Raw genomic sequence first — 56,066 nt, forward strand, 5'->3', positions numbered from 1 at the left:
GCCAACGCATCGGGCCGCTCGCTGACTGTCCTGCGTCGTCAGCTTTCGACAATCCCGGCGATTCGCACACCTGTATGGGCCGAGGATCACGAGACATCGTCAGGCCTCATCCCGCTGGTGCTGCTTGGCGCATGGGATACCCAGAACGAGGCAGACCAGACAGCACTGTCACTTCTTGCCGGTGATGTTGCTTTTGAGCATCTCGAAAAGCGCGTCCAGGGGCTTGCGCAGCTGAACGACGCCCCTGTGTGGTCGATCGGGGGCTATCGCGGGGTTATCTCTAAGATCGACACACTCTTCGCGATCGCGGGCGCGTTCACCAAAGCCGATCTCGACCGCTTCTTTGACATTGCCCGCATGGTGCTTGGCGAAGACGATCCTGCCCTTGACCTTCCAGATAAGGACCGCTGGGCGGCATCGATGCACGGCAAGAAACGCGAGTTCTCGGGTGCAGTGCGCGAAGGTATCTCCGAGACGCTCGTCTTGCTCGCCGTGCACGGCAAGAACCTGTTCGGCAAGCGCCTGGGGTTCGATGGCGACCTCGCTGCCGCGAAGCTGATAAGAGATCTTCTCGAACCGATCTCCACGCGCAAGCTCGAAGCCAATGATCGCGACCTTCCGCTTTATGCCGAGGCGGCGCCGGGTGCATTTCTCGACATCATCGAACGTGATCTGCGCTCTGCACACCCCGAGACGTTGGGACTACTCCGGCCAGCGGACACGGGTCTCTTCGGCTCGTCCTGCCCGCGCACCGGCCTGCTTTGGGCTCTGGAGGGACTGGCATGGAACCCTACGACCTTCTCGCGTGTCGTGAAGACTCTCGGTCAGCTGTCCGAAGTCGAAATCAACGATAACTGGGCGAACAAGCCTATCAACTCGCTCGGCTCGACCTTCCGCGCGTGGATGCCGCAGACCGCAGCCGATCATAAGGCGCGGCTCAAGGCTATCCATATGCTGCTGGAAAAGCATCCGGCGGTTGGCTGGCAAATCTGCCTTCAGCAGTTTGGGGACTATGGCAGCCGGGTTGGCGACTATAGCCACAAGCCCAAATGGCGGCCCGACGGCTATGGCTTTGGCGAACCCTTCAAGACATGGGGCCCAATCAACGCCTTCGTACTCGAAATGGTCAAGATCGCTCTGAGCAGACCATCCTATACGGTGGAGATGCTATGCGATCTCATCGGCAGACTTCATGCGCTTGGCCCTGAGTTTCAGGAGCGGGTCTGGGAGATCATCGACGAGTGGCGCAAGAGCGGCGTGAATGATGACGAAATCGCCAAGGTCCGCGAAAAGTTACGTGTGACAGTGCTGTCCCGGCGTGGGCGCAAGAAAGCTGATGAGGAAGGGCACGCAAGGCTCTCCAAAACCGCGAAGGTGATCTACGAAGCGATGCGGCCGACAGATGTTGTCAATCAGCACGAATGGCTTTTCCGTCAGGGCTGGGTCGACGAGTCGGCCGACGAGCTCGCCGAAGAGGAAATGGACTTTCAGGCGCGAGAGAAACGCATCGACAAGCTTCGTACTGAAGCACTGACGGCAATCGTCCAGGAGCGTAGCCTCGATGGTGTGTTTGATCTCGCCACCAGAGGCAGTTCGCAGCGTCAGATCGGTGCGTATCTGGCGCGTGGCATCCTCAATGACGATCAGCTCCAGGACCTCGTTTTGCAGTCCCTACGTCCGCCCGCGGGCGAAACCGGCAGGGACGGCATCGCGGCAGGGGCAATGTGGGCCATGGATGCTGATCGCCGTGAGGCCCTTTACACTAAGCTGCGCGCAGAGCTAACTGAAGAAGAGGCTCTTCGCCTCTTGCTTCTATCTGCCTACCGGCTGACGACGTGGGAACTTGTGGATCAGCTCTCGCCGGAGGCGCGCGCTACCTATTGGCGCGATGTGGTGCCTCAGTATGCATTTGACGCGCCGGATGAGAACAACGAGAGCGTGCGCCGTCTTCTCCGAGCAAAGAGACCCCGCGCTGCCTTTGCGGCTTTGCACTTCAAGCTAGATGAGATTCGCCCACCTCTTCTCGTCCAGATGCTCTCGGGAATCGCGCAGGAAGGGAACGACAAGCCCGGGGAATATCAGCTGCATGATTACGACATTCAGCGGGCCTTCCAGCTGCTTGACCACAACCCGGATATTTCGCTCGAAGAGAAAGCCGGGTTGGAATTCGCCTACATTGATGTGCTCGCCCGAACTTTCCGTGGCGGCGACGGGCATCAAATACCGAATCTTGAACGCTATATTGAAGACCGTCCCGACTTGTACGTCCAGGCGGTCGCCTGGGCGTACAAGCGTAAGGATCGCGGTGAGGATCCTCCCGAATACCGCGTCGAGGAAGGCCGCGAGCATCTCGCGACCCGTGGCTACCGTCTGCTCGAAGCGCTTGAACGAATTCCGGGACAAGGCAAGCCTACTGAAAAGGAACAGCGCGAAAAGCTTAGCGAATGGGTTTCTACTGTGCGCAAAGCGTGCGCCGAACTCGACCGTGGCGAGATAGCCGATCTCTGTCTTGGCAGACTTTTCTCAGGCGCACCGGCGGGAAAGGATGAGGTGTGGCCGAACGAAGTCGTTCGCGACGTAATGGAAGACCTCCAGTCAGAGCCCCTTTCAAACGGGGCGCACACCGGTCTTTACAATGCGCGCGGCGTCCACTGGCGCAGCGAAGGCGGAGGGCAGGAACGCGAGCTTGCGGACAAGTATCGCAAATGGGCAGATGCGTTGCAGTTCACACATCCCTTTGTGTCTTCCTCGCTGCTGATGTCGATGGTCAAGACCTATGAGCGTGAGGCTGATCAGCAGGACACAGAAGCGGGCATCCGCCGCCGTCTTCGTCACTAGAATTCATGCCTCGAGCGGGACAAGAAAATACTGCCATACGACAGAAGCAAAGCCTCAGCCAACGCGTGATGCAGTTGAGGTTCGGTACGACCTTTTTGGTATCCGCTGTTCTAGTCTAGTCCGGGCCTTCGATCGGGCCGGGCTGCGAGCATCCTGTTGGTGTCTGCTATCGCTTCGAGCATGAAAGAAGCTGCCAGTTCGCCCCCGGCCCCAAGGCTGCCAGTCAGCAGCGCACATTTTCCAGCCAAGTGGAATCACTTGGCGTCGCAGAAATGCGGCTAAGACAAATAGATGGAGCCAAGTTCAATTTGAACATATCCCGCTCTAGTCGGGGCGGCGATAGGCCTGGACTTCGCCCGGCTTGCTCAGGCTTTGCAGGGTGCCGGGTGCGGCGCCGCCGATCCAGCCCAGCACCGAGCGGGCGAGCTCGGCGCCGGCCAGCCGGAAGTTCTCGTTGACGACCAGCAATTCGCTGCGAAACAGGTGCAGAAGCTCCGACGATTGTTTGGACACCACATCGACATCGCGGCCGAGCTTGAGGCCGGCGTCTTCGATGCCGGCGACGATGGCGAGCGTCGCGGCGGCGGCGCTGCTGATGAAACCGTCCGGCCTGACATCGCGGCGCATCAGCTGCGCCGTCCGCATTCTGATCTGCTCGATCGAATGATCGATCGAAACGGTGTTGAACGGGATCTCGCTGGCGCCGACCTCGCTCAGCGCATCGGCAAAGCCGTTCAGCGTGTGACCGTGATAGGTCAACTCGACCGGCGGCGCCAGCAGTGCCAGCCGGCGGCGGCCGATGCCGGCCAGATGGCGCACTGCCTCGGCTGCGAAAGCGTAATTGTCGAAATCATGGTAGGGATGGATCAGCCCCATGTCGGTGCGGCCATGCGTAGCAAAGGGAATGCCGCGCTCCAGCATATAACGTGCCCTCGGGTCGTTCGGCTGCGTGCGCGAAATGATGACGCCGTCGGCCGAACCGGTTTCCACGAGGTAACGGATCGGGTCGAGCGGATCCTGCGAGCGTGAATAGGGCGTCACGATCAAGTGATAGGGCGTATCGGCAATGACTTCCGAAACACCGTAGATGATGTCCGAGACAAAGCTCATGATCTCGTGCTCGGTGTTGAGCACCAGGCTGATGACATTGGTCTTGCCGGTGCGCAGGCGGACGCCGGCACGGTTGGGCCGATAGCCGATTTGTTTGGCGACAAGCTGGACGCGACGCCTGGTCTCGGCGCCGATCTCGGGCGCGTCCTTCAGCGCGCGCGACACGGTGGTGACGCCCAGCCCGGTCATGAAGGCGAGCGTCTTCAGTGTCGGCCGGCCCTGCCCCGACGCTTCGTCGGCCTTCTCTTTTTGATGCCTGTTCATTCGTCCCGCCCCGTCAGGCGCATAGCAGTTGCCGGGCAGGCCGGCAATCGGCGGGCCGCGGGTACGCCGCGGGCCTTCACCGAATGAGACCGCTATATACTGAAACGTTACAGATTGTCACTGCCGTCGCGATATCACTGGTGATAGGCGCAAAACGAGCGGTACTCCGGTCGGCGCAAAAAAGAACGACTGAAACGGGCTTTTCCGGGTTTCTGGCGTCGCAGCACCAATTTTTTGCAGTGCAACCTCTCTTGTTGCGATGCGGTAGCTCGACGGGCCAGGTGATTTTATTCGCGCTTCGAAAAAATTTGGCGCCGGATTTGCCTGAGGGGTTGCGCGTCCGAAGCAATTGCCGTATCCAAAATCTGTAACGTTTCAGATTCTGGGAGGAACGAAATGCGATACCAACTCATGACTGCTGCGCTGGCATTGACGACCGCGCTGCAATTCGCCGGCCCGGCGGCCGCGACGGATCTGGAAGTCACCCATTGGTGGACCTCCGGCGGCGAGGCGGCAGCGGTCGCCGAACTCGCCAAGGCTTTCGACGCAACCGGCAATCACTGGGTTGACGGCGCCATCGCCGGCTCCGGCGGCACAGCGCGGCCGATCATGATCAGCCGCATCACCGGCGGCGACCCGATGGGCGCGACCCAGTTCAATCACGGCCGGCAGGCGGAAGAATTGGTGCAGGCCGGGCTGATGCGCGACCTCACCGATCTCGCCACCAAGGAAAAGTGGACGGAAATCGTGCAGCCGAAGAGCCTGCTCGACGGCTGTACCCTCGATGGCAAAATCTATTGCGTGCCGGTCAATATCCACTCCTGGCAGTGGCTGTGGCTGTCGAACGCCGCCTTCGAAAAAGCCGGCGTGCCGGTGCCGAAGAACTGGAATGAATATGTCGCTGCGGCGCCCGCGCTTGAAAAAGCAGGCATCCAGCCGCTCGCGGTCGGCGGCCAGCCCTGGCAGGCCTCCGGCGCTTTCGACGTGCTGCTCGCGGCGGTCGGCGGCACCGATGCCTTCCTCAAGGTCTATAAGGACAAGGACGCGGAATTCGCCGCCGGGCCCGAAGTCGCCAAGGTCTTCAAGGCCGCGGACGACGCCCGCAAGATGGCGAAGAACACCAATGTGCAGGACTGGAACCAGGCCACCAACCTGGTCATCACCGGCAAGGCCGGCGGCCAGATCATGGGTGACTGGGCGCAGGGCGAGTTCCAGGTTGCCGGCCAGACCGCCGGCAAGGACTATACTTGCCTTCCGGGCCTCGGCCTCAACGAGATGATCGCCACCGGCGGCGACGCTTTTTACTTCCCGCTGCTGAAGGATCCCGAAAAATCGAAGGCGCAGGAAGTGCTGGCCCACACGCTGCTTGATCCCAAGACGCAGGTCGCCTTCAATCTCAAGAAGGGTTCGCTGCCGGTGCGCGGCGACGTCGACCTCAAGGCGGCGAACGACTGCATGAAGAAGGGCCTCGAAATCCTCGCCAAGGGCAATGTCATGCCTTGGACGGACCAGTTGCTTTCGCAGGATACGCAGAAGCAAAAGGAGGATCTGTTCTCCGAGTTCTTCGCCAAGCAGGACATGACCGTGGAAGATGCGCAGAAGCGCTTCGCCGCCATCGTCGGTTCGGCCGATTGAGCGATCGATCAAGCGCCTCACTCCCGCCCCTGCGAGCGCAGGGTCGGGAGCTCGGGTCAAGACCTCTTGACCCTCCCGCCCTTACCCGATCCAGCGCGGCTGTGCAGATGAGCAAGAGCGAACGCCCCAGCCAACTCTTTCGCAACCTCAATGCGAAAATCGCCTCGATCCCAATGATCTTCACCGCGCTGGTGATCTTTGTTGGCGGCACCGTCTGGACGGTGTTCTATTCCTTCACCAATTCCAAGTTGCTGCCGCGGCTGCACTTCGTCGGTCTCGACCAGTATTACCGGCTGTGGGCGACGCCGCGCTGGCTGATCTCGATCGAGAACCTGCTGATCTACGGCGTGCTGTCGCTGGTGTTCTCGCTGGTAATCGGTTTCCTGCTTGCTGCCCTGCTCGACCAGAAGATCCGGTTCGAGGACACATTCCGGACCATTTTCCTCTATCCCTTCGCCCTGTCCTTCATCGTCACCGGTCTCGTCTGGCAATGGCTGCTCAACCCCGAGTTCGGTGTCCAGGCAGTGGTGCGCAGCCTCGGCTGGACGAGCTTCAGCTTCAATCCGCTCTATGATTCCAGCATCGTCATTTACGGCATATTGATCGCCGCTCTCTGGCAAGGCACCGGGCTGATAATGTGCCTGATGCTGGCCGGCCTGCGCGGCATCGACGAGGATATCTGGAAGGCCGCGCGGGTCGACGGGATACCGACCTGGAAGACCTATCTGTTCATCATCATACCGATGATGCGGCCGGTCTTCATCACCACGCTGGTCATCGTCGCCTCCAACATTGTTCGCGTCTACGACCTTGTCGTCGCCCAGACCAGCGGCGGGCCCGGTATCGCCTCCGAAGTCCCGGCCAAATATGTCTATGATTACATGTTCTTCGCCCAGAACCTCGGCCAAGGGTTCGCCGCTTCGACGATGATGCTGCTGTCGGTGATCATCGTCATCGTGCCGTGGGCCTATCTCGAGTTCGGAGGCAAGAAGCGTGTCTGACCATGCCGTCTCATTGCCTGCCATTGGCGACGCCGGCGGGCTCGAAGCCTACGGGCCGAGCGGACCGAAGCCGCGCCACACGTTCTCGCGCCGCAACATCTTCCTCTACGGCACGCTGATCGTGGTGGCGCTCTACTATCTTTTGCCGCTCTACGTCATGGTGGTGACATCGCTTAAAGGCATGCCTGAGATACGCCTTGGCAACATCTTCTCGCCGCCGATGGAGATCACCTTCGAGCCCTGGGTCAAGGCCTGGTCGAGCGCCTGCACCGGGCTCAACTGCGACGGGCTGTCGCGTGGCTTCTGGAATTCGGTGCGCATCACCATCCCGTCGGTGATCCTGTCGATCGCGCTCGCCTCGGTGAACGGCTATGCGCTGGCCAACTGGCGCTTCAAAGGGGCCGACACTTTCTTCATCATCCTGATCGTTGGCGCCTTCATCCCGTATCAGGTGATGATCTATCCGATCGTCATTATCCTGCGCGAGGTCGGCCTCTACGGCAGCCTCAGCGGCCTGGTGATCGTCCATTCCATCTTCGGCATGCCGATCCTCACGCTTTTGTTCCGCAACTACTTTACCTCCATGCCGGAGGAGCTGTTCCGGGCAGCGCGTGTCGACGGCGCCGGCTTCTGGGGCATCTATTTCCGCATCATGCTGCCGATGTCGCTGCCGATCTTCGTCGTCGCCATCATCCTGCAGGTGACCGGCATCTGGAACGACTTCCTGTTCGGCGTCGTCTACACCCGCCCCGACACCTATCCGATGACGGTGCAGCTCAACAACATCGTCAACTCGGTGCAAGGCGTGAAGGAATACAACGTCAACATGGCAGCCACCATCCTGACCGGCCTGGTGCCGCTGATCGTCTATTTCCTGTCCGGAAAATTGTTTGTGCGCGGCATCGCCGCCGGCGCGGTGAAAGGATGATGGCGATGAACGCAAACGGCAGTGTTGAGGTAAACGGCAGCAGCGGGGCAAACGGCACCAGCGTCTCGATCCAGAACCTGTCGCTGAATTTCGGCGCGATATCGGTGCTGCAGACGCTCAACCTCGATGTCGCAGAAGGCGAGTTCATCGTGCTGCTCGGCCCGTCCGGCTGCGGCAAGTCGACCCTGCTCAACTGCATTGCCGGGCTGCTGGACGTTTCCGAAGGCCGCATCTTCATCAAGGGCAAGAACGTCACCTGGGAAGAGCCCAAGGATCGCGGCATCGGCATGGTGTTCCAGTCCTACGCGCTCTATCCGCAGATGACGGTGGAGAAGAACCTGTCGTTTGGGCTGCGCGTTGCCGGCCTCGCCAAGGACGAGATCGCCAAGCGCATCGCCCGGGCCGCCGAGATCCTGCAGATCGAGCCGCTTTTGCATCGCAAGCCGGCGGCTCTGTCCGGTGGCCAGCGCCAGCGCGTGGCGATCGGGCGCGCACTTGTGCGTGACGTCGATGTCTTTCTGTTCGACGAGCCGCTCTCCAACCTCGACGCCAAGCTGCGCGCGGAATTGCGCGTCGAGATAAAGCTGCTGCATCGCAAGCTCGAGAACACCATGATCTACGTCACCCACGACCAGATCGAGGCGATGACGCTGGCCGACCGCATCGCGGTGATGAAGGGCGGCGTCATCCAGCAGCTCGATGCACCGCAGACCATCTATAACCGGCCGGTCAACCGGTTTGTCGCCGGCTTCCTCGGCTCGCCGGCGATGAACTTCCTCGACGGCAGGCTGGAGCAGGCGGACGGCGACTGGCACTTCGTCGCCGAGGATGTACGGATTCCGCTTGCCACCTATGCTTTCGAGAAGGACCCGGTGCCGGGGCCGGCCGTGTTCGGCATCCGCCCCGAGCACGTCGCGTTCAACAGCGGCACGGGATGGCCATTCGCAGCCACGGCAAGTGTCGAGGTCGTCGAGCCCATGGGTTCCGACACGCTGGTCTGGCTGAAGCTCGGCGGCCAGAATTTCACGGTACGGGTGACAGCCGAGCGCACGCCAAACAACGCCGAGGCGGTCGGCATCGGTTTTGATCCGATGCGCGCCTCGCTGTTCGACGCCGCCACAGGTAACCGCCTCTAGAGCAGATCTAGCCACCCAAGACTCTTCCATTCCCCCCAAGACTCATCCCCCCAAGACTAACCATCCACAAGAAAACGGACAGAGACGATGAACTGGTCATTCCAACTTTACAGTGCCCGCAATTTCCAGCCCTGGGAGGGCGTGCTCAAGATGCTGGGCGAGCTTGGTTACAGCCAAGTCGAAGGGTTCGGTGGTGTCTATGACGATCCCAAGGCATTCCGTGCGGAACTCGACAAGAACGGGCTTGCCATGCCGACCGGGCATTTCTCGATCGACGCGCTCGAGAAGGATTTCGATGGCGTGCGCAGGACGGCCGACGCGCTCGGCATCACGCTGCTCATCTGCCCGTTCCTGAACGCCGAGTTCAGGCCGGCCGACACAGCCGGCTGGCGCGGCTTCGGCGAACGCCTGGCCAAGGTCGGCGAGACGGCCAGGAAAGCCGGCTATGGCTTTGCCTGGCACAACCATGATTTCGAGTTCAAGGCGCTTGCCGACGGCTCGGTGCCGCAGGACCATATTCTGTCCTCGGCGCCTGACATCGGCTGGGAGATGGACGTCGCCTGGGTGGTGCGCGGCGGCGTCGATCCGCTGCCCTGGATCGAGAAGCACGGCAAGCGCATCGTCGCCGTCCACGTCAAGGACATGGCCAAGGCGGGCGAGGGACTCGACGAGGACGGCTGGTCGGATGTCGGCCACGGCACCATCGACTGGCCCGGCCTGATCAAGGCGCTGCGCGCCAAAAGCGCCGCAAAATACTACGTCATGGAACAGGACAATCCCAACGATATCGCGCGCTTCGCCCGCCGCTCGATCGCAGCCGCCAAGACCTATTAGGAGCACACCAGCATGGCAACAAAACTTGGCATCGGCGTCATCGGCTGCGGCAACATCTCGAAGGCGTATTTCTCGCTGGCGCCGCTGTTCCGTGGCATCGAGATGCGCGCCTGCGCCGACATCAACATGGAAGCGGCGAAAGCGCGGGCAAAAGAGTTCAAGCTGCGCGCCGAGACCGTCGAGGGGCTACTCAAGGCCGACGATATCGACATCATCGTCAACCTGACCATTCCGGCGGTGCATTACGAGGTGTCGAAGCAGATTCTCGACGCCGGCAAGCATGTTTATTCGGAGAAGCCCTTCGTGCTCTCGGTCAAGGAAGGGCTCGACCTGAAGAAACGGGCCGAAAGCAAGGGGCTGCGCATCGGTTCGGCGCCCGATACCTTCCTCGGCGGCGCGCACCAGCTTGTCCGCGACCTGATCGACACCGGCAGGCTCGGCAGGATCACCAGCGGCACCTGTCATGTGATGAGCCATGGGATGGAACATTGGCACCCCAATCCGGACTTCTTCTTCCAGCCGGGCGCCGGGCCGGTGCTCGATATCGGACCGTATTACATCACCAACCTGATCCAGCTGATCGGGCCGGTGAAGCAGGTCGCGGCTTTTGCTTCGATCCCGATGACGGAACGCATCATCAGCTCGAAGCCGCGCGCCGGCGAAAAGATCCCGGTCTCCACGCCGACGACGATCCATGGCGTGCTGGAATTCGAGAACGGCGCCGTGGTGACGCTCAACACCAGCTGGGATGTCTGGAGCCATGGCCACGCGCCGATGGAGCTCTATGGCGAGGTAGGCACGGTGTTCGTGCCGGATCCGAATTTCTTCGGCGGCGAGGTGCGCTACACCGAGGCCGCCAAGCCGGTGAAGAAGCTGCCGAAATGGCGGCATCCGTTCGGCGTGCCCAACGAGATGCATTCGCATGGCATGATGGCCAACTACCGCACCGCCGGCCTTGCCGACATGGCGATCGCGATTACCGAAGGCCGGCCGCACCGCTGCTCGATGGAACTGGCGCTGCATGCCGTCGATGTCATGACCGGCCTGTTGCGTTCTGGCGAGACCGGAAAGTTCGTCGCCATGCAGACCAGCTGCGAGCGGCCCGCGGCACTCGGCGTCAAGGCAGCGAAGGAGCTGCTGGCGAAGAAGAAAACGAAGTAGGCGGCGCACCTCCCAAGCACCGTAAAAGCCTCTCCCCGTTTGCGCGGGGAGAGGCTAAAGGTGCGGAAGGCTCGGCTGCCGTGCGTCGCGGCGACAGCCGTCGGGCTCGTTTCGATATGAGGATTTCCCATGCCCTATGTTCCCGCCGAGAACCGCTACGAAAAGATGGTCTACAATCGCTGCGGGCGGTCCGGCCTGAAGCTGCCGGCGATCTCGCTCGGGCTGTGGCACAATTTCGGCGATGACACGCCGCATAGAACCAAGCAGGCAATCACGCGCAAGGCCTTCGATCTCGGCATCACGCATTTCGATCTCGCCAACAATTACGGCCCGCCGCCCGGCTCGGCGGAGCGGGCCTTTGGCGAGATCCTGCGGACGGACTTTGCCGGTTATCGCGACGAGCTGATCATCTCGACCAAGGCCGGCTACGAAATGTGGGCAGGACCTTACGGCGAATGGGGCGGCCGCAAATATGTGCTGGCCAGCCTCGACCAGAGCCTGAAGCGGATGGGGCTCGATTATGTCGACATCTTCTATTCCCATCGCTTCGACCCCGACACCCCTCTGGAAGAGACGATGGGCGCGCTCGATCACGCGGTGCGCTCGGGCAAGGCGCTCTATGCCGGCATTTCCTCCTATAATTCACAGCGCACCCGCGAAGCCGCCGACATTTTGAAGCAGCTCGGCACGCCTTGCGTGATCCATCAGCCGAGCTATTCGATGCTCAACCGCTGGGTCGAGGATGATGGCCTGCTCGATACGCTCGAGGGGCTTGGCGTCGGTTCCATCGTGTTCTCGCCGCTGGCGCAAGGCATGCTGACCGACAAATATCTCGGCGGCATCCCCGATGGCAGCCGCGCCAGCCAGGGCAAGTCGCTGCGCCCGGCATTCATCAACGACAAATCGATCGGCAATATCGAGGCGCTGAACGTCATCGCCCGTCGCCGCGGCCAGACGCTGGCGCAGATGGCGCTGGCCTGGGTGTTGCGCCGGGGCAGGGTGACGTCGGCGCTGATCGGCGCCAGCCGGCCGGAACAGGTCGTGGATTGCGTCGGCGCGCTCGAGACGCTCGACTTCAGCGATGCCGAGCTCGCCGAGATCGACACCTTTGCCCGCGAGTCGGACATCAATCTCTGGGCGACGTCGGCCGAGCGCAAGGGGCCGCCAAGGAAGTAGGCGAAGACGGTCCGCGGTCCGTTTTCATCGAAAGACGCGGCAGCGCAAACTGATAGCTGTCTTCGACACGGTGGCCAGCGGCTAACTTTCGGCTGCCTTGAGGTTCCGCGCGGCTTCTTCGAGTGCGGCTCTGTCGTTGCCGAGCCTGTCGATCAGCTCTTGCGCCTGATCACCGGTTATCCCGGTGCGCATCGCCAGTGCCTCGACCGTCAGAACGTCGGAACTGGCGATCACTCCAGCCGGACCGCGATCCGCGTCGTCGAGGTCAAGCTCTCGCTTCGCCTGCTGCCAATGACGCTCATGTTCGCCGTGCGGGCGGCCTTCGCGCACCCAGATTTCATAGGCTCGCTGCCGAATTTTTTCATGTCGATCGTCATCCATGGCGGTTCCTCCCTTGTGGCGTTTTCACCAACGCGGGGAGCGCTGGAACGATCCGATGTTGATGCCGAATTCGCACACATGCCGAACAAATCCCGGGTTCTCACCGAACAAACACCGGACAGAATCGTTTTGCCGAGGAACCTGCACAGTGGGCCGACCGTTGAGCCGAGCCTTCCGCAAAGGAGATTACCATGGCCGACGACCCGAACGAATCCGCAGCACCCAAGATGACTCAACGTGAAGCTCAGGAAGCCCTGGAGAAGCAGGTCGCGCAGCTGAGGCGTGAGATCAGCAAGATCAATCGGACCTTGGCCGAACGCGCGGAAGAGGCGATCGAAGAGGCCGGCGACTGGTATGACAGCGCTGCTGACCGCGCGTCCCGGACGGCGCAAGCCCTGCGCAACAGGGCGCAGACGGTTTCCGGGGTCGTCCAGGAGAATCCCGGCACAGTATCGTCCGCATTCATACTCGGAGCGGCCGTAGGGGCGCTACTGGGCCTCGCCTTGGCCGCCACAGACCAGCGCCGCGATCGCTGGTTCTAGTTCCGACCAAAAGTTTCCGGGCAGAAGCGGCGGGATTGCTCGCGCCGTTCGTTCGTTCAGCGGGTGACGCCGGTCAGGGGGTCGCCGGCTTCTGCGCCGTGCCGAGGGCTTTGGGTGCTGCGGGCACGGGCGCTGCCCTTTTCATCTTCTCCTCGATCCAGCCGGTGTAATTGGCCAGCCGCGTGTAGATGCCGTAGGCGTTCTTGTGGCCGCAGGCGGTGCCGCCGTCGGCCGGACCTTCGCCCCAGCTGACGACGCCGACCTGCACCGGACCATCGGCGCCGGTCATGAACAGCGGTCCGCCGCTGTCGCCATTGCAGGCGTCGCGCTCGCCGCTGGCCGTTCCGGCGCAGATCATGTTGCCGGTCAGCGGATCCGCCATGTCGGCAGCAATCGCGTTGGCGGCCGCCTCGATGCCCCTTTCCGAATAACGCATGCGGCGGGCGAGCTCGCCGAGCGCTGCTTTCAAATCATGCGCATAAATCGCCTTGATGCCGCTGTTGCAGGTTGCGTTCGGCTGGAGGTCCAGGTCGGCGACCATCAGCGCGGTGGGAAATGTTCCGTCCTGCATCTTGCCCCAGCCGGTGACTGTCGTCTTGCCGGCGTCGGGGGTCGGCTCACTGGCAATTTTGATGGTCGGGGCATCGGCCGGCTCGGCCAGCCGGATCAGGCCGAGATCGTTGTCCAGCGTCTGCTCGCTGTAGCCCTCGTTGACGATGATCTCCACCGCCTTGTAGCGCTTGCCCTCGCTGAGATCGGTGGCGCCGGTGAGCACGGTGACCACATCAGGCGAAATCGGCTCGCCGTCGTCATTGAGGCAGTGCGCCGCGGTCAGCACCCATTGCGGCGCGATCAGGCTGCCGCCGCAGAACTGCGCATTCGCCTGCGAGGCCGGGCTTTTGTCCAGCTTGCCCGTGGTCAGCAATGCCACCTGGAACGGGTAGGCGCCCGTCTCGGCCTGCTTGCCGCCGTAGACGCGATCGGCGCCGTCGGGGTTCTCCGCCCTGGCCTTTGCCCTGGCCTCGGCCACGCGTTTCATCGGCGAGATCGCCGCCTCCGGCCGGGCGGCCGCGTCCGTGGCATGAACGGAATCAACGACCGGCAAGGCCGCCGCGATGCCGAGCAGCGCGGCGGCGGCAATCGGTCTGAACCTATGGATGATCTTCACCTCGAACCCCCTGAGACAATATTCCGACAGGTCAGCCACGGACGCATGATCCACTGAAATGGAACCGGCCGGTGAGATCATGCTCCAAGGCGGAGCGCGATCCGTCACAAAACCGAGCACCACTTTTGCTAATCGTGCTGTCGAACCAAGCCCGCCCAAATCCTATAGCCCCCCACGGGCTATGTGAAAGCAATTTGTCATTGCCAATGTTGGATTAATTTAGGCAGTATACCGTTGCGGGCATTTTTGGCGGGGACCTAAACTGGCTGCACTGAATAATGGCCCGGTAAAGGCGCCGGCAACCAATTTCATTTTTCGTCACCACCACGATCTCGACAATATTTCTCTATCTTGATCCAGTCCTTGCTGACTTTTGGGAGAGTCTCACCATGACAAAACTGACACATAGCATTATTGCGTCCGCGTTGCTTTCCACCGCAATGTGGGCGGTTCCTGCCTTGGCTGCCGATCCAGGCTCCGCCAATGCTGGCAACGGCGAAAGCATGCGGGACGTGACATCGGGCGATTACAAGCCCGGCCGGGCGAAACCGATCGCCCCGCCGAAACTGACCGACGACGAGGCCAACCGCGCCGCGCCGCTCGCCGACGAAGCAACGGCAGTCAAATCTTATGGCATCGTCGGCCGCTCCGCCGATGGCAAGGACATCAAGATCGACCCGAACGAGACGCTGAAGGACCTTGTCATCAAGGAAATGAACGCGCCCGCCGACGGGCAGAAGTCCGATAATTCCGGACTAAGCGGAGGCGAAGAGGCCGGCCGCCAGGTGTTCGGGACGGACGACCGCGAGCAGATCAAGAATACCAAAACCTACCCGTTCACCGCGATCGGCTATCTCGAAGGCAAATCGAAGAGCGGCAGCTATGGCAGCTGCTCGGCGACACTGATCGGCCCGCGCACGGTGCTCACCGCGGCGCACTGCCTCTACAGCCACGAGGACAAGGCCTGGCTCGACGATATCCTGTTCGTGCCGGCTCTCAATGGCAAGACCGCCGACGACGCTCCGTTCGGCGCCTTCACCTATGAAAGCGCCTATATCGTCCAGGGCTTCATCGACAATTACCAAGGCTTTTACGGCTCTGTCGTGCCGTGGGATCTCGGCATCGTCACTCTCAAGCAGGATGTCGGCACCAATCTCGGCTGGCTGGGCTATGCCAACTATGTGGATCTCGGCGATTTCACCGCCAACATCATCGGCTATCCCGGCGACAAGCCGATGGGCACGATGTGGAAGGCGACCTGCGAAGTGCACGCCGAAAACATCGCCACCGAGTATTTCCAGTACGACTGCGACACGTATCCAGGTTCGAGCGGCAGCTCGGTCTATGCCTATGACAATGGCTCCAAGCAGCGCGTCATCACCGGCGTGAACGTGGCCGAGAGCCCGGATGCCAATACCGCCGTGCGCCTGAACGCCATCAACGTCCAGTGGATCAACAGCCTGTACAAATAGGCCTGCAGAGTGCGCGCCGCGATCACCGGGGCGGGTTATCTATTTTAGCGGCATTTCTGCGACGCCAAATATGATCACACTTGGCTGCAAAATGCTCCAATCAAAGCCGGCGGCGGAGCATTTCCGTCGCCGGCTTTCGCATTTTCGGGGATTATCTGGATTGGGCCGGGGGTGGCGCCTGGCGGACATAGTTCTCGATTGGCAGGGCGAAGGTCGGCGAACCGGCCTTGCGCTCCTTGTCGATATAGTCGGCAAAATAGCTCCAGAACGAGGCGGCATAGTCGCGGAAATACGAGTCGGCGACCTGACGCGAGCAAAGCCTGCCTTCGACGCAGAAGGAAAGACGGTTGAGGAAATAGACGATGCGGTCGAAATTGTCGCTGAACTCGGCAAGCGGCATGTCGCCGCCGGTTGCGCTCATCGCCTCGATGCCGATGCGTTGCCGATAGACCTGTTCCTCGGTCGGCGTGGGATTGGCGCTGAGCAGATTGCCGTATTTGGCATTGAGCGTCGCCAGGCGTTGCTTGAGGGCCCGTTGCGCCTGCTGGTAATCCTTGCTTTCCCAGAGCTCGACCAGCGACATCGTCTGTTCGACACGCTTCTGCTCCTGGTTTGCCAGGAACTGGTAGACCGAAAAGATCAAGGTGAAGATGATCGCCAGCCGTACCAGCAATCCGGACCAGGCATAGACAAGCATGCGCCAGTCGCGATCGGTGAACGGGTTCGCCTCCTTCTTGACCTCGTGATTGCTCACCCAAGGCAGGCCTTCGACGGTTTCCGGCAGTGACGCCGGCTTCTTTTGCGGTACCGGCGCCGCCCCTGCCTGCTGCGTTGCGTCGCTCCCTGCTTTCGTCATCCGCAGCTGTCCAGTTCGATGATAGCTGACGGATCGAGCACGATGCCCGGCGTCTCCAGCTTCTTCTTCAGGCAATCCAGCTGCGCCCGCGAAACGATGAACTGCACGTCAGGCTCCACCTGCGGCTTGCCAGGCGACGGCAACGGCTCGACCACGCCGCGTGAGGTGCAGCTGCTGAGATCGACGACGACGGCGGTGTTGCCGGTTTTGGCGATCTGGTCGTACTGATCGAGAAAGCAACTCGCCAGTTCGGAGTTGATGACGACCTCCTTGGCGCAAAGGCCGCAGATCTCGTCCGCCGAGGCATTGGCGGCCAGCAACAGCCCGGCGACAAGGCCGGCGGTTGTTGCGCGCCACGAAAATACCATCCTGTTCACGAACGCCCTCATCCGTTCCGTTCGGCCGCCGACAGCGGCGGTCGAAGAATGTTCATTATCAGCCGATCAGGCAAGAGGCCTGGCCGGGCGCTTGATCCCGCCTCAGGCGCGCGGCACCGTCTCCATCGGGAAGATCATCACGGCGCCCTTCGATGCCTTGTCGTCGGTGAGCCGCATGGCCGACCGCGTCGCCGGCGCCATGCCGATATCGGCCAGCATATCGGAGAAACTTGGCTGTCCCAGTCCGCGCGTTACCGAGACAACCCCCGCTTGCGCCAGGAAGCTCAGGTCCTGCTTCTCGCTCTGCGGCGGCGCCTCGGTCAAGACGGCGATCATCTGCTCCATGCCGAAGCTGGTGTCGGTGAATTTGAACAGGCCTTCCTCGAGCACGGCGCCCTCGGTCAGGCGCTCGGCAAGAAAATGCTGGATGGAATAGTCGGAGCCGACATAGAGCACGTTGATGTCAACCAGGTTGGTCGAGCCGTTCCAGACCAGCACATGCACCTGATCGTCGGGCGAAACACGCGGCACCGTCGACGGCTCGATAGGCTGCAGCGCGTCACTGTCCAGACGCTTGATCCGGAACTCGACGTCGACCTCTTCCGGCCGATAATCCGAAGCGGCGGCCAGCCTCGACAGGCCGATGGCGCGGAAGATTTTCGTCAGGTTCCTGGCCGCGGCGTCGATCAGCTTTTCGCGGCCGTCCGGATGAATGACGATCAGCGGCGGCTTGCTGCCATCCTTGAGCGTCATGTCGCCCGAAGCTGGCAGGAACCACAGCGCCGGCGCGTCGGTGGCGTCTTCTGCGGCGCCGGCAATGGCATTCTCGCGCAGCACGGCGAGACGCAGATCTGCGCTCTTGCCCGGCTCGACCAGCGCGATGTGGAACCCTGAGTTCTCCCTGGCCGCCAGATCGTCGAGAACCGAGTTCGCCAGCGCAGCCTCTTTCTCGAGGCCTTTGGCCGCTGCCGGCCGCGCGACCACGAGCTTGTAGTCGACGGCGAGCTCGGCGAGCCGGGCATAGGCATTGGCGGGGATGTCAGCCAGCTTGAGCGCCGGCTTGCCGCCGAACTCGACCGGCTGGACCCGGCTCTCCAGGTTCTTTGCCGATCGCACCTGGAGATAACCAAGCGCCTCGGACAGCGGCGACAGCGCCGACGGCAAGATTGCCAGCTTGCTGCCGGGGGTGAGGCGATGCAGCAGTCCGGCGCCGATGGTGGCTTTGTCGTCCTTGACGACGATCGGCCATTGCATGACCGCATCGGTCTTGTCGGTGCCGAAGACGCGTGCGTCGAGTTCTCCCTCGAACAGCGGCGTTGGCCGGGTGCGGCCGTCCGCCGAATATTGCTGCAGCACCGACTGACCGAGCTGGCGGTAGGTGATGTTGGGGTTCTCGGCCAGTTTCGACAGGATGGTGAAGGTGAACAGCCCGAAACGCGGCGCATCGGCCGTGCCCCTGGGCAGCGGCATCTCAGGCGTCGTCTCCACCGTCTGCGCCGCGTAGAAGGCGACCAATTTACCCTTGGTGGTCGGCTCGGCGCCGGTCGGCGCCAGCTTGAAGGCCGGCTTGCGCTGCCCGTCCTCGCCAAAGCCGCGCGGCGCGGCCGACGCAATCCCGTCATAGGCTTTCACCGCAGCCGCCCTGGCAGCATCGTCGCCGCCGACCAGATCGGCGAACTCGACCTTGCGTTCCAGCTCGTCGTCGACCTCGGCGGCGCGCGTCGCCGTGCCGGAATGGCAGCAGTCGAACACGGCCCAGATAAAGGCGCCCTTGTCGCGAATGGCGTCGAGTGCGGTGCCGATCTCGTTGTCGACCAGCGCATTGGGCACGCCCTGTTCGTGGTTGACCCATTTGTCGATGTCGGACGGCAAGAAAATTTCGTCGAGGCCGTCGGTCTCGTCGCCCTTGGTCGCCGCGGGCTGTTGCGCGCCGTGACCGGACAAATGCAGATAGACGAAATCATCACGCTGGACCTTGGCGGCAAGGTCGGCGAGTGCTGCCTTGATCGCCGCATGTGTCGGCGGTCCGTTGGCGCCTTCGACATCCTTGGCGAGCAGCGTGACGTTTTCGGCCAGGAATTTTACCGGCGCGGGCGTGTTCCCCAGGAGGTAATCGCGCACCAGGCCGGCATCGTTTTTCGGTCCGATCAGCCAGTTTTTCTTCGGCAGGTTCGGGTAATCGGTGCAGGCAACAAGCAGCGCATGGTAGGTGCGCGCCGCTGCGAATGCCCGAAACGGCACCAGGCCGGCAGCGGCCAGCGCAGACGTGCCGGCAAGCAGCGTCCGCCGCGTCACTTTGATCATGGTTGCTTCCCCAAGCCCGATCGAATTTCCAAGCACGGCCAGCCTGGCTGACGATTTTGTCAGTATTTTGAATATGGCGCCGCCGGCCAGCCGACCACCGGCTGCGAATAGAAACAGTAGCAAAAATAGCAGTTCGTCGCTATCTCAGTGCAAGAGGCCGGATTGCATGCGAACTGGCAGTGATCGGCACGGAGCGGCTTGGAACGGGATCATGGCGGCAAGGGATGTACTGACGAAGAACCAGCTTTGCGTTCTCGAGAAACTCGAGGCCGCCAGCGGGCCGCTCAGCGCCTATACGTTGCTCGACCAATTGCGCGAGCGCGGTTTTCGTGCACCGCTGCAGGTCTATCGGGCGCTCGACACGCTGGTGAAGTCCGGCTTCGTGCACAGGCTCGAAAGCCTCAATTCCTTCGTCGCCTGTGCCGAGCCGCACGACCACAGCCATTCGATGACGGCATTTGCCATCTGCGACAGCTGCGGCCAGGTGACCGAGTTCTCCGACCATGATGTCGGCCACCGGCTCGACGAATGGGTGCGCTCGACCGGCTTCGCCGCCAAGAAGGCGGTGATCGAGTTTCGTGGGACTTGTGCGAAGTGTTTGGCTGAAGCGGCTTGAGGGCTTACTAAGCCGCGAGATGCTGGCGGGACAGCGCCCCCCTCTGTCCTGCCGGACATCTCCCCCACATGGGGGGAGATCGGCTAACATCCCGGCGTTTGCCACTTCCAATCGATGGTGCGCAGCGCCCAAGCTGCCAATCTCCCCCCTCGTGGGGGAGATGTCCGGCAGGACAGAGGGGGGCGCGACGAATCGCTACAGAATGCAGTTGATCGGCCCCGCCCTAATGCGCCTCTTCCCAGTTGTTGGCGGCGCGGGCGTCGACGTGCAGCGGCACCGACATCGATACCGCCGGCATGGCGGCGTTCTCCATGACGTGGCAGACGACGGGAATCGTCGCCTCGACCTCGGCTTCGGCCGTCTCGAAGACCAGTTCGTCATGCACCTGCAGCAGCATGCGGGCGGAAAGCTTCGCCTTCTCCAGCGCCTCGTCCATGCGGATCATGGCGCGACGGATGATGTCGGCGGCGGTGCCCTGCAGGCGTGCGTTGATCGAGGCGCGCTCGTTGAACGCCCGGATCGAGGGGTTTGACGATCTGATCTCCGGGTAGTGGATGCGGCGGCCGAAGATGGTCTCGACGAAGCCGTGCTCGCGGGCATAGGCCTTGGTCGCGTCGATATAGTCGCGGATGCCGGGGAAGCGCTCGAAATATTTCTTGATGTAGTCGCCGGCTTCTTCGCGTGTGATCGACAGCTGGTTGGCGAGGCCAAAGGCGGAAATGCCGTAGATGATGCCGAAATTGATCGCCTTGGCACGGCGGCGCACTTCCGAAGGCATGCCCTCTACCGGAACGTTGAACATTTCCGACGCGGTGATGGCGTGGATGTCGGCGCCGTCGGCGAAGGCCTGCTTGAGCTGCGGGATTTCGGCGACATGGGCGAGCACGCGCAATTCGATCTGGCTGTAGTCGGCGGAAACCAGCTTGTTGCCCTTGTCGGCGATGAAGGCCGTCCTGATCTTTCGCCCCTCGACGGTGCGCACCGGGATGTTCTGCAGATTGGGATCCGAGGACGACAGCCGGCCGGTCGTCGTCGCGGCAAGCGCGTAGGAGGTGTGGACGCGCTTGGTGTCGGGATGGATGAAGCCGGGCAGGGCATCGGTATAGGTCGATTTCAGCTTGGTCAGCTGGCGCCAATCGACGATCTTGCGCGGCAATTCGTGGCCTTCGGCGGCGAGGTCTTCGAGAAGCTGCGCCGAGGTCGACCATTGGCCGGTCTTGGTTTTCGAACCGCCGGGCAGGCCCATCCTGCCGAACAGGATGTCGCCGAGCTGTTTTGGCGAGCCGATGTTGATGCGCTCGCCGACCAGCTGGTAGATCTCGTCCTCGAGCCGCGCCGCACCTTGTGCCAGTTCGCCGGAGAGCCGCGACAGGATCTGCCGGTCGACGGAGATGCCGCGTTGTTCCATCCGTGCCAGGACTGGCACCAGCGGCCGTTCCAGCCGTTCATAGACCGAGACCAGGCCCTTGGCGGCAAGGCGTGGCTTCAGCACCTGCCAGAGCCTGAGCGCGACGTCGGCGTGCTCGGCGCCGTAAGCCGTCGCCTTGCCGAGGTCGGCCTGATCGAGGCCGACGAAGTTTCTTCCCGAACCGGCCAGTTCCTTCAGCGGAATGGTCGCGTGGCCGAGCCATTTATCGGCCAGCGCCTCCAGGCCATGGCCACCATGGGTGCCGGCCTCGAGCACGTAGGAGATCAGCATGGTGTCGTCATAGGGGCCGATCTCGATGCCATGACGGCTCATGACGACGAGGCGGTATTTCATGTCGTGCACGATCTTGAGGACAGATTTGTCCTCGAGCAGCGGCTTGAGCAACGCTAGTGCGTCGCGGATCGAGATCTGGTTGTCGACCGCGCCGCCGCCGAGCAGGTCGCCATTGCCGTTTTTATGGGCAAGCGGCACGTAGGCGGCATGGCCAGGCGCGACGGCCATGGCAAGGCCGATCAGTTCGGCCCGCATCGGATCGGGCGAGGAGGCCTTAACGTCGAAGGCGACGATGCCTCTCTCCATCGCCTCGGCGATCCAGGCCTTCAGCGTCGCGGCGTCGCGGATGCAGGCGTAGGCGCCGGTGTCGATCTTGCGGGCGGTGGCAGCCTCCAGGCGAAGCGCCGAAAGCAGCGATGGGGTGTCGCCTTGCTTGGCTGCGGCCGGGACTTCGGAAGCCGCTTCGTCCGACGGGGGTGCGCTCTCGGCGGCCGCGGGCACGCCAAAACCCATATCGGGGCCATGCGCGGTATCGGCACGCTCTATCGTGACGGCAGTGGCCGCAACGTCGCCCGCGTCGGTTCCGGTCGCTTCGGCGACGCGGCGGGTCAGCGTCGAGAATTCCATGGTCTTGAGAAAGCCGATCAGCCTGGGACCGTCCGGCGCGTGCAACACGAATTCGTCAAGCCCTTCGGTCACCGGCACGCCGTTCTTCAGCGTCACCAGATCACGCGAAATGCGCGCCTTGTCGGCGTTGGCGATGATCGATTCGCGCCGCTTGTCCTGCTTGATCTCGCCGGCGCGGGCGAGCAGCGTATCGAGGTCGCCGAACTGTTCGAGCAATTGCGCCGCCGTCTTCGGCCCGATGCCGGGCACGCCTGGCACATTGTCGACCGAATCGCCGGTCAGCGCCTGCAGGTCGATCATTTTCTCCGGCGGCACGCCCCACTTCTCGATCACCTCGGGAACGCCGATCTGGCGGTCCTTCATCGGGTCGTACATGGCAACCGTTGGGCCAACCAGTTGCATCAAATCCTTGTCGGAAGAGATGATGGTGGTGTCGGCGCCGGCTTCGCAGGCAAGCCGGCAATAGGTGGCGATCAGGTCGTCGGCCTCGTAGCCTTCCGTTTCGATGCATGGCAGGTTGAAGGCCCTGGTCGCCTGACGAATCAGGCCGAATTGCGGGATCAAATCTTCCGGCGGCGCCGAGCGGTTGGCCTTGTATTCGGGGTAGAGGTCGTTGCGGAAGGTTTTCGACGAATAGTCGAAGATCACGGCGAAATGCGTCGGCACGATGCCGACATCGGTGTTGCGGGCGTCCTGCGTCAGCTTCCAGACCATGTTGCAGAAGCCGAGCACGGCACTGGTCGGCAGCCCGTCGGACTTGCGCGTCAGCGGCGGCAGTGCGTGATAGGCACGGAAGATGTAGCCGGAGCCGTCGACAAGGAAGAGATGATCGCCTTTTTTCATGGCACGAGGGATAGCGCGGCGCAGCGCCGCGGTCCATGCCAAAGGCGGCTTGCGCCAAGGGTTCCGGCAACACCCTGACAAATGGCGTGTGAGCTTGGCCGGCCTGGCGGCTTGGCCGGAGCTTTGTTCGCTCACGCCTATGTTACAAAAGTGTAATTTTTGTGCCCTTGAATCGCCACGTTCGCAGACACAGATAAACGCCATCGGCAGTTTTCGCCGAAGTCCGGAGCAAGGCCCGTCCCCCGCCTATCCCGGACACTTGCGGCAGCCTATCCCCCCTCTCCGGGCTGCCGCATCGTTTCGAGTAAGGCCGCCGTGGTTCCCCCTCCACCACGGCGGCATTTTTTTGCCTTTCGACCCGATCCTGCCCGTGGCCCAACGTTCGCGGGCTTTCCGTTTGGCCGCATGGGCTCTAGATTCGCCGCCAGAATCGAAAGGCCCGCCTATGTCCGCAGTTTCCCCTGTCCTCGACCGCCTCGACAAGAACTTCGACCAGAGCCTGGAACGCCTGTTCGGCCTGCTCAGTATCAAGTCGATCTCCACCGATCCGGACTACGCGGCCTACTGCCGCAAGGCCGCCGAATGGCTGGTCGCCGAGCTCAAGTTGATCGGCTTCGACGCCAGCGTGCGCGACACGCCAGGGCATCCGATGGTGGTCGCGCATCACGACGGGCCAGCCGGCGCGCCGCATCTGTTGTTTTACGGCCATTACGACGTGCAGCCGATCGATCCGATCGAGTTGTGGGAAAGCGACCCGTTCGCGCCGGCGGTCAAGGAGATCGAGCCCGGCCACAAGGTGATCACCGGCCGCGGCGCGGCCGACGACAAGGGTCAGCTGATGACCTTCGTCGAGGCCTGCCGCGCGTGGAAGCAGGTGCATGGCGGATTGCCGTGCCGAATCACGATCCTGTTCGAGGGGGAGGAGGAGTCCGGATCGCCGTCGCTGAAACCGTTTCTCGAGGCGAATGCGGACGAGCTCAAGGCCGATTTCGCGCTGGTCTGCGACACCGGCATGTGGGACCGCGATACGCCGTCGATCTGCGTCTCGCTGCGCGGGCTGGTCGGCGAGGAGATCACGGTGACGGCCGCCGACCGCGACCTGCATTCCGGGCTGTATGGCGGTGCGGCCGCCAATCCGATCCGCATCCTGGCAAAAATCCTGGCCGACATCCACGATGAGGATGGTCACGTCACCATTCCGGGTTTCTATGACGGCGTCGAGGAAACGCCCTCGCAGATATTGCAGTCGTGGCTGTCGCTGGGCGAGACCGCCGAGACCTTCCTCGGCCCGATCGGCCTGTCGATTCCGTCCGGCGAAAAGGGCCGCTCGGTGCTCGAACTGACCTGGGCGCGCCCGACGGCCGAGTTCAACGGCATCATCGGCGGCTATACCGGCAAGGGCTTCAAGACGGTGATCGCCGCGCAAGCCTCGGCAAAAGTCTCCTTCCGGCTCGTCCACAAACAGGATCCGGCAAAAATCCGCGCCGCCTTCCAGGCATTCGTCAGGCAGCGCGTTCCGGCCGACTGCTCGGTTGAATTCCATCCGCACGGCGCCTCGCCGGCGATCCAGCTTTCCTACGACTCGCCCTTTCTCGCCAAGGCCAAGCAGGCGCTGTCCGACGAGTGGCCGAAGCCGGCGGTGGTGACCGGCAGCGGCGGCTCGATCCCGGTGGTCGGCGATTTCCAGACCTATCTCGGCATGGAATCGCTGCTGGTCGGTTTCGGTCTTGACGACGACCGCATCCACTCGCCGAACGAGAAGTACGAGATGAGCTCTTTCCACAAGGGCCAGCGCTCCTGGGCGCGCATTCTCGAGGCGCTGACACGCTGAAATTGCGTCACAATCAACTTTGTGTTGATTTTTCACCGGATCACGGCAAGGACGGGCACGGCCCGTCGCGTATCGCTGCACGGGGCCGCGACCGGAGAAGACGATGAGCGACATACGTTTCCACAAAAACGATTTGCCCGGCCTGCTGCATTACGATGTCGGGGCGGTCGCTATCGACACGGAGACGCTCGGGCTGAACCCGCATCGCGACCGGCTCTGCGTCGTGCAGATCTCACCGGGCGACGGCTCGGCCGACGTCATCCAGATCGCGCCCGGCCAGAGGAAGGCGCCGAACCTCGTCAGCCTGCTGAAGAATCGCAGCATCACCAAGCTCTTCCACTACGGCCGCTTCGATCTCGCCGTACTCTACAACGCCTTTGGCGTCATGCCGGAGCCGGTGTTCTGCACCAAGATCGCGTCGCGGCTGACGCGCACCTACACCGACCGGCACGGGCTGAAGGACATCTGCTTCGAGCTTCTCGGGGTCGGCCTGTCGAAGGCGCAGCAATCCTCGGACTGGGCGGCCGAGACGCTGTCGCCCGAGCAGCTCGAATATGCCGCCTCCGACGTGCTCTACCTGCACCGGCTGCGCGACGTGCTGAGCGCGCGGCTGGCGCGCGACAACCGGACCAGGGAGGCCGATGCCTGCTTCCGCTTCCTGCCGACGCGTGCGAAACTCGACCTGATGGGCTGGGATGAGGAGGATATCTTCGCCCACAGCTAATGGCCTTCATGATAATTCTACTCCGGCGGCGATCTGGCGCAGTTTTCTCCGCTTCCGGTGCTCACGGACCCAAATGTCCGCTGCGCTCCGGTTCTCGAAAACCACGCCATATGTCTCGCCGGAGCGAATTCTCATAAAGGCCATCGGCCAGGAACCGAGGGCGCTTGTCCCGGCGCTCCGTTCGCTTCACCGGGAGGAATGGAAATGGCTGCGCGAAAACCGATCGAAACGGCACCCAAGGACGGTTCCAAGGTCACCGTCTACTGGCAGGATAGGGACGGCGTGATGAACGAAAGCATCGCGCAATACCGTTCGCTCGACCGGCTGAAGGCGGCCGGCGGCGACTGGGACGAAAGCGACGCCGGCTGGTGGGCCTATACGGACGGCCATACGCAAAAGAAGATCGAACCGATCAGCTGGCGGCCCGCCTCCGACGACCCGGACGCGGACGACTGAGGGTGGTCGCAACCGTCGAACTGAAGTGATTATTCTGAGGCGAAGCGTATGTTGTTCTTGCTTTGTGCCGGCAGCTATGCTATTAATCCCGCTATGGTGCTTATTGGCGCCAACGACCCGCCTGCCGAGGCGGGTTTTTTCGTTTCGGCTTTGGCACTGTCGCGAGCCGGGCGTGCTTCGCAAGTGATTGAATACAGTTTACTTCGATTTTTCCCGACTTAACCCGCCCTTAAATCGCCGCATCTAGTCTTCAACCCGAACGCCATAGGCATGGGGAAGACAGCACAGCGCATGGCGAACCGGAAAGACAGTCGCATCGAACCCAGCTTCGAGACATCGCCGGGGGCGAGATCCTCGGCCGGTTTTTCGGTGAGCGAGGAGGACCGCGTCGTGCCGAACAACCGCAAAGCCGCCGCAAAGCGCAAATCGACCAAGGCCAAGCCGTCACGCGGCGGGCGCGGCAAAGGCCGGCGCGGCGCGTTCGGCGTGCTTGGCCGGCTGTTCTACTGGTGCTTCGTGCTGGCCATCTGGGGCGGTATCGCCACTGCCGGCATCGTCGTCTATTACGGCGCGAAAATGCCGGCGGCCACCACCTGGGCCATTCCCGACCGCGCCCCCAACATCAAGATCGTCTCGGTCGACGGCCAGCTGCTTGGCAATCGCGGCATGAGCGGCGGCGAGGCCGTCGGCCTGCACGAAATGTCGCCCTATATTCCCGAGGCCGTCATCGCCATCGAAGACCGCCGCTTCTATTCGCATTTCGGCATCGACCCGATCGGCCTTTCCCGGGCAATGATGACCAATGTGCTCGGCGGGCATTTTTCGCAGGGCGGCTCGACGCTGACCCAGCAGCTGGCCAAGAACCTGTTCCTGACGCCGGACCGCACGCTGGAGCGCAAGGTGCAGGAAGTGCTTTTGGCGCTGTGGCTCGAGCACAAGCATACGAAGGACCAGATCCTCGAAATGTACCTCAACCGGGTCTATTTCGGCTCGGGCGCCTATGGCGTCGAAGCGGCCTCGCGCCGCTATTTCGGCAAGAGCGCGCGCGACGTCACGCTGTCGGAGGCGGCACTTCTCGCCGGTCTGCTCAAGGCGCCGTCGCGGCTGTCGCCGGCACGCGACCCAAAGGCGGCCGAGCAGCGCTCGCAGCTGGTGCTCGCCGCGATGCGCGACGAGGGCAAGATAAGCGCCAAGGAGATGACCACGGCGATGAGCGCGCCGGCGACGCGCGCGCCGTCCTACTGGACCGGCTCGGAAAACTATGTCGCCGATACGATCATGGAAGAACTGCCCGACCTGATCGGTGACGTGCGCCGCGACATCGTCGTCGACACGACCGTCGATCTGACGCTGCAGAAGCTCGCCGAGCAATCGATCCGCCGGCTGATCGACCAGAGCGGCAAGAAGCTCAATGTCAGCCAGGGCGCGCTGGTGTCGATCGACAATTCCGGCGCGGTGCGCGCCATGGTCGGCGGCTATGATTATTCGACCAGCCAGTTCGACCGCGCCTCGGAAGCGCGCCGCCAGCCGGGCTCGGCGTTCAAGCCGTTCGTCTATATGGCGGCGCTGGAATCCGGCCGTACGCCGGACAGCGTGCGCAATGACGCGCCGATCAAGATCGGCAACTGGACGCCCGACAATTACGGCGGCAAATATTTCGGCAAGGTGACGCTGGCGACGGCGCTGGCAAAATCGCTGAACTCGGTGGCCGCGCAGCTGACCATGGAAGTCGGACCGAATGCGGTGGTCGAGGCGGCGCACCGCATGGGCATCCAGTCCGAGCTGACGGCCAACACTTCGATCGCGCTGGGCACCTCGGAAGTGACGCCGCTGGAACTGACCTCGGCCTATGTTCCCTTCGCCAATGGCGGCTATAAGCCCGACATCCATTTCATCCGCCGCGTCACGACGAGCGACGGCAAGGTGCTCTACGAAAACAATGGCGGCGGTGCGCCGCGCGTCGTCAAGCCCGATGTCGTCGGCATGATGAACTCGATGATGACCGGCACGGTCGAGATCGGCACGGCCAGGAAGGCGGCGTTCGCCTGGCCGGCGGCCGGCAAGACCGGCACCAGCCAGAACTCGCGCGACGCCTGGTTCATCGGCTATACCGCCAACCTCACCACCGGCGTCTGGTTCGGCAATGATGACGGCAGCGCGATGAAGAAGGTCACCGGCGGCGCCTTGCCCGCGCAGGCCTGGCACGAGTTCATGGTCGCCGCGCATGAGGGCGTGCCGGTGCGGCCGCTGCCCGGAACCTGGAAATCGACGCCGCCCGACACCGTCGTCCCGGACGAGATACCGGCCGACACGGCACCGCCGGCGCCGGTCGCGTCCGTTGGCCAATCGGCGCCGCCTGCGGCAGCTACGCAGCCCGCTTCGCGTCCCGTGCGCCCTGCTGAGACGGTCGATGCCGGCGGCCTTGCCATGCCGGGCGTCGACAGTGCCACCGGATCGATCAAGCATCCGGTGCCGCCCGGCGAAGTTGGCGGCCCGGTCAAGAAGCGGCAGACCTCGATCCTGGACATTCTGGGCGGAGGTTAGGCGATGTCCGGTGAACCGGCCAAGCCGGCTGACGTCAAAGGATACAAGCGTCTAAGCACGTGGCAGTGGCTCTTGCTGCTCGGGATGACCGTTTGTGTCGTGATCATTCGGCATCTGCCGTATCTCTATTTCCCCAATCCGGCATACCTCGATCAGGAAAGAATCGGAGCGGTATACGGCTCCGTCATCATGGGTCTTTTGTTGCCTTATGGGGTGGCCTGGGGCGTTGCGCGTCTGGCCGGGCGCTCGCGTGGCGCGTTCTTAGGGGTTATCTGGACGTTGGCGGCTCTGGTCTTTGTTCTCAATCTCGGCCTGTATGTGCAGTGTCCGACCTGCTATTGAACGGTTGCCAGCAGCCACGCAACCGGCCCTGTGATCTTCTGGCGGCCTCTCGTCATTGTAACCATATTCGGTTAGATCACGCGCCGGAGACCGCGACATGGCTGAACCCGACACCAGAAAAACCATCGTGCTGACCGGCGCCAGCCGTGGCATCGGCCATGCCACGGTCAAGCGCTTTTCACGTGAAGGCTGGCGCGTCATCACCTGCTCGCGCCAGGCTTTTGCCGAGGACTGCCCGTGGCCGGCCGGCCCGGAAGACCACATCAAGGTCGATCTCGCCGACCAGGAGGATGTCGGCATCGCCATCTCCGAGATCCGCCACCGGCTGGAGGCGCATGGCGGCCAGTTGCACGCGCTGGTCAACAATGCCGGCATCTCGCCGAAGCTCAAGGACGGCAACAGCCGCATGAACTCGATCGACACGCCGATGCATGTCTGGCGCGACGTCTTCCAGGTGAATTTCTTCGCCCCGATCATGCTGGCGCGGGGACTGTTCAAGGAGCTGGCCTCGGCCAAGGGTTCGATCGTCAACGTCACCTCGATCGCCGGCACCCGCGTGCATCCTTTCGCCGGCACCGCTTACGCGACCTCGAAGGCGGCACTCGGCTCGCTGACGCGCGAGATGGCGCATGATTTCGGCCCGCACGGCATTCGCGTCAACGCCATTGCGCCGGGCGAGATCGACACCGCGATCCTGTCGCCGGGCACTGAAAAGATCGTCGAGACAATTCCGCTGAGACGGCTGGGCACTACGGCGGAAGTTGCCGACATCATTTTCTTCCTGTGCTCGCAGCAGGCGTCTTACGTGACCGGTTCGGAAATCCACATCAATGGCGGCCAGCACGTTTGAGCGGTTGGTTTTATCGATCGTTGACGCTGCCCCTCATCCCCCTGCCGGGACCTTCTCCCCGTGAAGAACGGGGAGAAGGGGCTTGACCGCTACGCTGGCGGGGCAGCGCAGGCTTAGGCTGCCGTGGGCGCTTTCGGTGCTGCCAAAACCTCCTCGACGATCCCGCGGGCGATCTCGCGTTCACCCATGATGACGGTGTCGGCACCAAGGCCCTTGAGGTGCTCGACCTCGGCATCGGAATGGGCGCGGGCGATGATCTCGATTGTCGGATTGGCGGCGCGGGCGCGCAGCACGAGCTGCCCGGCCTCGAAGGCGTTGGGGATGGCCAGGATCAGCCGCTTCGCGTCCTCAGGATTGGATGCGGCGAACACGTCGCCATTCGCCGCGTTGCCGGCCACGGTTTCGACGCCTTCGGCCTTGAGCTTCGCCAACGTCTTGTCGGCATCCTCGATGACGAGGAAGGGCAGGGCGGCCTGCCTCAGCGACGCGCCGACGAGGCTGCCGACGCGGCCGTAGCCGATCAGGATGGTGTGGCCGGTCAGCCTCGTCCTGGGCGGCGGGCCATCCTCCTTCGCGGGCGCCGCGACCGAAGCCACCTGGCCGGGTTCGGTCGCCGGGCCGATCGGCCTTGCTTCGCCGGACGGCGCCGTCCTGCCGGCGCGTGCTGCCAGCCAGGGTTTCATCCGGTCGTCGGCAAGAAACATCAGCGGATTGAGGACGATCGACAGGATGGCGCCGGCGAGGATGAGGTCGCGGCCTTGTTCGGGCAGCAGTTTCAGCCCGACGCCGAGTTCGGCCAGGATGAACGAGAATTCGCCGATCTGGGCAAGGCTTGCCGAAATCATCAACGCGGTTGCGACCGGATAGCGGAAAACGACGACGATGACGAAGGCTGCCAGCGACTTGCCGATAACGATGATGGCCAGCGTCGCCAGGATCGGCCAGCCATTGCTGATCAGGCTGAACGGGTCGAACAGCATGCCGACCGAAACGAAGAACAGCACGGAAAAGGCGTCGCGCAGCGGCAGCGATTCCTCGGCCGCCCGATGGCTGAGCTCGGATTCGCTCATGATCATGCCGGCGAAGAAAGCGCCGAGAGCCAGCGACACGCCGAACAGCTTGGCCGCGCCGAAGGCGACGCCAAGCGCAATCGCAAGCACCGCCAGCCGGAACAGTTCGCGCGATCCGGTATGGGCGACGTAGTGCAGGATCCAGGGGATAAGCCGGCGGCCGACCACCAGCATGACCACGACAAAGGCCGCGACCTTGGCCAGTGTGATGCCGACGACGCCCCAGACGCCGTAGCTCGCCGGCAGCGACAGCAGACCGCCGGAGTGCACCCCCACCTGCTCCTGGCCGCCGAGCACGCCGGCCAATGCCGGCAAAAGCACCAGCGCCAGCACCATCGCCAGATCCTCGACGATCAGCCAGCCGACAGCGATGCGGCCACGCTCGGTCTCGATCAGCCGCCGCTCCTGCAGCACGCGCAACAGCACCACGGTCGAGGCCACGGAAAGCGCCAGGCCGAAGACCAGCCCGGCGCCCATCGACCAGCCGAGCATCCAGGCGAGGCCGGCGCCAAGGGCTGTCGCGAAGCCGATCTGCACGATGGCGCCGGGCACGGCGATGGCGCGGACCGACAACAGGTCCTTCAGCGAGAAATGCAGGCCGACGCCGAACATCAGCAGGATGACGCCGATCTCGGCCAGTTCATTGGCGAGGCCGGCATCGGCAACGAAACCCGGCGTGTTCGGTCCAACCAGAACGCCGGCGATGAGATAGCCTACCAGCGGCGGCACGCGAAAACGGTTGGCAAGTGCGCCGAAGACGAAAGCCAGCCCCAGACCGGCAACGATGGTGGCGATAAGGGGCGTGTCATGCGGCATTGTCTATGGAGCGCCTACAGGAATTGCCATGTCGGACGTGCGCCGCCCGAAAGCCGCCGCCTCGGCAGTATGGGGGCTCGGACAGTCGCGAGACAACCCGCAATCCCCATGAAATCGATGGCAAAGAAGCAAAAGGCAGAGAGCCGGTAAGCGTTGCCACCCGGCGCGGCCTGCTCTAGGCAGGCGATTGATACGGAAAAGGGCTTATCCCGTTCGCGCAGGCAGACGCTGCTAATTGTGCATTGATAGAACTGGGATTCATCCGTTAGCAGACCGAAGCGGTCCTCGGGATGGAAGATGGGTGCGACGCATCAGGCACGATTCGCCAACCCGTGTCCTGTCAGATCGTGGCAGCCTCCTACTGCGCCACAGGCGTTTTTGAAGCCGGGCGCTTGCGGATGAGACAATCTTCGACAAAGACTTTGGGAAAGCGGAGAACCTTGGAGGAAGTATGGTTGAAATCGCCAATACAGCCGCAGAGCACATTGAGAGTTTCCATGCGGCTCTCGACGTTGTCGCGCGGGAGCGAAAATACCTGACCATGCTTGAAGCGTTCCCGCTTCCTGAGACACGCGATTTCGTTTTGAATATGATTAAGCAGCGAAACCCGCATATCGTGGCGACGGAAGGAGACCGCGTTGTGGGATGGTGCGACATCACCCGCCATTTCTTTCCATCTCACGCTCATCGCGGAAGTTTAGCGATAGGAATCATACCCGATTATCGTGGACAAGGATTGGGCCGTCGCCTTATCACCGCCGCCTTAGAAAAGGCTCGGCAAGAAAACTTCGTTCGCGTTGAACTCTCGGTGCACGCCGATAATAGCCGGGCCATAACGCTGTATGAGAAAACTGGTTTCGTTACGGAAGGTGTCCTCAGGCGTAGCGTTTGCATTGATGGTCGCTATGTCGACACCATCTGCATGGCCGTGATGCTCGACGGTCAATGACGATGCTGGCGCATCCCGACCGACAGTACGTTTTGTCGCCGTGATCCGGCCCCCGGTCAGCTTTGAACCGATTGGAACGTGGCGAAGGAGGCCCATTTCGACATCTTCCGGAGCGAGGCTTGGAGGGTGAACGTGCCGCCTTGTGTTTCTCTCCTCACCCTTGCGTCGGGGTGGGAGGGCGGAACGCTGCCCCTCATCCGCCTACCGGCACCTTCTCCCCGTAAGTGACAGGGAGAAGGGGCTTGGACGCAACGCTGGCAACCCCCTCTCCCCGTCTTTCACGGGGGGCCGAAGGACGGGCGAGACAAGCGGCTCGCCCCGGAATGGGTAAGGGTGAGGGGCAGCACAAACCTGATGCGATTGCCCTGGGCTGCTTCAGCCTCACGATCAATAAGGAATGTACGCACCGCCGATGCCCGATCAGGTCGCCTGCAGCAGGCTCTCGATATCGGGTATGCTGTGGTTGGTCAGCGTCTTTGGAATTTCGGCCGTTATCTTGTCGGTGACCTCCTTGTGCAGTTTCCGGCGCATGTCGCCCAGCACTGGCGGCGGTGCGATCAGCACGATCTCCTTGAAGGTGCCGCGATGCGCGAGCTTGTAGAGCCGGTCGGCAATCTCGTCGGCAAAACGCTCCTTGCCGAGGCGGTGCCAATCGGTGTCCTCGACCGCACTGCGGTGGACGGAAGGGCCGTCGCTGTAGCGGCCGGGGCGGTCCGTGCCTTGCTCTCGGGTTGCCGGATTTTCCTGCTCCATCTCGTGCACGACCTGAAGGTCGGGATATTGGACGTCTCCACGGTTCTCGAGGAACAGCGCCTTTTCGCCATCTGCCACCACGATCCACAGTCCGCGTTTCAGTCTGACGTTGCTCATGGGGCGCTCCTTTTTGATTTTTCAAGCCCATAGCCGGGCCTTTGCCCCAGGGGCATGACCGGGCTTGGCCCTATAGAGCAAACGCGTGCCGAGGCGTGAATGTTCCGGTACTCGGACCCGGTATCTCCGACAGGAGCCGGCGAGAGCGCCAGGCTGTCTTTGATGGCTAGGCTGGCATGCGGCGGCTTTAATCTACTAAATTGGTAGAAATTGGAAAAATCTGTTTTGTGGCTGGCTCGGCAAGCCGCTAGAAAGGCAGCGGATCAAGGGCCGCAACAGCAGCTTCAATCCGCTCCGCATCTGAATGTGGAATATTTTTCTCTTGGCCGTTATGCTTGCAGAAAAGAGATTGCCTGCTACGAAGCGATGCGCGAGTGGGTGCCTTCTGGTTTTTCGCGGCCCCGCGTAGAACTGGCAAACGGTTCCAGGATTCCGCTCGTCATGCCGCAAGCCAAGCCTAAGCTCAATGCCTTTCCCGTCTTCATGCGGGTCGAGGGCGAAGCCGTCGCCATCGTCGGCGGCGGCGAGGAAGCGCTGGCCAAGGCGCGGCTGCTCGCTCAGTCGAGCGCTGTGCTGCGCATCGTCAGCGATGCCGCAAGCGCCGATCTGCTGGCCTGCATCGCCGAGACGGGCGCCACCCACATTGCCGACGCCTATAATGCAGCACATCTCAATGGTGCGGTGATGGTGTTTGCCGCCAGCGGCGATGAGGCGCTCGACCGCCGCGTTGCCGGGGATGCGCGCCGGCTGGGCATTCCGGTCAATGCCGTCGACCGGCCGGAGCTCTGCGATTTCTTCACGCCGGCACTGGTCAACCGCGCGCCGGTCGCCATTGCCATCGGCACGGAAGGTGCCGGCCCGGTGCTTGCGCAGATGCTGCGCAGCCGCATCGACCGCATGCTGTCGCCCTCGCTCGGGCCGCTAGCGGCACTTGCCGCGTCGTTTCGCGGCGCCGCCGAAAAGCTGCTGCCGAAGGGCAATGCCCGCCGCCGCTTCTGGAGCGATTTCTTTGGCGGCGCGCCGGCCCGTGCCGTGGAGGCCGGCGAGCTTTCGCAGGCGCATGATGCCGCCGTCGGCCTGCTGCTTTCGAACGAACCGGCATCGGGCCATATCGCGCTTGTAGGCGCCGGTCCCGGCGCCGAGGACCTTTTGACGCTGCGCGCCCATCGCCTGCTGATGGAAGCCGACGTGATCGTCCATGACGCGCTGGTGCCGGAGGCCATCGTCGCCATGGGCCGCCGCGATGCCGAACGCCTGCCGGTCGGCAAGCGCAAGGGCTGCCATTCCAAGAGCCAGGCCGAGATCAATGCGCTGCTGGTCGAGCTTGGCCACGCCGGCAAGCGCGTCGTGCGGCTGAAGTCCGGCGACCCGCTGGTGTTCGGCCGGGCCGGCGAGGAGATGGCGGCACTTCGCGATGCCGGCGTCGCCTACGAAGTGGTTCCGGGCGTCACCGCGGCCTTCGCCGCCGCCGCCGATTTCGAACTGCCGCTGACGTTGCGCGGCGTGTCGTCGTCGATGGTGTTCACCACCGGCCACGACCTCAAGGGAAATTTGCTGCCCGATTGGGCAAAGCTCGCCATTTCGGGCGCGACGGTCGCCGTCTATATGGGGCGCTCGGTCGCCGCCGAGGTCGCCGGCCGGCTGATCGAAGCCGGCCTGTCGCCGGACACGGCCGTCGCCGTGGTCGAGAATGCCAGTCTTGCCAACCGCCGCCGTTTCCACGGCACGCTCGCCGACCTGCCGTCGCTGGAGGCGCGCGCCGACCTCAGCGGCCCGGTGATGACGATCATCGGCGACGCCGTCGCCGGCGCCAATTTCGAACGGTCCGAGCCGCTGGCCGCACACAGGCAGGACAGCGTGGCCCGTGCTGCCGCGGAAGGAGTGAACCAATGAAAGTGCTGACCGCGAACCGTCTCGCCGACGGCATAGCCGTCTGGTACGCCAATGGCGGCTGGGCCGAGATCATCGACCATGCCGACATCGCCCATGACAAGGCGGCCGAGGACCGGCTGGAGGCGATCGGCGCCAAGGCCTCCGCCGACAATGAGGTGGTCGACGTCAATCTGATCGACGTGACTGTGGTCAACGGCACTGTCGAGGCGGTCCGGCTGCGCGAAAAGATCCGTGCCGCCGGCCCGACCACCCGCCACGATCTGGGCAAGCAGGCCCGTCCGCAGGCCGCACGCGCGGCATAGATGACACAAGCATGATCCCGATCGTGCTCGAACGAAGAAAATAACGGGCGGACGCGCCCGGAAAGACCTGAAAATGTACCGTTACGATGAGTTCGACCACGATTTCGTCAAGGCCCGCGTCGCCGAGTTCAGCGACCAGGTCGCACGGCGGCTTGCCGGCGAGATCACCGAGGACCAGTTCCGGCCGCTTCGGCTGATGAACGGCGTCTATCTACAGCTGCATGCCTATATGCTGCGCATCGCCGTGCCCTACGGCACGCTGAACAGCAAGCAGCTGCGCATGCTCGGCCACATCGCCCGCAAATACGACAAGGGTTATGGCCATTTCACGACGCGCCAGAACATCCAGTTCAACTGGCCGGCGCTGTCGGACATTCCGGCGATCCTGGCGGACCTGGCAAGCGTCGAGATGCACGCCATCCAGACCAGTGGCAACTGCATTCGCAACGTCACCGCCGACCACTTCGCCGGCGCCGCCGCCGACGAGGTTGCCGATCCGCGCCCCTATGCCGAAATCCTGCGGCAATGGTCGTCGGTGCATCCGGAGTTTTCGTTCCTGCCGCGAAAATTCAAGATCGCGGTGACCGGCGCCGAGCGCGACCGCGCCGCCATCCAGACGCATGACATCGGCCTGCATCTGAAGAAGAACGCCGCCGGCGAGCTTGGTTTCGCCGTCTATGTCGGCGGCGGCCAGGGCCGCACGCCGATGGTGGCCAAGAAGATCCGCGACTTCCTGCCCGAAGCGGATCTGTTGTCCTACTGCACGGCGATCCTGCGCGTTTACAACCTCTACGGCCGTCGCGACAACAAGTTCAAGGCGCGCATCAAGATCCTGGTCCACGAGACCGGCGTCGAGGAGATCACCCGCCAGGTCGAGGCCGAATGGCAGGAGTTGAAGGACGCCGAGCTGAGGCTGCCGGAAGAAGACATCCGCGCCATCGACGCCTATTTCGCGCCGCCGGCGCTTGTCGATCGGCCGGAAGGCGACGAGGCGGTCAAGCTTGCCCGGCTCGACTCGAAGAGCTTTTCCGAATGGCTGGACCAGAATGTGGTCACCCATCGCCATCCCGACTACGCGGCGGTGACCATCTCGCTCAAGGGCATTGGCGAGACGCCCGGCGACGCCTCCGACAGCCAGATGGAAGCGGTCGCAGACATTGCCGAAAAATATTCCTTCGACGAGCTGCGCGTCAGTCACGAGCAGAACCTGATCCTGCCGCATGTCGCGCGTGCCGACCTCAAGGCGGTCTATGACGCGCTTGTCGATATCGGGCTGGCGACGGCCAATTCCAACCTGATCAGCGACATCATCTCCTGCCCCGGCCTCGATTATTGCGCGCTGGCGACAGCGCGTTCGATTCCCGTGGCACAGGAAATCTCGCGGCGCTTCGCCTCGCTGGAGCGCCAGCGCGAGATCGGCGAATTGAAGCTGAAGATTTCCGGGTGCATCAATGCCTGCGGCCATCACCATGTCGGCCATATCGGCATCCTCGGCGTCGAGAAGAAAGGCGCCGAGCTCTACCAGGTGACGCTCGGCGGCTCGGCCGACGAGAACACCTCGGTCGGCGAGATCATCGGCCGCGGCTTCAGTTCGGAAGAGATCACCGATGCCATCGAGCAGATCGTCGAGACCTATCTCGGGCTTCGGCTGGACAGAAACGAAAGATTTATCGACGCCTACCGCCGTGTCGGTCCCGCGCCGTTCAAGGAGGCGCTCTATGCTGGCGAAACCAAGGCCGCTTGACCGGATCGTCGACGTCGAGGCCGGCATCGCCGCCGAAGCGGCGGGTTTCGATGCGCTCTATGGCCATCTGAAGCCGCTGGAGATCATCGAGCGGTCGGCCCGGGAATTCTTTCACGGCGAAATCGCCGCCGTCTCGTCCTTCGGCGCGGATTCGGCGGTGCTGCTGCACATGATCGCGGAGATCGACCGCACGCTGCCGGTGATCTTTCTCGACACCGGCAAGCATTTCGAGGAAACGCTCGGCTATCGTGACGCGCTGGTCGCCGATTTCGGGCTGACCGATATCCGGGTGATCAGGCCCGACGATGCGGCGCTGGCAAGGATCGACCCGACCGGCAATCTGAACGAGACCGATACCGACGCCTGCTGCGACGTGCGCAAGGTCGAGCCGCTGGCGCGCGGTGTCGAGCCGTTCCGCGCCTGGTTCACCGGACGCAAGCGCTTCCAGGCCGCGACCCGGGCAGCGCTTCCGGTGTTCGAGGCGGTTGGCTCGCGCATCCGTATTAATCCGCTGGCGCACTGGACGACATCGGACCAGGCCAGCTACATGCGCGCACATGCGCTGCGTGAAAACCCGCTGGTCGCCTATGGCTATCTGTCGATCGGCTGTTTCCCTTGCACGCAGCCGGTGCAGCCGGGCGACGACGCGCGCAGTGGCCGCTGGGCCGGGCACGCCAAGACCGAATGCGGCATCCATTTGTCGGGGCTGGAGAAGTCGCTGACCGATGCCTCACTTTAGGGTATATTGATATTCAGGTGATGCCGGCCTGCAAACGGCGGCTTCCTGCGCTTCCGGCGCTCACGTACCCAAAAGTACGCTCCGCTCCGGTTCTCGGAAGCCACGCAGTTTGGTCGCTTCGCGCCCGCCTTCGGCTCCGGCTCGGCCTGACCTGAATCTCAACACACCCCTGAGGTGTTTTGCACTTTAGAACCTTGTGGACTTGGGAATTTCTTGATGAGCGAATTGATAGCGGAAAACGCCACCCGGCTGTGGACGCCGAATGGTTTTTGCGAGGACGAGTGGGTTCATGCCGAAAGCGCCGAGGCGCTGGTCGGCAATGGCCGCTTCATCCTGCCGCTGCAGGCGTTTCTCGGCCTCGATCCGGAGGTGCGGCGGTCGGCGAAGGAACGCATCGGCGTGCTGCTGCAGCCCGGCGATCAGCTCGAAAAGATCGCCGGCCTGCTCGATCAGCTGTCGCTGGTGGCGCTGGCCTTCCCGGCGTTCAATGACGGCCGCTCGTTCTCCAAGGGCGAATTGCTGCGCAGCCGTTACCATTTCACCGGCGCCATGCGCGCCACCGGGCAGGTGCTTATCGACCAGCTGCCGCACATGCTGCGCCTCGGCTTCGACGAATTCGAGATCTCGCACCCGGTGCTGCTGAAGCGGCTCGAGCAAGGCCGCACCGGCGGACTGCCGCTGTTCTACCAGCCGGCGGTGAAGCCGGAGGCCAAAGGCCCGAAATATTCCTGGCGGCGGGTGCGCGCCAGCTGATCTGCTCCAGGGGACCAGAAGCACGATCTGGTCGGACCACATTGCCGATTCGATCTTTTATTTTGCCCGTCCCCGTCTTAGGATAGGTCCATTATTTCGCGATCCGAATAAATGTGGCCACAAGGGAGGAACCGGGTATGGCTGGCAAGAAGATATTGATGCTCGTTGGCGAGTTCAGCGAGGAATACGAGATTTTCGTCTTTGAACAGGCCATGCATGCGGTGGGCCATACGGTCCATGTCGTTTGCCCCGACAAGAAGGCCGGCGACATCCTGAAGACCTCGTTGCACGACTTCGAAGGCCACCAGACCTATACGGAAAAGCTCGGCCACGACTACATCCTCAACAAGACGTTTTCCGAGGTCAACCCGGCCGAATACGACGCCGTCTACGCGGCGGGCGGGCGCGGGCCGGAATATATCCGCATCGACAAGCGCGTGCAGGCGCTGGTGCGGCATTTCCATGAGGCCGGCAAGCCGATCTTCACCATCTGCCACGGCGTGCAGATCCTAATCGCGGTCGACGGCGTGGTGCGCGGCAGGGAAGTCGCGGCGCTGCAATATTGCGAGCCGGAAGTCACGCTGGCCGGTGGCATCTATATCGATGTTGCGCCGACCGGTGCCCATGTCGACGGCAATCTTGTTTCGGCCAAGGGCTGGCCGGGCCTTGCCGCGTTCATGCGCGAATGCCTGAAAGTGCTGGGCACCGAGATCCGCCAGGGCGAGATCCTGATGCGCGACCAACGCCAGGCGGCTTAAGCTCGGAATTTGGAACCCGCCGCACCCCTAATGCATGTCGCGCAAAAGTGTGCAGCGGTTTTGCGATAACGGCATGCATAAACAAGAACCTAAAGCGCGTGGCATGAGGCCGGTCGAGCGCGACGCGCTTTAGGTGCGGCGGTGCGTCTACACGGCCATCCGCGCTTCGCGGAACGATACGAGCTTGCTGCGGCTCTCGTCCCATAGCGCCAGCTTGACGCAGCGCAGGCTGTCGAGAAGCGTGACGCGGCCGATTTCACGCAGCTCCGGATAGTCTCTCAGCACTTCCGGAAGCCGGTAGCATGGCACCTTGGCCGAGAGGTGGTGCACGTGGTGGACGCCGATATTGCCGGTGATCCAGTTCAGAACCGGCGGCAGGTCGTAGTAGGACGAACCGTGCAGGGCAGCGTGCTGGAATTCCCACTCGGAGTCCTTTGTCCACTCCGTCTCCTCGAATTGATGCTGGACGTAGAACAGCCAGATGCCGGCCGATCCGGCGAGGATGACGATCGGCAGATGCACGACCAGGAACGCGCCGGGGCCGACGAACCAGATGAGCAGAGCGGCGATGACGGCGATGGCGAGGTTGGTGGACATCGACGACACCCAGGGGGTGAGGCCGCCCCGCATCATACCCAACGGCAGTCTCTGCTCGAAAATGAAAATCCATATCGGGCCAAGGCCGAACATCACCAGCGGATGGCGATAGAGGCGATAGGCGAGCCGGCCCCGCCACGACAGTCGCCGGTATTCGGCGACGGTCAGTGTCTTGATGTCGCCGGTGCCGCGCTCGTCGAGATTGCCGGCGCTGGCGTGATGGGTTGCGTGGGCGCGGCGCCAGCAATCGTAGGGCGTCAGCGTCAGCACGCCAAGGACGCGGCCGATCCAGTCGTCGGCATAGCGATTTGCAAAGAAGGAGCCGTGACCGCAATCGTGCTGGATCATGAAGATTCGCACCAGAAAGCCGGCGGCCGGAAGGATGAGGACCAGACCCCACCAATGGCCATAGGCATAGGCGGCCGAGGACAGCGCCCATAACGTGGCGAAAGGGATGAGGGTGATGGCGAGTTCGACAGCGCTGCGACGTCTGTCGGGCTTTTTATAGCGCGACAGGATTTTCAACCAGGCGCGCTTGCTGTTTGCCACAGCTTCGGGGGAAATCATGTTCATCATGAAACATAGGCGGAGCAGGGCGCTGCCGCAAGACGGAGATCACGCAAAGTTACTGCGCGTAAATGTCGCGCGATGGCAACCGGCCACAATTGCCGGTCGCGTCCCTGGCAACGGCGCGCTACCGACGGCGCCCGCCTGCGACCACCTTGGCTTCCACGCCGTCCAGGCGGTCGAGCAATTCCTTCAGACGGTCGGGAATATCGGACTCGGTGCGGAAGGCCGGCAAGGTGCGCAGAAAGCGCTTGGTCGCTTCGGTGCCGAGTTGGCGCCGGATATCGGCGGCGAGCCCGTTGCGTTTTTCGCCGTTCCTGCGGGGCATCATCTCAAAATCCTGTGTCGGCTTCGAAACTCTTCCAAGGGAGGAATGGTTCCCGCATTGTAGTAGCCTGGCAAGCAAAGCCGGCGGTTACGGTAAAGTTTGAATTAAAATCGAAAGGTTTGGGCCGTCCGCCATCAAGCCGCAACAGCGGCTGCAGTATCGCTTGCCCCTTGATTTTTGGCCGCTAAACCTCGATATCGGGCGCAAATCCACACCATTTGAAAATGACGGGAAACGGCGATGAGCGACCAGGCAAAAGACGAACGCGCGCCCGATGAAGCCGAGAAGACCGAGGCTGCCGCGGAGCCAAGGGAAGGCGGCGTCGACGGCGACTATGAAGCGCTTGTGCGGCTTCTGAAGGAAAACGAAGAGCTGAAGGATCGCGCGCTGCGCGTGGCGGCCGACATGGAGAATTTGCGCCGCCGCACCGCCCGAGACGTCCACGATGCGCGCGCCTATGCGGTCGCCAATTTTGCCCGCGACATGCTGTCGGTATCAGACAATCTGCGCCGTGCACTGGATGCCATCCCGGAGGAGGCCAAGGCGTCGGGTGATGCCGGCTTCAAGGCGCTGATCGACGGCGTCGAGATCACCGAGCGCGCCATGCTGTCGGCGCTGGAGCGCCACGGCGTGAAGAAGCTCGAGCCCGAGGGGGAGAAATTCGATCCGAATTTCCACCAGGCGATGTTCGAGGTGCCCAATCCCGACGTGCCGGCCAACACGGTCGTCCAGGTCGTGCAGCCCGGCTATTCGATCGGCGAGCGCGTGCTGCGGCCGGCCATGGTCGGCGTCGCCAAGGGCGGCCCCAAGCATGCGGCAAGCGAAGCGCCGGTGGAGCCGGGGCCGGTGAACGAGCAGGCTGAGAAGGATGCGTGAACTGGGAGTAGGGCTCCGTTAGCCAGCAACCGCCACCAAAGCGTGAGGGATGATCGACCGCCCCCAACCTATCCGATTTCAGGGCGATCAAACAGTTCGCCGTGCAGGCTTTCCTGCCCTCAGCTCAGCAGTTCACAGCCATAGCGGTGGACCACGTCGGGGAATGTCTCCATGTCCGGCATTCCTTCGCCGTCCGGAGGAATGCGCCTGTCGGCGGTGGGCACACTGGTCGCCCTCAGAAGTTCCTCGAAACCGCCAGGCGTGAAGAAGAACAGCATCCGGGCCGGCCCACGCTTGACCGTATAGCGGTGCGGCACATCGCGTGGCCCAAAGAGAAACGAACCGGGTCCAGCCATAATCGCCTTACCGCCGATCTCGAACTCGATCTCGCCTTCCATCACCAGGAATGACTCGTCCTCGCGATGGTGCACATGCAGCGGCGCCTCACCTTCGCTCTCGAGCACTTCGATCAGCGTGAACTGGCCCGCGGTCTGGACCGCTGTCGCCTTGATCACCGCTAGCGAGCCAAGCCACCAGCGCGCCTCTCCTTCCAAGGCGTGACTGCAAAAGGCGTGGGGAGTGCTCCTGCCAGCTTCGCCGCCAGCCACGGCCGCCACAGAATGGTAGCCGACCTTGATCGAGGCGGAATTCACCATCGAGCAATAGTTTTTGATGCCGGGCAGGGAGGACCAGACCTCGCCAGCCGCCTTGGCGCTGTCCATGTCCGCCCATTCGAATATCTCCGTCCAGCCGCCTGCGGATTTGAGCAGGCGACGGTTGAGGAAACCCTTGAGCTTTCGCACCTCGTCATTCACTTCATCCCTAGTCTGCAGGAACATCTGCTCGGTGAATCCGGGCTTCAATGCAAATTCAGTGATTTCAACGACATTCGTGTCCATGACTTCCTCCCTTTGCCATCTGACCTTTGTTTCGCCTCCCGCATTCTGTTCGCTCAAGACGTGCTCGTCCGGCCTCTGCCTTTGAGCCGGCAGAGCGCCATTGTCGTTGCCGTTTCGACGGCGAGGTCCACCGTCATGCCGCGTATCCGCATGGCGTTGAACGTCGGAAAGTCGAATAGAAAGCTGATTGCCTGCACGACATCATCGCCCGGACCGTCGTGCGCCAGTGCCTCACGCACGAATCCGGCCACCATGTGTCGCAGGTATTCCTCCCATTCCCGCATGGCCGGAAGCTCGCGCTCGCGCAGGTCGCTTTCGAGATGCCGTCCGCCACGTTGGTAGAAGGCGAACAGCTCGTTGGCGACCCGGCGTAGCCGTTCTTCAGGATCGGTCGCGTCGCCGATTATCTCCGTCACTGCTTCGGGCGACGGAGGACGCAGGCGCTCCATCAGCAATTCGCCGCACGCCGGCACCAGGTCATCCAGAGTAGGAAAATGCTTGTAGACGGTGCCAACGGCGACATCGGCTTCCGTAGCGATATCCTTCCAAGTCGTGCCAAAGATGCCGTTCTGGGTGTGCAGCTTGATTGTCGCGTCGAGAATGCGCTGCCTCGTCTTGGCGAAGGCGGCAGTCCGGGAAGCCATGCTGTAGCGGCGAGGGGACATAGACGTCCACCCAAATAATTGAATGAACAATTCAATCATTTAATTTATCTGGAGTCAATCCAGATTCGCAGGAGCCACTCGCTATTCCCCACTCGGTATTTCATTATTCCCTCCATGAACCCGATCGAGCTTCTCGACTATGCCGGCGTCGCCGTCTTCGCGGCGACCGGTGCGCTGGCCGCCTCGCGCAAACAGCTCGACATTATCGGTTACCTGTTTCTGGCTAGCGTTGCCGGCATCGGGGGCGGAACGTTTCGCGACGTCATCCTCAACGTGCCCGTGTTCTGGGTGGGAAACCGCGACTATGTGCTAATCTGTGCGGCGGTGGCGCTCGTCGTCTTCTTCAGCGCACATCGTTTCGAGTCGCGCTACAAATTGCTGCTCTGGCTCGACGCCATAGGTCTTGCCGCATTTTCGGTGATTGGCGCGGCCAAGGGGCTGACGATCACCGGGTCACCTGCAGTTTCGATCGTCACCGGCATGCTCACCGCAACCCTTGGCGGCATTCTGCGCGATCTGTTGACAGGCGAGCCTTCGGTGCTCCTGAGACCGGAAATCTACGTTACCGCAGCGCTTGCCGGCGCCGGCCTCTACACACTTGGCGATTTCGCCGGACTGCCGCCGCTTGCATCGGGCCTGGCAGGTTTCATGGCGGCTTTCTGCGTACGCGGCGGCGCGCTGAAATTCGGCTGGGCCTTTCCGTCCTACAAAAGCAAGCCTGGCCGGCGTCCGGAAGATATTCCCTGATTTAAGGTGTCAGGCTGCAAACCGCTGCGCTTCCCCGCCATAATAATTGACGTAGCGGGCACCGATCTCCTTGACCGGCATCACCACGAACACGTCGACCGTCGAGAATTCACGGTCGATGACGCAACCGTCGCCGATGCGCGCGCCGACGCGCAGATAGCCCTTGACCAGCGGCGGCATCGCGGCGATCGCCGCCTTGGTGTTAACGGCTTCGATCGGCATCAGATCCATCGAACAATAGCGCCCGGCGACGGCACGCACGTCCCACGATGAATTCGTCCGGCAGTGGTGGGCAAGATAGGTCAGCGCCTCTGCATGTGCCGCCGGCACGGTGCCGTGGAACGACGCGCAGCCGGTCATCACGCCAATGCCGTAATGATTGATATAGGCCCAGATGCCTTGCCACAGCGCCTCGATGGTGCGCTTGGAGCGGTATTCCGGCAGAACGCAGGAGCGGCCGAGCTCGAGGAAGCGCTGGCCGGGATGTCGCGCGATCAGCTTGGTCAACTCGAATTCGCCTTCGGAATAGAAGCCGCCCGCCGCCGCGGCAATCTCCTGCCGCAGCAGGCGGTAGGTGCCGACGATGCGGCGATGCTCGGGACCGGAAAGCGAAGTATCGAAGACCAGCAGATGGTCGCAGAGGGGATCGAAGCGGTCGGCATCGCGGCGGTCCTGCATCTGGAACAGGTCCTTCCTGGCACCAAGCTCGTCGTAGAACACCCGGTAGCGCACTTCCTGCGCGGCAGCGATCTCGGCCTCGTTGCGGGCGAGCCGCACTTCGAGATTGCCGATGCGGCCGAGCGATGCGCCTTTTATGACGGCATCGGCATTCCGGCCGACGAGCAAAGGCCCGCTGGCGTTCGGCCGAGCATCACATTCCGGCATGACTGTATGCACGAGTGATTCTCCTTCGAGCCATCCCTCTTGGCACGGGGATACGGTGTAGGTGCAACAGGATTGTGACAGTACCGTGATACGGCTCTGCGGGCAATACTTCGTCGGCTGGGTAATCTATCGACCGTCTATGTTGTGCCTCAGGCGGCCACTTGCCCTTCAACCGCATGAACCAGGGCATCAGGGTCGAGCGGCTTGGTGACGAAGCCGCTGGCACCGTGAGCGAGCACGGCGTGGCGGGTCTTTTCCTGGCTGTCGGCCGACAGCACCATGATCGGCACCGGCGGCACCGCGGTCTCCTCCTCATGGCGGCGGATGGCGGCAATGGCGTCCAGCCCGTCCATGACAGGCATATGCAAGTCCATCAGCACCACGTCGTAGCGGTGCTTATGGCCGGTGCTGATGACCGCCTCGACCGCGGCCTTGCCGTTGCCGACCACTTTCACCCGATGCCCGGCCTTCAGCAGCGTGGCGCGGGCCAGCATGGCGTTGATGTCGTTGTCCTCGGCGATCAGCACCGACAGGCCCTGCTGGCGGCCGCCAATGGCGTGCCCAGCCTGCGCGCCGCGCTTTTGCGGTTGCGGCTCGGCGATGACCGGTGCGTGGCTGGTCAAAAGCACGCGCAGCAATGTCTCGCCGCGCACCGGCCTCGCCAGGAAGGTGGCGTAACCGTTGGCACGGAACTCGCCAAGCATGCCGCGGTCGGTCGGCGCGATCAGCGTCACCGCCTCGCAATCGACAAATCCGCTCTGGCGCAGGCGCCTGAGCAGCCTGCCGTCGCTTTGCTCCATGGCAGCATCGACCAGAAGCACGTTGCAGCCCTCGGCGAAAGGGGCGGCCTGGGCGGCGGCGGCGGCCAGATCGACCGTTCCGCCATTGGCGCGAATGGTGCGGGCGATGGCTTCGGCCTCGACCAGGTTCTTCGACACGATTACCGCATGCCGGCCCAACAGCGCGTTCTGGCGGATCTGCAGCGCCTCGACGGCGGAAATAGCGGGAATCTCGAAGACGAATTCGGATCCCTGGCCAAGCCGGCTCGACACCGAGATAGTGCCGCCCATCGCTGTCACCAGGCGCTTGGAAATCGCGAGACCGAGGCCGGCACCACCATGCGTACGGGTCGAGGTGCCGTCAGCCTGTTCGAAGTCCTCGAAGATGCGCTCCATGTCCTCCTCGCGCAGACCGGGGCCGGTGTCGGTGATGGTGAAGCGGATGCGGTTGGTGGTTTCGGTGCGGACGCGGCCGATGCTTGCCAGGACGCCGCCGCTGTCGGTGAACTTGACGGCATTGCCGATAAGGTTGAGCAGCACCTGCCTGACCCTGCCGGGGTCGGCGGTGATCAGCTGCGGCACGTCGGGTTCGACATGGCAGCCGAGGCCGATATCCTTGGCAAAAGCCCGCGCCGCCAAAAGCTCGATGACATTGTCGGCGATCTCGCGCACCGACATCGGTTGCGGTTCGGGATCGAAGCGGCCGGCCTCGATCTTGGAATAGTCGAGCAGGTCCTCGATCAGCGCCAGCAGCGCGCTGGCCGAGGTCGAGATGGCGCCGACATAGGTCCGCTGCTCGGGCGAAAGGCTGGTGTCGGCGAGAAGCCGGGCCATGCCCATGATGCCGTTCATCGGCGTGCGTATCTCGTGGCTGACGGTGGCGAGGAAGCGCGATTTGGCCTGGCTCGCATATTCGGCCCGTTCGCGGGCGGTGATCAGCGAGGATTCGGCGCGTTTGCGGGCGGTGATGTCACGGGCGATGGCGCGATGCGAAACGGCGCCGCTGTCCTTGTCGCGCACCGACAGCTCGATCCAAGAGAACCAGCGTGGGCCGTCCGGCGTGCGAATGGCGACATCAGTGGAACTCAGGCATTCATGGTCGGAAAAGGCGGCGTCGGGAACGATGCCGACATCGATGCCTAGTTCGGCCAGGGTCTTGCCGGCGAGGTCGCGCTGGTCGGTTTCGACAAGGTCGGCGAAAACCTTGTTGGCGTAGACGATATGGCCGTCGCGGTCGCGGTGGACGACGAGATCGCCGAGTGCATCGATCAGACCGCGAAAGCGCTCCTCGCTCTCCTGCATCTCCCACATGCGGTCGGCCAGCGTCTCGATCTCGGCGCGACTGCGGGCGGTCGTGGCATCGAGCAGGGCCACCGCGCGACGCTGGGTGCGCCTGTTGCGCAGATGCATGGCGAGCCCGGCGATGGCTGTCGCCAAAAGGCCAATGGTGATGAAGATCGGCGCTCCGGTCAGATGCGACAGGCCTGCCAGCACGACGATGGCGACGAGAGTCAGGAAGGGCAGGCCGTGGCGGTTGGCGTCCGGCAATTCCGGCGCCAGCGGCGGCGCGGCGACAAGCTGCCGCCCTGACGCCTCGGGGGCCGCCCGGTCGGCCCGTTCGGCTGGTTCCGCCTCTCTGATGCCGGGTTCCGCAATCATACGGAATTCCTGCCAGACAGAGCTTATTGAAGGTTGTGGTTGATCGTTCGAATTTTAGCGGTCGCGCTCTTTTTTCCCTTTGGAGCCTCACATGTCCACCACCACGCGGCCGCGGATCTTGCCCTCGACGATGTCATGCGCGGCGCCGATGATGCCGTCGAAGCCGATGCTCGTCGACAGGCTGGCAAGCTTTGCGTGATCGAGATCGGTGCCGATGCGGCGCCAGGCCTCGATGCGGACCGCCTTGGGCGCCATCACCGAATCGATGCCGAGCAGCGAGACGCCGCGCAGGATGAACGGGGCGACGCTTGCCGGCAGGTCCATGCCGCCGGCGAGGCCGCAAGCGGCAACGGCGCCGCCATAGGAGGTCATCGACAGGACGTTGGCCAGCGTGTGGCTGCCGACAGCGTCGATGCCGCCGGCCCAGCGTTCCTTGGCTAGCGGTTTTGCAGGCTGCGCAAGCTCGTCGCGTGAAATCACTTCCGCGGCACCGAGGGCGGTCAGATAGGGGCTTTCGGCACTGCGGCCGGTCGAGGCGATGACGTGATAGCCGAGGCTGGACAGGATCGAGACCGCGACCGACCCGACGCCACCGGCAGCGCCCGTCACCACCACAGGGCCGCGGTCGGGCACGATGCCGTGGCGCTCCAGCGCGATGACGCAAAGCATGGCGGTGTAGCCGGCGGTGCCGACCGCCATCGCATCATGCGGGCTCATGCCGTCCGGCAGCGGTACCAGCCAGTCGCCCTTGACGCGGGCGCGTCCGGCAAAGGCGCCGAAATGCGTCTCGCCGACGCCCCAGCCGTTCAATATGACCTTGTCACCCTCGCGCCAGTCGGGATTGGAAGACGAGATGACGGTGCCGGCGAAATCGACGCCCGGCACCAGCGGCCAGCGGCGGATCACCGGCGCCTTGCCGGTGATTGCAAGGCCGTCCTTGTAGTTCACCGTCGTCGCCTCCACCGCGACGGTGACGTCGCCTTCCATCAGGTCTGCCTCGGTGAGCTCGGTCACCGCGACCGACTGGTTTTTCTCGGCGTCGCGCGAAACGAGGATGGCTTTGAAGGCTTCGGGCATTTTTTCTCCTCGGGCTTGCAAATAAGAAATGTGCGGTGCCGGGCGAGTGAGGTCAATCGCTCGATGTTCCGCGCCACCAGCCAATGAGCTCATCGAAGACGACCAGCACGGCACCGACCGAAATGAAGGCATCGGCGAGGTTGAAGATCGCGAAGGACCAGACCGGCGTGTGAAACAGAATATAGTCGATGACATGGCCATAGGCAGCGCGGTCGATCAGATTGCCGAGCGCGCCGCCGACGATCAGCGCGAAGCCGACGCGGGCAAGCAGGTGGCCGGGCGGCGTGCGGGCCGCAAGATAGAGAACGAAAGCGACCACCAGAACCGCGACGACCACCAGGCCGGTGTCGCCGAAGGACGAAAACAGCGAAAACGCGATGCCGGTGTTGTAGGTGCGGTACAGCGCCAGGAACGGCAGGAGATCGAGCCTTTCCTGGAAGGCAAGGCCGGTCTCGACCAGATATTTCAGCCACTGGTCGAGCGCTATCGCGGCGACAACCAGAAAAGCGTAGGGGCTCCAGGACTTCATGGTTTGCAGTTTCACGGTTTGGGATGTCACGATCGGGCATCCTCCGGGCCGAGCTTCAGCGCGCCGCGCCGGATCTCGAACAGCATGACGCCGGTGGCCACCGCAAGGTTGAGCGAATCGGCGCGGCCTGCCTGCGGTATCCGCAGCAGCTTGTCGCAGCTTGCGGCAAGCTCGTCAGGCAGGCCTTGCTGCTCGTTGCCCATCATCAAAAGCACCGGGCCTTTTGAAAAATCGACCGAGCGGTAATCGACCGCACCCTTAAGATGGGTGCCGGCGACGAGGCCGGGAAAGCTCTTTCGCCAGGCGAGAAAAGCCTCGGCCGACGCCTTGGCGACCGGCACGGCGAAGATCGAGCCCATGGTGGCGCGTACCGTCTCGACCGAAAAGGGATCGGTGGTCTCGCCGACCAGGATGACGCCTTTGGCGCCGACGGCGTCGACCGTGCGGATGACGGTGCCGAGGTTGCCGGGGTCGCGGACGCGGTCGAGCACCACCCAGACGTCGCCATCATGGGCGCGAATGTCCTTCAGCGGCAGCAATTTCTGCGAGAACACGCCGACGACCATTTGCGGATTGTCGCGGCGGGTGATGGCGACCAGCACGTTTTCCGAAACTTCAAGTACGGTGCCGCCGGCGGCAACCGTGCGCGCCGCAACTTTTTCAACCGCCGCATTGCCACGTCCGGCCTTGGCGAAAACCAATGTCCTGATAGACCAGCCGAGATCGAGCGCGTCGATGACCAGCTTCAGGCCTTCGGCCATGAAGGCATTCTGCTGGTCGCGGAATTTCTTCTGCGCGAGCGCCTTGATGTCCTTGACCAGCGGATTGGCGAGGCTGGTGACTTCCTTCACCTGCCCTGGCGCGCCCGCGTGCCGTTCGTACGCACTCATTCAGGCCACCCAGCGCGAGAACAGCGAGGTCGAAAGCGCCCGGCCGGCGGATTTCTCGCGGATGATCAATTCGCCGGATTCGACCGTGCCGCCCATGCCGGCGAAGGTGTCGCGCATCAAGGCGTGGATGGCGAAGAAAGAGGCGCGGATCGAATAGGCGGTCAGCACCACAGCGAGCGGCTTCGGCGTCAGGATCGCACGGCAGATGTCGGTCAGCGCCGGCAAATCTTCGAACAGATGCCAGACCTCGCCCTTCGGTCCGCGGCCATAGGCGGGCGGGTCGAACAGGATGATGTCGTAGCGGCTGCCGCGGCGCTCCTCGCGCTCGGCGAATTTCACGGCATCGTCGACGATCCAGCGGATCGGCCTTTGCGACAGGCCCGCCATCTCCTGGTTTTCGCGCGCCCAGCCGATCGCCTTCTTGGAAGCATCGACATGGGTGACCTCGGCGCCGGCACGCGCTGCCACCAGCGAGGCAAGGCCGGTATAACCGAACAGGTTCAGCACCTTCACCGGCCGTTTTGCCGCCGCAATCAGCCCGGCCATGTGGTCCCAGTGCGAGGCCTGCTCGGGAAAGACGCCGACATGGCGAAACGAAGTGAAGCGGCCGAGATAGTCCATGCCGTCATGCTTCATCGGCCAGGTCTCGCCGAGCGGCGTCTTCGGAAAGCGCCAGCGGCCGATGCCTTCCTCGTCGGTATCGCCGGTGAAAATGGCATCGGCGCGTTCCCAGTCCCTGGCCGGCAATGCCTTTTGCCAGATCGCCTGGCCCTCCGGCCGAACGATGCGGTAGGGGCCGTATTGCTCGAGCTTTTCTCCGGCGCCGCTGTCGAGCAGCGCGTAATCCTGACTGGCGCCGACTTCGAGGATCAGCGGCAGATGTTCGGCAGGCAGCGCGCCATCGCGGCGCGAAAGTGGGCGCGGCGCTGCTTTCTGCTCGGACCGGTCCTGCGGTTTCGTCTCCGGACCAGCGGTTGGATTGGGGTCGCGCCGCCGCGGCTGCTCTATCCCGCCTTTTTTCGCGGGCGGGCGGCTGTCGCGGCGTTTGTCGCGAAAAGGTTTCAAGAAGGCGCATCTCCGGACGGCGGCTGCGCCGCTTCTGCCACAGCGAATTGACCGGCGCAACAAAAGGGCTGCAGGCGTTTGCGAACGGATCAGCCACGCCTGATCGACAGCAGCCCGACTGCGAGCGCGATGAAACCGACGGCCTTGAAGCCGGTGACGACCATATGGCCGGCTTCCCAGCGGCTCCGGATAGCTTCGAAATTGCCCGGGATCGGTCCAGGCACCCAGGTGGCCAGGACATCGTTTGCCGGTTTGACGAGCGCAACCCACGCGACAAGCGCCATCAGATAAAGCATGGTGGCGGCCAACACCCACCAGAATGCCGGGCGGTCGCCGCGCAGCATCCATGCGAGGAGCCCGGGACAGGCGACGGCCGCCACGTCCAGCGGTGCGCCGACAGTCAAAAAGAACTGGAACTGAGCATTGAAGACCGTGGTTTCTCGCCAGAGCGAAGGCGGCCATCTGGTCAGCCGCGGCACCGATTCCAGTACGTGGGCGAAGGATGGTCCGAGGCTTAGGGCAGCAACGGTGGCGGTCAAAACCGACCAGAACAACAGAAAACCGCGTATATCCATAATGGCCAGACAACGGCGTCAGGCCGCATACGTTCCGGTCGGCGATCATCCTGCTTGCCGCCGAAAGCGCAGGCGCACTATCGTCCATCCAAATTGGGCATCCATCCAAATCGGGTTGCGATCCATGTCCCGCGCCGAACGCCTGCTTGACCTGATCCAGATCCTGCGCCGGCATCGCCGGCCAGTCAGTGGCCGCAGCCTTGCAGGCGAAATGGGTGTGTCGATCCGCACGCTCTATCGCGATATCGCCACGCTGCAGGGGCAGGGCGCGCCGATCGAGGGCGAGGCGGGGCTGGGCTACGTGCTCAGGCCAGGCTTCATGCTGCCGCCCTTGATGTTCACCGACGAGGAGATCGAGGCGATCGTGCTCGGTTCGCGCTGGGTGGCCAAGCAGCCGGACTGGCGGCTTGCCAACGCCGCCACCGACGCGCTGGCCAAGATCGCCGCGGTGCTGCCGGACGATTTGCGCGAAGAGCTCGATGCCTCGACGCTGCTGGTCGGGTCGCGCACCGAGGTCACCGAAGGCATCGATCTCGGCATGGTGCGGCAAGCCATCCGCGAGGAGCACAAGTTGAGCTTTGTCTATCGCGATGCCGGCGGCGCTGCCTCCGAGCGCACCGTCTGGCCGTTTGCACTCGGCTTCTTCGACAAGGTGCGCGTCGTCGCGGCGTGGTGCGAGATGCGCCAGGATTTCAGGCACTTTCGCGCCGATCGGATATCCGGCCTCAACGCCACCGAGACGCGTTATCCGCGCCGTCGCCAGGTGCTGCTCAAAGAATGGCGGGCGACGCTCGACAAGCCAAGCTAAGGCTGCCGCTCAGTTAAGACTGTTGCCAGAATCTGGCAGTGGTGCACGCTATGCTCCTCCAGTCGAAACCATCTGGAGAGCAATTCATGACACCGCCCAATTTCGTCATCCTCTATGTCGACAAGCCTGAGCAAAGCGGCGCCTTCTACAGCGCGCTGCTCGGACGCGAGCCGGTCGACACCTCGCCGACCTTCGTGTTGTTCGTGCTCGACAACGGCTTCAAACTCGGCCTCTGGTCGCGTCATACCGTAGAGCCGGCCGCGGCGGCCGCAGGCGGTGGCGCCGAGGTCGTCTTTGCGTTGGATACGCCTGGCGCTGTCGACACCACCCATGCCGAGTGGGCCGACCGTGGGCTGACCATCCTGCAGAGCCCGACCGACATGGATTTCGGCCGCACCTTCGTCGCGCTCGATCCGGACAACCACCGGCTACGGGTTTATTGGCAAAAGGAGTAAGGCAGGAGGGCAGTAGGGCAGTAGGCGAGAGCAAAGTAGCACTAGGCGCGGCGCCGCACGATTAGCACGGTTTCCTACTGCCCTACTGCCCTACTGCCCTACTGCCCTACGCTTGCGCGATACACGGCAATGCCGGCGGCCAGGTCCTCGAGGGCCGCGCCGACCGACTTGAACAGCGTGATCTCGTCATTGCCCTGCCGGCCTTTTTTCTGGCCGCGTGCCAGTTCATAGAGGTCGGCGACGATGGCTTGCGGCTTCAGCACGCCGGAGGCCAGCGGCTGGACGATGTCGCCGGCTTCCTTGGTGGCGCCGGCGCGGGTGTCGACATAGACGCGGGCGCGTGCAATCGCGTCGTCGTCGCTTTCGCGCATCGCCGGCGTGAAGCCGCCAACCAGATCGACATGGGTTCCCGGTTTCAAGAGTACCCCTTTGATCAGTGGCGCGGTGGTGATGGTCGCCGATGACACGATATCGGCCTGGCCGAGTTCGACGTCGAGATCGCCTGCGGCGTCGGCCGCAAAACCCTCGGCACGCAATTTTGCCGCGACCTTTTCGGCATTGGCCGGCGTGCGGTTCCAGATGCGGATGTTCTTGATCGGCCGCACCGCCGAATGCGCCTTTGCAAGGAATGGCGACAGCGCGCCGGCGCCGACCACCAGCAGCCGTGATGCGTCTTCGCGGGCCAGATAGGACGCGGCCAGTGCCGAGGCGCAGGCGGTGCGCCACTGCGTCAGCCGCTGGCCATCGATCAAGGCCTGAGGCTCGCCGGTGGCGCCGTCCAGCAACAGGTAGAGGCCCATCACCGCAGGCTTGCCGACGGCGTTGTTGTCGGGCGACACTGTGACGATCTTGACGCCGATATGGCCATCGGCCGAGGTGCCGGCGTTGAAGTCGGTCCAGGCCGGCATCAGAAGCAGCGTCGAGGCGGCACCGTCGGGCCGCTCGACCGTGTGATGATGCCTGACCGGCTGCACGGCGCCGTCGCGAAAAGCGGCGCGCAATGTCTCGACCAGCCCGGGAAAGGTCAGCGCGCGGTCGACCTCGGCGGCGGAAATGGTCAGCATGATGGCTCCGTGGAGAAATAGGCCGGTTGCGCTTCCTGCCCGAGCCGCGGCTCAGTTCATCGGCTTCGGCAAGGCCGGGCCCTGCGCCGCTGTGGGCGCGCGGCTGACTGCCAGACGCAGGTTCTCGGCCTCGGCGGCGCGCTGGCGCGCCAGCTTGCGGTAGCGGCCCTGCTTGATCCAGGTCGCCAGGCTGCCGACGATCATGCCGATGGCCAGCGCCAGGAACAGGAAAATGAACAGCGGCACGGTCAGCGTCAGCGCCGGATTGCCGGGATTGAACGGATCGAGCGTGAAGGCCACCGGTTCGCGGTTGGCGACGGCCAGCGCAATCAGGATGACGGCCAGCGGCACGAAAACCACGATGAGGATGAAGCGATTGAACATGTTTTTCCGTTCGGAAGAAAAGGCAGCAACGGGTCGGCGGGCGCCGCGCCTATTTGCCTCCGTTCAGCCTTTCACGCAATTCCTTGCCGGTCTTGAAGAACGGCACCCATTTCTCCTCGACCTCTACGGATTCGCCGGTGCGCGGATTGCGGCCGGTGCGGGCAGGGCGGTTTTTCACCGAAAACGCGCCGAAGCCGCGCAACTCGACCCGGTTGCCCTCGGCAAGCGCGTCGGTGATTTCATCGAAGATGGCGCCGACAATGTTTTCGACATCGCGCAGGAAAAGATGCGGATTGCGCGTGGCGATGATCTGCACAAGTTCGGATTTGATCATGAAAAGGCTCCCCGTGAAAGCAGTGCCGCCGAAATTATCAGAATGATTTTATTTGCTTTTTCACTCCCAAGCGGCTCCTCAAGGGTGCCAGACGGAAACGAGACCGTCAAGAAACAAGCGGTCCGCTCCAATTTCGTGAAGGACGTCGCCGCCATGGCCAGGCAGGCCAAGCGCAGCGCCGACGGTCTGCGCCATCGCCTTGGAGAACAGGAAACCACCGCGTTTTTCCGTGTCCTTCCATTCCACCACCTTGAGCTTGGCATCGACACCCTTGCCTGCAAGCCAGTCGATCGCTTCGGCCTCGCCGCCGACCGCGTCGATCAATCTGTTTGTGACCGCCTGCCGGCCGGTGAAGATCGACCCGTCCGCGAGCGCCAGCGCCTCCGGCTTGGTCATGTTGCGGCGCTCGGCGACGATGCCGACGAACCAGTCGTAGCTGTCGAGAATGAGTTTGCGGACCATGGCGCGTTCATCGTCATTGGTCGGCTTGAAGGGGGAAGGCGAGGCCTTCAAGGGCGAGGATTTCACCTCCTCCAGCTTGACGCCGAGCTTGTCCATGAGGCCGCTGACGTCCGGGTACTGGATCAGAACGCCGATCGAGCCGACGATCGAGGATTTGCGTGCGACAATATGGTCGGCCGCGGTGGCTATCATGTAACCCGCCGACGCCGCGAGCGTGCCGACCTCGGCCACCACCGGCTTGTCGGCGGCGAGCTTGCGCACTGCCTCGTAGATCGACTCGCCACCGACGGTGGTGCCGCCGGGTGAATCGATCGACAGGATCACAGCCTTGACGCGCGGCGACTGACGGATGGCTTCCAGCCGCTTGATCAGTTCTTCGTCTTCGGTGATGGTACCTTCGATCTTGACCTTAGCGATGTGGTCGACAGCCGCGCCGGTGAATTCGTCACCATAAATCCACGCGGAAAAGGCGATCAGCCCGGCTGCGGCGACAAGAATCGCCGCAACACGCCAGAATGTCAGCTTGCGGCGCAAGCGGCGGCGGTCGATCAGGTCGTCGGCTCTCAATGCCATGGTCAGCCTCGTAGTCGGTGGGAGCAGATGCTTTTAAAGCAACCATTCGCGCCCGGCTACCGTTTCCTGACGGCCTTCGCCAAAGCCGTCTTCGGCGTTCGGGCAAGCTTCAATCTGTCGCGTTCCACAGGCTCTAACACTGTGCGCCCATATCTGGTATGAGGTTCAGGCTGCGCTGGGGCCATTTTCGTTGTATAGGGGCGGCTGTCATATTTTTGCGGTTTTCCTCGGCTTGT

Annotated in this window: 52 protein-coding genes (1 of these 52 only partly in view); 28 read left to right on the forward strand and 24 right to left on the reverse strand. The window is 63.1% G+C overall.

What is annotated here, in order from left to right:
- Positions 1 to 2,838: the 3' portion of a HigA family addiction module antitoxin gene (locus tag NKI01_RS17865; protein WP_352964117.1), read on the forward strand. Its footprint begins 1,482 nt before the window's first position; 2,838 of the gene's 4,320 nt are visible here — the last part of the coding sequence; the start codon falls outside the window, past its left edge; its stop codon occupies positions 2,836 to 2,838.
- A gap of 324 nt (positions 2,839 to 3,162) precedes the next feature.
- On the opposite strand, the gene NKI01_RS17870 is transcribed toward NKI01_RS17865, so the two are convergent.
- A complete protein-coding gene (locus tag NKI01_RS17870; RefSeq protein WP_352964120.1) occupies positions 3,163 to 4,212 on the reverse strand; it encodes a LacI family transcriptional regulator in 1,050 nt (349 codons plus the stop codon).
- Positions 4,213 to 4,608: 396 nt separating this feature from the next.
- Between NKI01_RS17870 and NKI01_RS17875 the strand changes: the two genes are divergently transcribed.
- The 7 genes from NKI01_RS17875 (at position 4,609) to mgrA (ending at position 12,083) form a co-directional block, all read left to right on the forward strand.
- Positions 4,609 to 5,847, forward strand: coding sequence for an ABC transporter substrate-binding protein (locus NKI01_RS17875; protein WP_031194918.1), 1,239 nt, complete (start codon positions 4,609 to 4,611; stop codon positions 5,845 to 5,847).
- 107 nt (positions 5,848 to 5,954) lie between these two features.
- Complete coding sequence (locus tag NKI01_RS17880; RefSeq protein ID WP_023721950.1) at positions 5,955 to 6,848, forward strand: carbohydrate ABC transporter permease; 894 nt, start codon at positions 5,955 to 5,957, stop codon at positions 6,846 to 6,848.
- Positions 6,841 to 7,776, forward strand: coding sequence for a carbohydrate ABC transporter permease (locus tag NKI01_RS17885; RefSeq protein ID WP_352789309.1), 936 nt, complete (start codon positions 6,841 to 6,843; stop codon positions 7,774 to 7,776). The genes NKI01_RS17880 and NKI01_RS17885 overlap by 8 nt, the downstream gene beginning before the upstream one ends.
- Before the next feature lie 5 nt (positions 7,777 to 7,781).
- Positions 7,782 to 8,912, forward strand: coding sequence for an ABC transporter ATP-binding protein (locus tag NKI01_RS17890; RefSeq protein ID WP_051409752.1), 1,131 nt, complete (start codon positions 7,782 to 7,784; stop codon positions 8,910 to 8,912).
- 87 nt (positions 8,913 to 8,999) lie between these two features.
- A complete protein-coding gene (locus NKI01_RS17895; RefSeq protein ID WP_023721947.1) occupies positions 9,000 to 9,746 on the forward strand; it encodes a sugar phosphate isomerase/epimerase family protein in 747 nt (248 codons plus the stop codon).
- A gap of 12 nt (positions 9,747 to 9,758) precedes the next feature.
- On the forward strand, positions 9,759 to 10,907 hold the full coding sequence (locus NKI01_RS17900; RefSeq protein WP_023721946.1) for a Gfo/Idh/MocA family protein: 1,149 nt from the start codon (positions 9,759 to 9,761) through the stop codon (positions 10,905 to 10,907).
- Between the two features lie 129 nt (positions 10,908 to 11,036).
- Positions 11,037 to 12,083, forward strand: coding sequence for an L-glyceraldehyde 3-phosphate reductase (gene mgrA / locus NKI01_RS17905; protein ID WP_023721945.1), 1,047 nt, complete (start codon positions 11,037 to 11,039; stop codon positions 12,081 to 12,083).
- 81 nt (positions 12,084 to 12,164) lie between these two features.
- On the opposite strand, the gene NKI01_RS17910 is transcribed toward mgrA, so the two are convergent.
- Positions 12,165 to 12,464 carry a DUF2934 domain-containing protein gene (locus tag NKI01_RS17910; protein WP_023721944.1) on the reverse strand — a complete coding sequence of 100 codons (300 nt, stop codon included), beginning with the start codon at positions 12,462 to 12,464 and terminating at the stop codon, positions 12,165 to 12,167.
- A 191-nt stretch (positions 12,465 to 12,655) separates the two neighbouring features.
- Here NKI01_RS17910 and NKI01_RS17915 point away from each other — a divergent pair, with 191 nt between their 5' ends.
- The gene (locus NKI01_RS17915; protein ID WP_023721943.1) at positions 12,656 to 13,006 is read left to right on the forward strand and encodes a hypothetical protein; all 351 of its coding nucleotides are present in this window, start codon (positions 12,656 to 12,658) and stop codon (positions 13,004 to 13,006) included.
- Between the two features lie 73 nt (positions 13,007 to 13,079).
- On the opposite strand, the gene NKI01_RS17920 is transcribed toward NKI01_RS17915, so the two are convergent.
- The gene (locus NKI01_RS17920; protein WP_245278721.1) at positions 13,080 to 14,213 is read right to left on the reverse strand and encodes a S1 family serine peptidase; all 1,134 of its coding nucleotides are present in this window, start codon (positions 14,211 to 14,213) and stop codon (positions 13,080 to 13,082) included.
- A 350-nt stretch (positions 14,214 to 14,563) separates the two neighbouring features.
- Between NKI01_RS17920 and NKI01_RS17925 the strand changes: the two genes are divergently transcribed.
- Positions 14,564 to 15,646 carry a trypsin-like serine peptidase gene (locus NKI01_RS17925; protein ID WP_031194911.1) on the forward strand — a complete coding sequence of 361 codons (1,083 nt, stop codon included), beginning with the start codon at positions 14,564 to 14,566 and terminating at the stop codon, positions 15,644 to 15,646.
- A gap of 151 nt (positions 15,647 to 15,797) precedes the next feature.
- Here the strand turns inward: NKI01_RS17925 and NKI01_RS17930 are convergent, their stop codons facing one another.
- The 3 genes from NKI01_RS17930 to NKI01_RS17940 form a co-directional block, all read right to left on the reverse strand.
- Entirely contained in the window at positions 15,798 to 16,502 is a 705-nt protein-coding gene (locus tag NKI01_RS17930; protein WP_352964123.1) for a DUF4760 domain-containing protein, read from the reverse strand.
- Entirely contained in the window at positions 16,499 to 16,870 is a 372-nt protein-coding gene (locus NKI01_RS17935) for a hypothetical protein (RefSeq protein ID WP_352483640.1), read from the reverse strand. Before NKI01_RS17935 ends, NKI01_RS17930 begins: the two co-directional genes overlap by 4 nt.
- 111 nt (positions 16,871 to 16,981) lie before the next feature.
- Entirely contained in the window at positions 16,982 to 19,183 is a 2,202-nt protein-coding gene (locus NKI01_RS17940) for a caspase family protein (RefSeq protein ID WP_352483604.1), read from the reverse strand.
- Positions 19,184 to 19,394: 211 nt separating this feature from the next.
- On the opposite strand from NKI01_RS17940, the gene NKI01_RS17945 reads away from it, so the two are divergent.
- Complete coding sequence (locus NKI01_RS17945; RefSeq protein WP_023721937.1) at positions 19,395 to 19,799, forward strand: Fur family transcriptional regulator; 405 nt, start codon at positions 19,395 to 19,397, stop codon at positions 19,797 to 19,799.
- Between the two features lie 223 nt (positions 19,800 to 20,022).
- On the opposite strand, the gene polA is transcribed toward NKI01_RS17945, so the two are convergent.
- A complete protein-coding gene (polA, locus tag NKI01_RS17950; RefSeq protein ID WP_352964126.1) occupies positions 20,023 to 22,971 on the reverse strand; it encodes a DNA polymerase I in 2,949 nt (982 codons plus the stop codon).
- 445 nt (positions 22,972 to 23,416) lie between these two features.
- Here polA and NKI01_RS17955 point away from each other — a divergent pair, with 445 nt between their 5' ends.
- The 6 genes from NKI01_RS17955 to NKI01_RS17980 all read left to right on the forward strand — a co-directional run bounded on the left by NKI01_RS17955 (position 23,417) and on the right by NKI01_RS17980 (position 29,718).
- Positions 23,417 to 24,802: a M20/M25/M40 family metallo-hydrolase gene (locus NKI01_RS17955; RefSeq protein ID WP_352483602.1), complete on the forward strand. Its 1,386-nt coding sequence runs from the start codon at positions 23,417 to 23,419 to the stop codon at positions 24,800 to 24,802.
- Positions 24,803 to 24,905: 103 nt separating this feature from the next.
- The gene (locus NKI01_RS17960; protein WP_031193995.1) at positions 24,906 to 25,526 is read left to right on the forward strand and encodes a ribonuclease D; all 621 of its coding nucleotides are present in this window, start codon (positions 24,906 to 24,908) and stop codon (positions 25,524 to 25,526) included.
- Positions 25,527 to 25,730: 204 nt separating this feature from the next.
- Positions 25,731 to 25,982, forward strand: a complete 252-nt coding sequence (locus NKI01_RS17965; RefSeq protein WP_352483601.1) for a hypothetical protein — start codon at positions 25,731 to 25,733, stop codon at positions 25,980 to 25,982.
- 291 nt (positions 25,983 to 26,273) lie between these two features.
- Positions 26,274 to 28,526 carry a transglycosylase domain-containing protein gene (locus tag NKI01_RS17970; protein ID WP_352483600.1) on the forward strand — a complete coding sequence of 751 codons (2,253 nt, stop codon included), beginning with the start codon at positions 26,274 to 26,276 and terminating at the stop codon, positions 28,524 to 28,526.
- A 3-nt stretch (positions 28,527 to 28,529) separates the two neighbouring features.
- Entirely contained in the window at positions 28,530 to 28,868 is a 339-nt protein-coding gene (locus NKI01_RS17975) for a hypothetical protein (protein WP_352964131.1), read from the forward strand.
- Between the two features lie 97 nt (positions 28,869 to 28,965).
- The gene (locus tag NKI01_RS17980) at positions 28,966 to 29,718 is read left to right on the forward strand and encodes an SDR family NAD(P)-dependent oxidoreductase (protein ID WP_023718933.1); all 753 of its coding nucleotides are present in this window, start codon (positions 28,966 to 28,968) and stop codon (positions 29,716 to 29,718) included.
- A gap of 113 nt (positions 29,719 to 29,831) precedes the next feature.
- On the opposite strand, the gene NKI01_RS17985 is transcribed toward NKI01_RS17980, so the two are convergent.
- Positions 29,832 to 31,604 carry a cation:proton antiporter domain-containing protein gene (locus tag NKI01_RS17985; protein ID WP_352964134.1) on the reverse strand — a complete coding sequence of 591 codons (1,773 nt, stop codon included), beginning with the start codon at positions 31,602 to 31,604 and terminating at the stop codon, positions 29,832 to 29,834.
- Positions 31,605 to 32,055: 451 nt separating this feature from the next.
- Between NKI01_RS17985 and NKI01_RS17990 the strand changes: the two genes are divergently transcribed.
- Positions 32,056 to 32,553, forward strand: coding sequence for a GNAT family N-acetyltransferase (locus NKI01_RS17990; RefSeq protein WP_023718935.1), 498 nt, complete (start codon positions 32,056 to 32,058; stop codon positions 32,551 to 32,553).
- 420 nt (positions 32,554 to 32,973) lie between these two features.
- Here NKI01_RS17990 and NKI01_RS17995 read toward each other — a convergent pair whose 3' ends face one another.
- Entirely contained in the window at positions 32,974 to 33,423 is a 450-nt protein-coding gene (locus NKI01_RS17995) for a baeRF12 domain-containing protein (protein WP_023718936.1), read from the reverse strand.
- 441 nt (positions 33,424 to 33,864) lie between these two features.
- Between NKI01_RS17995 and cysG the strand changes: the two genes are divergently transcribed.
- From cysG to NKI01_RS18025, 6 genes are all read left to right on the forward strand, one after another.
- Positions 33,865 to 35,316: a siroheme synthase CysG gene (cysG, locus tag NKI01_RS18000; RefSeq protein WP_352964137.1), complete on the forward strand. Its 1,452-nt coding sequence runs from the start codon at positions 33,865 to 33,867 to the stop codon at positions 35,314 to 35,316.
- Positions 35,313 to 35,618, forward strand: a complete 306-nt coding sequence (locus NKI01_RS18005; RefSeq protein WP_023718938.1) for a DUF2849 domain-containing protein — start codon at positions 35,313 to 35,315, stop codon at positions 35,616 to 35,618. Before cysG ends, NKI01_RS18005 begins: the two co-directional genes overlap by 4 nt.
- A 73-nt stretch (positions 35,619 to 35,691) precedes the next feature.
- Entirely contained in the window at positions 35,692 to 37,362 is a 1,671-nt protein-coding gene (locus NKI01_RS18010; RefSeq protein WP_023718939.1) for a nitrite/sulfite reductase, read from the forward strand.
- Positions 37,337 to 38,101, forward strand: a complete 765-nt coding sequence (locus NKI01_RS18015; RefSeq protein WP_352717412.1) for a phosphoadenylyl-sulfate reductase — start codon at positions 37,337 to 37,339, stop codon at positions 38,099 to 38,101. The genes NKI01_RS18010 and NKI01_RS18015 overlap by 26 nt, the downstream gene beginning before the upstream one ends.
- A 216-nt stretch (positions 38,102 to 38,317) precedes the next feature.
- Positions 38,318 to 38,854 (forward strand): DUF934 domain-containing protein, encoded by a 537-nt coding sequence (locus tag NKI01_RS18020; RefSeq protein ID WP_352717410.1) that lies wholly within the window; start codon positions 38,318 to 38,320, stop codon positions 38,852 to 38,854.
- A 137-nt stretch (positions 38,855 to 38,991) separates the two neighbouring features.
- Positions 38,992 to 39,612: a DJ-1/PfpI family protein gene (locus NKI01_RS18025; RefSeq protein ID WP_352483597.1), complete on the forward strand. Its 621-nt coding sequence runs from the start codon at positions 38,992 to 38,994 to the stop codon at positions 39,610 to 39,612.
- A 147-nt stretch (positions 39,613 to 39,759) separates the two neighbouring features.
- Here the strand turns inward: NKI01_RS18025 and NKI01_RS18030 are convergent, their stop codons facing one another.
- Together NKI01_RS18030 and NKI01_RS18035 are read right to left on the reverse strand one after the other, a co-directional pair.
- A complete protein-coding gene (locus tag NKI01_RS18030; RefSeq protein WP_352964161.1) occupies positions 39,760 to 40,782 on the reverse strand; it encodes a fatty acid desaturase in 1,023 nt (340 codons plus the stop codon).
- A gap of 121 nt (positions 40,783 to 40,903) precedes the next feature.
- A complete protein-coding gene (locus NKI01_RS18035; RefSeq protein WP_023718943.1) occupies positions 40,904 to 41,107 on the reverse strand; it encodes a hypothetical protein in 204 nt (67 codons plus the stop codon).
- Between the two features lie 237 nt (positions 41,108 to 41,344).
- Here NKI01_RS18035 and grpE point away from each other — a divergent pair, with 237 nt between their 5' ends.
- Positions 41,345 to 41,980, forward strand: coding sequence for a nucleotide exchange factor GrpE (gene grpE, locus NKI01_RS18040; protein ID WP_352964140.1), 636 nt, complete (start codon positions 41,345 to 41,347; stop codon positions 41,978 to 41,980).
- A 119-nt stretch (positions 41,981 to 42,099) separates the two neighbouring features.
- Here the strand turns inward: grpE and NKI01_RS18045 are convergent, their stop codons facing one another.
- Together NKI01_RS18045 and NKI01_RS18050 are read right to left on the reverse strand one after the other, a co-directional pair.
- Positions 42,100 to 42,879, reverse strand: a complete 780-nt coding sequence (locus NKI01_RS18045; RefSeq protein WP_352964143.1) for a cupin domain-containing protein — start codon at positions 42,877 to 42,879, stop codon at positions 42,100 to 42,102.
- A 53-nt stretch (positions 42,880 to 42,932) separates the two neighbouring features.
- Complete coding sequence (locus NKI01_RS18050) at positions 42,933 to 43,583, reverse strand: TetR/AcrR family transcriptional regulator (RefSeq protein WP_352964146.1); 651 nt, start codon at positions 43,581 to 43,583, stop codon at positions 42,933 to 42,935.
- A 75-nt stretch (positions 43,584 to 43,658) separates the two neighbouring features.
- Between NKI01_RS18050 and NKI01_RS18055 the strand changes: the two genes are divergently transcribed.
- A complete protein-coding gene (locus NKI01_RS18055; protein WP_352483593.1) occupies positions 43,659 to 44,291 on the forward strand; it encodes a trimeric intracellular cation channel family protein in 633 nt (210 codons plus the stop codon).
- 9 nt (positions 44,292 to 44,300) lie between these two features.
- On the opposite strand, the gene olsB is transcribed toward NKI01_RS18055, so the two are convergent.
- From olsB to NKI01_RS18090, 7 genes are all read right to left on the reverse strand, one after another.
- Positions 44,301 to 45,176, reverse strand: coding sequence for a l-ornithine N(alpha)-acyltransferase (olsB, locus tag NKI01_RS18060; RefSeq protein WP_023675251.1), 876 nt, complete (start codon positions 45,174 to 45,176; stop codon positions 44,301 to 44,303).
- A 149-nt stretch (positions 45,177 to 45,325) separates the two neighbouring features.
- Positions 45,326 to 47,614 carry a hybrid sensor histidine kinase/response regulator gene (locus NKI01_RS18065; RefSeq protein ID WP_023718947.1) on the reverse strand — a complete coding sequence of 763 codons (2,289 nt, stop codon included), beginning with the start codon at positions 47,612 to 47,614 and terminating at the stop codon, positions 45,326 to 45,328.
- An 87-nt stretch (positions 47,615 to 47,701) separates the two neighbouring features.
- Complete coding sequence (gene acuI, locus NKI01_RS18070) at positions 47,702 to 48,691, reverse strand: acrylyl-CoA reductase (NADPH) (protein ID WP_352964148.1); 990 nt, start codon at positions 48,689 to 48,691, stop codon at positions 47,702 to 47,704.
- 52 nt (positions 48,692 to 48,743) lie between these two features.
- Positions 48,744 to 49,220, reverse strand: a complete 477-nt coding sequence (lspA, locus tag NKI01_RS18075; RefSeq protein ID WP_023718949.1) for a signal peptidase II — start codon at positions 49,218 to 49,220, stop codon at positions 48,744 to 48,746.
- Positions 49,221 to 49,246: 26 nt separating this feature from the next.
- On the reverse strand, positions 49,247 to 50,110 hold the full coding sequence (locus NKI01_RS18080) for a TrmH family RNA methyltransferase (RefSeq protein ID WP_023718950.1): 864 nt from the start codon (positions 50,108 to 50,110) through the stop codon (positions 49,247 to 49,249).
- On the reverse strand, positions 50,111 to 51,175 hold the full coding sequence (locus NKI01_RS18085; protein ID WP_352918530.1) for an RsmD family RNA methyltransferase: 1,065 nt from the start codon (positions 51,173 to 51,175) through the stop codon (positions 50,111 to 50,113).
- Positions 51,176 to 51,264: 89 nt separating this feature from the next.
- Positions 51,265 to 51,750: a DUF1772 domain-containing protein gene (locus NKI01_RS18090; protein WP_352856872.1), complete on the reverse strand. Its 486-nt coding sequence runs from the start codon at positions 51,748 to 51,750 to the stop codon at positions 51,265 to 51,267.
- A 124-nt stretch (positions 51,751 to 51,874) separates the two neighbouring features.
- Here NKI01_RS18090 and NKI01_RS18095 point away from each other — a divergent pair, with 124 nt between their 5' ends.
- Both NKI01_RS18095 and NKI01_RS18100 read left to right on the forward strand, forming a co-directional pair.
- A complete protein-coding gene (locus NKI01_RS18095; RefSeq protein WP_352856874.1) occupies positions 51,875 to 52,558 on the forward strand; it encodes a helix-turn-helix transcriptional regulator in 684 nt (227 codons plus the stop codon).
- 86 nt (positions 52,559 to 52,644) lie between these two features.
- Positions 52,645 to 53,013 carry a VOC family protein gene (locus NKI01_RS18100; protein ID WP_031193999.1) on the forward strand — a complete coding sequence of 123 codons (369 nt, stop codon included), beginning with the start codon at positions 52,645 to 52,647 and terminating at the stop codon, positions 53,011 to 53,013.
- Between the two features lie 98 nt (positions 53,014 to 53,111).
- On the opposite strand, the gene lhpI is transcribed toward NKI01_RS18100, so the two are convergent.
- The 4 genes from lhpI to sppA all read right to left on the reverse strand — a co-directional run bounded on the left by lhpI (position 53,112) and on the right by sppA (position 55,830).
- Positions 53,112 to 54,077: a bifunctional Delta(1)-pyrroline-2-carboxylate/Delta(1)-piperideine-2-carboxylate reductase gene (lhpI, locus tag NKI01_RS18105; protein ID WP_023718954.1), complete on the reverse strand. Its 966-nt coding sequence runs from the start codon at positions 54,075 to 54,077 to the stop codon at positions 53,112 to 53,114.
- A 51-nt stretch (positions 54,078 to 54,128) separates the two neighbouring features.
- On the reverse strand, positions 54,129 to 54,461 hold the full coding sequence (locus NKI01_RS18110) for a lipopolysaccharide assembly protein LapA domain-containing protein (protein ID WP_023718955.1): 333 nt from the start codon (positions 54,459 to 54,461) through the stop codon (positions 54,129 to 54,131).
- A 49-nt stretch (positions 54,462 to 54,510) separates the two neighbouring features.
- A complete protein-coding gene (locus NKI01_RS18115) occupies positions 54,511 to 54,795 on the reverse strand; it encodes an integration host factor subunit beta (protein WP_006200394.1) in 285 nt (94 codons plus the stop codon).
- 78 nt (positions 54,796 to 54,873) lie between these two features.
- Complete coding sequence (sppA, locus tag NKI01_RS18120; RefSeq protein WP_023718956.1) at positions 54,874 to 55,830, reverse strand: signal peptide peptidase SppA; 957 nt, start codon at positions 55,828 to 55,830, stop codon at positions 54,874 to 54,876.
- Between the last annotated feature and the right edge of the window lie 236 nt (positions 55,831 to 56,066).

This window comes from Mesorhizobium sp. M0815, assembly GCF_040319995.1.
Taxonomy (GTDB): domain Bacteria; phylum Pseudomonadota; class Alphaproteobacteria; order Rhizobiales; family Rhizobiaceae; genus Mesorhizobium.

What these genes read in the sequence shown, in the direction of transcription:
- NKI01_RS18090 (WP_352856872.1), bottom strand. Translation starts at nt 51,750, where the DNA reads ATGGATATACGCGGTTTTCTGTTGTTCTGGTCGGTTTTGACCGCCACC.
- NKI01_RS18025 (WP_352483597.1), top strand. Translation starts at nt 38,992, where the DNA reads ATGGCTGGCAAGAAGATATTGATGCTCGTTGGCGAGTTCAGCGAGGAA.
- NKI01_RS18095 (WP_352856874.1), top strand. Translation starts at nt 51,875, where the DNA reads ATGTCCCGCGCCGAACGCCTGCTTGACCTGATCCAGATCCTGCGCCGG.
- NKI01_RS17940 (WP_352483604.1), bottom strand. Translation starts at nt 19,183, where the DNA reads ATGATCAAAGTGACGCGGCGGACGCTGCTTGCCGGCACGTCTGCGCTG.
- lhpI (WP_023718954.1), bottom strand. Translation starts at nt 54,077, where the DNA reads ATGCTGACCATTTCCGCCGCCGAGGTCGACCGCGCGCTGACCTTTCCC.
- NKI01_RS17955 (WP_352483602.1), top strand. Translation starts at nt 23,417, where the DNA reads ATGTCCGCAGTTTCCCCTGTCCTCGACCGCCTCGACAAGAACTTCGAC.
- grpE (WP_352964140.1), top strand. Translation starts at nt 41,345, where the DNA reads ATGAGCGACCAGGCAAAAGACGAACGCGCGCCCGATGAAGCCGAGAAG.
- NKI01_RS18050 (WP_352964146.1), bottom strand. Translation starts at nt 43,583, where the DNA reads ATGATTGAATTGTTCATTCAATTATTTGGGTGGACGTCTATGTCCCCT.
- NKI01_RS17870 (WP_352964120.1), bottom strand. Translation starts at nt 4,212, where the DNA reads ATGAACAGGCATCAAAAAGAGAAGGCCGACGAAGCGTCGGGGCAGGGC.
- NKI01_RS17990 (WP_023718935.1), top strand. Translation starts at nt 32,056, where the DNA reads ATGGTTGAAATCGCCAATACAGCCGCAGAGCACATTGAGAGTTTCCAT.
- NKI01_RS17900 (WP_023721946.1), top strand. Translation starts at nt 9,759, where the DNA reads ATGGCAACAAAACTTGGCATCGGCGTCATCGGCTGCGGCAACATCTCG.
- NKI01_RS17875 (WP_031194918.1), top strand. Translation starts at nt 4,609, where the DNA reads ATGCGATACCAACTCATGACTGCTGCGCTGGCATTGACGACCGCGCTG.
- polA (WP_352964126.1), bottom strand. Translation starts at nt 22,971, where the DNA reads ATGAAAAAAGGCGATCATCTCTTCCTTGTCGACGGCTCCGGCTACATC.
- NKI01_RS17930 (WP_352964123.1), bottom strand. Translation starts at nt 16,502, where the DNA reads ATGACGAAAGCAGGGAGCGACGCAACGCAGCAGGCAGGGGCGGCGCCG.
- sppA (WP_023718956.1), bottom strand. Translation starts at nt 55,830, where the DNA reads ATGGCATTGAGAGCCGACGACCTGATCGACCGCCGCCGCTTGCGCCGC.
- NKI01_RS18020 (WP_352717410.1), top strand. Translation starts at nt 38,318, where the DNA reads ATGAGCGAATTGATAGCGGAAAACGCCACCCGGCTGTGGACGCCGAAT.
- NKI01_RS18115 (WP_006200394.1), bottom strand. Translation starts at nt 54,795, where the DNA reads ATGATCAAATCCGAACTTGTGCAGATCATCGCCACGCGCAATCCGCAT.
- NKI01_RS17890 (WP_051409752.1), top strand. Translation starts at nt 7,782, where the DNA reads ATGAACGCAAACGGCAGTGTTGAGGTAAACGGCAGCAGCGGGGCAAAC.
- NKI01_RS17995 (WP_023718936.1), bottom strand. Translation starts at nt 33,423, where the DNA reads ATGAGCAACGTCAGACTGAAACGCGGACTGTGGATCGTGGTGGCAGAT.
- NKI01_RS17925 (WP_031194911.1), top strand. Translation starts at nt 14,564, where the DNA reads ATGACAAAACTGACACATAGCATTATTGCGTCCGCGTTGCTTTCCACC.
- NKI01_RS18010 (WP_023718939.1), top strand. Translation starts at nt 35,692, where the DNA reads ATGTACCGTTACGATGAGTTCGACCACGATTTCGTCAAGGCCCGCGTC.
- NKI01_RS17880 (WP_023721950.1), top strand. Translation starts at nt 5,955, where the DNA reads ATGAGCAAGAGCGAACGCCCCAGCCAACTCTTTCGCAACCTCAATGCG.
- NKI01_RS18055 (WP_352483593.1), top strand. Translation starts at nt 43,659, where the DNA reads ATGAACCCGATCGAGCTTCTCGACTATGCCGGCGTCGCCGTCTTCGCG.
- NKI01_RS18005 (WP_023718938.1), top strand. Translation starts at nt 35,313, where the DNA reads ATGAAAGTGCTGACCGCGAACCGTCTCGCCGACGGCATAGCCGTCTGG.
- NKI01_RS17965 (WP_352483601.1), top strand. Translation starts at nt 25,731, where the DNA reads ATGGCTGCGCGAAAACCGATCGAAACGGCACCCAAGGACGGTTCCAAG.
- NKI01_RS17980 (WP_023718933.1), top strand. Translation starts at nt 28,966, where the DNA reads ATGGCTGAACCCGACACCAGAAAAACCATCGTGCTGACCGGCGCCAGC.
- olsB (WP_023675251.1), bottom strand. Translation starts at nt 45,176, where the DNA reads ATGCCGGAATGTGATGCTCGGCCGAACGCCAGCGGGCCTTTGCTCGTC.
- NKI01_RS17915 (WP_023721943.1), top strand. Translation starts at nt 12,656, where the DNA reads ATGGCCGACGACCCGAACGAATCCGCAGCACCCAAGATGACTCAACGT.
- mgrA (WP_023721945.1), top strand. Translation starts at nt 11,037, where the DNA reads ATGCCCTATGTTCCCGCCGAGAACCGCTACGAAAAGATGGTCTACAAT.
- lspA (WP_023718949.1), bottom strand. Translation starts at nt 49,220, where the DNA reads ATGAAGTCCTGGAGCCCCTACGCTTTTCTGGTTGTCGCCGCGATAGCG.
- NKI01_RS18110 (WP_023718955.1), bottom strand. Translation starts at nt 54,461, where the DNA reads ATGTTCAATCGCTTCATCCTCATCGTGGTTTTCGTGCCGCTGGCCGTC.
- NKI01_RS18045 (WP_352964143.1), bottom strand. Translation starts at nt 42,879, where the DNA reads ATGGACACGAATGTCGTTGAAATCACTGAATTTGCATTGAAGCCCGGA.
- NKI01_RS18080 (WP_023718950.1), bottom strand. Translation starts at nt 50,110, where the DNA reads ATGAGTGCGTACGAACGGCACGCGGGCGCGCCAGGGCAGGTGAAGGAA.
- NKI01_RS18065 (WP_023718947.1), bottom strand. Translation starts at nt 47,614, where the DNA reads ATGATTGCGGAACCCGGCATCAGAGAGGCGGAACCAGCCGAACGGGCC.
- NKI01_RS17910 (WP_023721944.1), bottom strand. Translation starts at nt 12,464, where the DNA reads ATGGATGACGATCGACATGAAAAAATTCGGCAGCGAGCCTATGAAATC.
- NKI01_RS17985 (WP_352964134.1), bottom strand. Translation starts at nt 31,604, where the DNA reads ATGCCGCATGACACGCCCCTTATCGCCACCATCGTTGCCGGTCTGGGG.
- NKI01_RS17960 (WP_031193995.1), top strand. Translation starts at nt 24,906, where the DNA reads ATGAGCGACATACGTTTCCACAAAAACGATTTGCCCGGCCTGCTGCAT.
- NKI01_RS17975 (WP_352964131.1), top strand. Translation starts at nt 28,530, where the DNA reads ATGTCCGGTGAACCGGCCAAGCCGGCTGACGTCAAAGGATACAAGCGT.
- cysG (WP_352964137.1), top strand. Translation starts at nt 33,865, where the DNA reads ATGCCGCAAGCCAAGCCTAAGCTCAATGCCTTTCCCGTCTTCATGCGG.
- NKI01_RS17945 (WP_023721937.1), top strand. Translation starts at nt 19,395, where the DNA reads ATGGCGGCAAGGGATGTACTGACGAAGAACCAGCTTTGCGTTCTCGAG.
- NKI01_RS18015 (WP_352717412.1), top strand. Translation starts at nt 37,337, where the DNA reads ATGCTGGCGAAACCAAGGCCGCTTGACCGGATCGTCGACGTCGAGGCC.
- NKI01_RS18100 (WP_031193999.1), top strand. Translation starts at nt 52,645, where the DNA reads ATGACACCGCCCAATTTCGTCATCCTCTATGTCGACAAGCCTGAGCAA.
- NKI01_RS17970 (WP_352483600.1), top strand. Translation starts at nt 26,274, where the DNA reads ATGGCGAACCGGAAAGACAGTCGCATCGAACCCAGCTTCGAGACATCG.
- acuI (WP_352964148.1), bottom strand. Translation starts at nt 48,691, where the DNA reads ATGCCCGAAGCCTTCAAAGCCATCCTCGTTTCGCGCGACGCCGAGAAA.
- NKI01_RS18030 (WP_352964161.1), bottom strand. Translation starts at nt 40,782, where the DNA reads ATGAACATGATTTCCCCCGAAGCTGTGGCAAACAGCAAGCGCGCCTGG.
- NKI01_RS17895 (WP_023721947.1), top strand. Translation starts at nt 9,000, where the DNA reads ATGAACTGGTCATTCCAACTTTACAGTGCCCGCAATTTCCAGCCCTGG.
- NKI01_RS17935 (WP_352483640.1), bottom strand. Translation starts at nt 16,870, where the DNA reads ATGGTATTTTCGTGGCGCGCAACAACCGCCGGCCTTGTCGCCGGGCTG.
- NKI01_RS18035 (WP_023718943.1), bottom strand. Translation starts at nt 41,107, where the DNA reads ATGATGCCCCGCAGGAACGGCGAAAAACGCAACGGGCTCGCCGCCGAT.